Raw genomic sequence first — 55,653 nt, 5'->3', positions numbered from 1 at the left:
GGTGCGCACCGTGCATCCGCCGCAGCCGTACCCGGCGCGCGTAAGGCCCGAGAGGCGGTGGCCGCCCGATGACCGCGCCCGCGCCACTGCTCCCGCGCCCGACCACCACCACCCCACCCGTCCCCGCTTCCGCGGCGCAGACCCTCGCCCGCTGCCGGAGCCTCGTACTCCCCGCGCTGACCGCGGCCGTGGAACGGCTCCATCCGTATCCGGGCGAGATGGCTGCCTTCTCCTTCGGCTGGTGCGAAGTGGGCGGCACCCCGGCCGCCGGACGGCCCGGTGGCGGCAAGAGCGGCGGCAAGGGCGTACGCCAGGCCCTGGCCGTGCTCGGCGCGGAGGCGGCGGGCGCGCCCGGGGCGACCGCGGTGGCCGGGGCGGTCGCCGTCGAGCTGATCCACGCCTTCTCACTTCTGCACGACGACATCATGGACGGCGACGAGACCCGGCGCCGGCGCGCTTCCGTATGGAAGGCGTACGGCACCGGCCCCGCCGTTCTGGCGGGGGACGCGCTGTTCGCCCTCGCGGTGCAGACGCTCGCCGAGTCGTCCGGCCCGCACGGCGGCGCGACGCTCCGTCAGCTTTCGCGGGCGCTGGGCGACCTGCTGCACGGCCAGGCGGAGGACCTGCTGTTCGAGTCCCGCCCCTGGACCGGTCCCGACGCGGTCCGTACCGCCGAATACCGCGCGATGGCCGAGGGCAAGACCGGGGCGCTGCTGGGCTGCGCCGCGGCCCTCGGCGCCCAGCTCGCGGGCGCTCCGGAGCCGGTCGTCACCGCGCTGGACCGGGCCGGGCGCCACGTCGGGGTAGCCTTCCAGGCTGTGGACGATCTGCTCGGCATATGGGGCGATCCGCGGGTCACGGGCAAGCCCGTGCACGGCGATCTGCGCCGGAGGAAGAAGACGCTGCCCGTACTGGCGGCCCTGGCCGCCGACGGCCCGGCCGCCCGCGAACTCGCCGCCCTTCTCAGCGCTGCCCTGGACTCCGACACCCCGGACGACGCGGCCGTCCACCGCGCCGCCGAACTCGTCGAGGAGGCGGGCGGCCGCGCAGCCACCCTCGCCGAGGCCCATCACCATCTGGACGCCGCCCGCGCCCAGCTGGCCTCCGTCCCGCTGGCCCCGACCGCGGCCGCCGAACTCCTGGCCCTGCTGCCGTTCCTCGTCGACCGCGCGCTGTAACGGTCCGGTGTGACGGACCGCCACCCCTTTGGCCCGCTGTGCGCGCGGCGCCGGGCCGCCTCACCCATGCTGGCCAGGGAGAAGGCCGCTGAGCTGGTGTGGAAGGACTGGTGTGGAAGGACGGGGCCCGATGAGGCTTGTCGTCGATCTCAACCGATGCCAGGGGTACGCCCAGTGCGTCTTTCTGGCGCCGGACGTGTTCTCCCTGAAAGGGGAGGAGGCCCTGCGGTACACCCCTTACGTCGACGACTCGCGCCGTGAGCAGGTGGCCGCCGCGGTGGCCGCCTGCCCGGTCCAGGCGATCCTGATGGACGACGTGATCGACGACACGACGGATGACGTGGACGACGTGGACGACATGGACGACGACATGGCGTGCGACCCGCTCCCGGCGGCCTTCGATGTCCACCACTGACGAACGCGGCGCGAGCCCCGCCCACCGCCCCGACGACAGCCTGGCGCGGCTGCGGCGCGAGGGGCGGATCGTGATCGTCGGCGCCTCCCTGGCCGGGCTGCGGGCCGCTGAGACCCTGCGCGAGGAGGGCTTCGCCGGTTCGCTCACGATCATCGGCGACGAGCCCGACCGGCCGTACGACCGGCCGCCGCTGTCCAAGCAGGTGCTGGTGGGCGGCGCGGCCGCGGACCGCACCACGCTGCCCCGACGCCGGGCGATCCGGGCCCACTGGCGGCTGCGGACCGCCGCCACCGGTCTTGACCTGACGGCCCGTCGGGTGCGCCTGGCCGACGGCGACGAGGTGCCGTACGACCGGCTGCTGATCACCACCGGCGCCCGCTCCCGCCCCTGGCCGCACCCCGCCGAAGCCGAGCTCGACGGCGTCTTCGTACTGCGTACCCGCCGGGACGCGGAACGGCTGGGGCGGCGGCTGATGGCCGGGCCCCGGCGGGTGCTGGTCATCGGCGCGGGCTTCACCGGTTCGGAGATCGCGTCCGCCTGCCGGGAGCTGGGGCTGCCCGTCACCGTCGCCGAACGCGGCCCGGCACCGCTGGTGGGCGCCCTGGGCGGGGTGATCGGCCAGGTCGCGGCGGAGCTGCAGCGGGAGCACGGCGTCGATCTGCGCTGCTCGGTCATGGTCACCGCGCTGGAGGGCGACGCGGCGGGGCGGCTGCGGCGCGCCCATCTGTCCGACGGCACCGCCCTCGACGTGGACCTGGCCGTGGTCGCGCTCGGCGCCGTCCGCAACACCGAATGGCTTGACGGGTCGGGGCTCGGCGCCGGGCCCCGGGGCGTCGCATGCGACGCCGGGTGCCGGGCGTTCGACGTCCGGGGCCTGGTCACCGACGACGTGTTCGTGGCCGGGGACGTCGCCCGGTCCCCGCATCCGCTCTTCGGCTATCAGTTCCTGTCCCTCGACCACTGGGGCAACGCCGTCGCGCAGGCCGAGGTCGCGGCGCACAACATGATCAGCCCCGGCCCGGACCGCCGCCCCCACCTGTGGGTCCCCGCCTTCTGGTCCTCGCAGTTCGGGGTGAACATCAAGTCGATCGGGGTGCCCTCGATGGGCGAGGAAATCCTCATCGCCCAGGGGTCCCTGGCCGAGCGCAGCTTCGCCGGCGTCTACGGCTGCCAGGGCCGCGTCGTCGCCGCCGTCACCTTCGACCAGACCAAGTGGCTGGACTTCTACCGGCAGCAGATCGAGACGGCCGCGCCCTTCCCGCCGCCCTTCCGCTCCGTGGACCGCCGGCCCGACGGACTGCACCCGGTCCCCGCCGAATTCCCCGACCCCTCCCTGCCGTCCCACGGGCCGACCGTGACCCTCAGCGGCTACTCGCCGACCGAACGGCGGATCTTCTTCACCCCCGCCCGGGCCTGACGGGCCCCAGCCCGGGCCTGACGGGCCCGCCACCCGGAAGGACTCTCCGTCATGACGTACGGCACATATCTGCGGAAGATCACCGACCCCGCCAACCGCGCCGACCCCTACCCCCTCTACGCCGAGCTGCGGAAGACGCCCGTGCTGCGGGACGAGGGCGGCCCGTACCTCGTCAGCACCTACTGGGAGATCCACGGCCTGCTGCACGACCCGCGGCTCAGCTCCGACCCCCGTAACCTCGACCCGGACGCCGCCGCCGCGCTCGCCGTGGCCGAGGAGGCGGACGACCCGACCCTGCCGCCGAGCTTTCTGCGGCTCGACCCGCCCGAGCACGACCGGCTGCGCCGCATCGCGACGTACCCCTTCGGGCCCCCGCACACCCCGCGGCGGATCCACGACATGCGCGGCGAGCTCGCCCGGATCGTCACCGACCTCATCGACGACTTCGAGGGCCGGGACCGGGTCGACCTGGTCGACGACTTCGCTTACCCCTTCCCGGTGACCGTGATCTGCCGGCTGCTGGGGGTGCCCCGCGCCGACGAACCCCTCTTCCACGCCTGGGCCGACACCATGCTCACCAGCCTCGACCCCGCCGCCGCCTCGGACGCGAACAACGCCGACCGGCGCCGGGCCGTCCGGCAGGCCCGTGTCGAACTGGGCATGTACCTGTCCGAGTTGATCGAGGACCGCCGCCGCGCACCGGGCGAGGACATGCTCTCCTCCCTCATCCACGGGGACGGCCCGGACGGCCGGATGAGCCACGCCGAACTGGTCAGCACCGCCGTACTGCTGCTGATCGCCGGGCACGAGACGACCGTCAACCTGATCGCCAACGGAATGCTGACCCTGCTGCGCCACCAGGACGTCCTCAAGCGGCTGCACGACGACTCACGCCTCGCCGTCCCGCTGGTGGAGGAGGTGCTGCGCTACGAGCCCCCGGTCCAACTGCTGCCGCAGCGCACCCCGCTCACCGATATCGACATCGCGGGCGTCACCATCCCCAAGGGCGCGGCCGTCTGGCTGGTCCTGGCCTCCGGCAACCGCGACCCGAAGCGCTTCCCCGACCCCGACCGGTTCGACCCGGACCGCAAGGACAACCAGCACCTGGGCTTCGGCAGCGGCATCCACATCTGCTACGGCGCGCCGCTGGCCCGGCTGGAAGGCCAGATCGCGCTCGCCGAACTCGCCCGCCGGCTGGAGAACCCCCGGCTGCTGGAGGACCCGCCCCCGTACCGCCACAACGCGGTGCTGCGCGGTCCGCGCCACCTGCCCGTCGGTTTCGACGGCGTACGCCCGGCCCGGGAGCCCTGAAGGCGCCGCTGGCACACGCGGATGCGGACGCGGATGCGGTTCAGCCACGGCCGCGTCTGAAGCGGTCCGCCGCCTCGGCGAGGTCCACGATCGGGTCGGGGTAGGCGAGGGCGGCGCGGTCCGGGCCGGGCAGCCGCCAGGGGCGGTGCACGGCCGGGCCCTGGACGGCGGCGAGTTCGGGCACCCAGCGGCGTACGTACTCCCCTTCGGGGTCGTGGCGCAGCGCCTGGGTCAGCGGGTTGAGGATCCTGCCCGGGCGGGTGTCGGTGCCGGTACCGGCCACCCACTGCCAGTTGAGCTGGTTGTTCGCGATATCGCCGTCCACCAGCAGCGCGAGGAAGTGCCGGGCACCGGTGCGCCAGTCGACGTACAGGGTCTTCGCCAGAAAGCTCGCCGCCACCAGCCGCGCCCGGCCCGGCATCCAGCCTTCCCGCATGAGCTGGCGCATCGCCGCGTCCACAACCGGATAGCCGGTCAGCCCCGCGCACCAGGCCGCGATCTCGTCCGCGTCATGGCGCCAGCGGTCGTGCCGCGGGCGGTAGTCGCGGTGGGCGGCATCCGGGCGCGCGGCCAGCACCTGGTGGTGGAAGTCCCGCCAGGCCAGCTGCCGTACGAACGCCTCGGCCCCCGGACCGCCCGCGTCCAGCGCCCGGCGCGCCACCTCCACCGGCGACAGACAGCCGAAGTGCAGATAGGGGGAGAGCCGGGACGTGGCGTCCCCGGCCAGGTCGTCCTGCCGCCCGGCATAGTCCGCCAGCGGCCCCGCCACCCACAGCCGCAACCTGCGACGGGCCGCCGTCTCACCCCCGGCGGGCAGACCGGGGGAGGCCGCGCCCGGGGCCAGCGACGCCGCGGTGGGCAGGGCGACGGACCGGACCGAGGGCACGCGAACCACACGCGGCGCGCGGAGCGGAGCGCGCCAGGGCTCGCTGCGCCAGCGGCGGTAGTACGGGGTGAAGACCGCGAAGTGGTCCTTGCGCGGGGCTCCGCCGGAGGTGCTGTGGTCCTCAGCGTGGTCCTCGCGCGGGGCTCCGCCCGAGGTGCTGTGGTCCTGGCCCGGCCGGCCGCTGCCCGAAGGCACGAGCACACCGGGCGCGACCACCGTCACCGCGCCCTCGTGCACCCGTAGCTCGCGCCGCCCGCGCGCCAGCGCCGCGCGCAGCCGCGCCTCGCGCCGCGCCGCGTAAGCGCTCGCGCCGCCCGCAACGTGCACCGCCCCGGCCCCGACGCGCGCCGCGACCCGGCAGGTCTCCTGGACCACCTCGCCCCGCCGGACCACCAGCCGTCCGCCGCGCGCCCGCAGCGCCGCGTCGAGGTCGGCGAGGCAGTCAGCGAGAAAAGCGGCCCTATTGGGCACGACGAAATCCGCGTCCCGTATCCCGGAATCGATGACGAACAGCGGCACCACGCTCTCCGCCTCCCGCAGCGCGCCGTTCAGCACAGGGTTGTCGTGCACCCGCAGATCCGCGGTGAACAGGGCGACGCTCACGCGCACCGGCACTCACCACCCCGCTCAACCGGCCGCTCAGCCGGGCACGGCCGCGTGCGCCTCGGCGCGGGCGGCGACGTTCCGGGCCATGCCGTCGAAGACCAGACCGCCGCAGGCCGCGCCGCCCCAGCCGCAGAGTCGGCCGGTCAGCCCGTGCGGCTCGAAGACGGCGTGCTGCCGGTACACCGCGCCGCCCGCCCCGTCCTCGCCCACCGAGATCTCCAGCCAGGCCGGTCCGGGCAGCGGCAGTTCGGACCGCAGGCGCAGCCGCCGCCGCGGCTCCACCTCCTCGACCCGCCAGAAACGCAGCCGGTCCCCGGCCCGCAGCGGGGCGGCCTCCCGGCGGCCCAGGTGCAGACCCACCCGGCCGACCACCGTGTCCAGCCAGCCGCGCAGCGCCCAGGCGGGCGGCAGGGACTGCCAGCGTTCCCCGCGCGCGATTCCCTCCACCGCCTGCCAAAGTTCCTCCGGCGCCGCGTCCACCACCCGCTCGCGGTGGTCGACGCGGCGGCTGCCGCCCGCCCAGGGCGGGTCCGTCGGCAGCGGATCGCTCGGCTCGGGCGGTGCCGCATGCGACCGCAGTGCCAGCCGTAGCGCCTGGTCCAGGGGGAGTGGGCCGTCCGAAGGACAGTCCAGCAGCTCGGCCGAAGGACCGGCCGAAGGCATCGGCACATAGCGAGCGATGTCCCCCTCCCCGCAGACCACTTCATGCCGCAGCGACTCCACCAGCGGGCGGGCGAGGGCGCCCGGTACGGGCGTGACCAGGCCGACCCACAGGCTGGAGAGGCGTGGGGTGAGCACCGGCACGGGGATCACCAGCCGCCGCGGCAGCCCGGCGACGGCCGCGTACCGCCGCATCATGTCGCGGTAGGTGACCACGTCCGGCCCGCCGATGTCGAAGGCGCGGTTCACCTCATACGGCAGCCGGGCGCAGCCCACCAGCAGCCGGAGCACATCGCGGACGGCGATCGGCTGGGTCCGGGTGCGCACCCAGCGCGGGGTGACCATCACCGGGAGCCGTTCGGTCAGATGGCGCAGCATCTCGAACGAAGCCGAACCCGAGCCGATGATCACACCGGCCCGCAGTACGGCCGTGGGCACGCCTGACGCCAGCAGCACCCGGCCCACCTCGGCCCGCGAGCGCAGATGGGGGGACAGCTCGCGCTCGGGCACCCCGGACGGGGTCAGTCCGCCGAGGTAGACGATCCGCCGGACCCCGGCGGCGCGCGCCTGTTCCCCGAAGTTCCGGGCCGCCCGGCGGTCGGTCTCCTCGAAGCCGGGGCCGGTTCCGAGCGAGTGCACCAGGTAGTACGCGACGTCCACGCCCTCCATCGCCGCCCGTACGGACCGCGCGTCCAGGACGTCCCCGCGCGCCTGCCCCACCCGCTCCGCCCAGGGCTGCCGGCGCAGCTTGTCGGGCGAGCGGACCAGACAGCGCACCGGATGCCCGGCCGCCAGCAGTTCGGGCACCAGTCTGCTGCCGATGTAGCCGGTCGCCCCGGTGACCAGGCAGCGCGGCGGCGGGGACAACGCGGACGACGCGGACGACGGGTCGAGGTTGCGGTGATCTGCCATGCCGGACTCCGTGACTACAAAGACTCCGTGACCGGTGGCCTCCCCCAAGCCATGCTCCGGGCCTCCGCCGGGCGGCGCAACCGCCGGGCGCGTGGAGTGGCCGCCCGCCGAAGGGCGTCGGAGGATGAGAGCAAGCGATGTTTGGAGGGCACGGTGTTCGAGGCCGACGACATCCGAAAATGGCGCGACCATGACGTGGTGGACAGCTCCAGCCGCAAGATCGGCACGTTGGAGTCGATTTACGTGGACACCGCCACCGATGAACCCGCTTTCGCGACGATCACGGTCGGCATGCCGACCCGACGGCGGCTGGTGTTCGTACCGCTCGACGGCGCGAAGGTGGGCCCGGACTATCTCAAGGTCACGTACCCCAAGAACCTGGTGCGGGACGCCCCGTCGATCGGAACCGATGACGTGCTGCCCGCCACCGAGGAAGAGGCGGTCTTCAAGCACTACGAGCTGAGCTATCAGCCGGGCGCCGGCGGCGAGCGGCGGCTGGCCCGCCCCTGACCACGCTGCGCACTTTGAGCAGGAGAGGGTGAGATGGCGCTGTTCCTGCTGCTGCTCCTGGTGGCCGTCGCGCTCGGGATCACCGGGGCGGTCGTCAGCGGGCTGCTCTACCTGCTGATCATCGGCGTGGTCGTCTTCCTCGCCGACATGGTCTTCCTCGGCACGCAACTGCGGCACAGCGGCAGGCGCCCGGTCCGCTGACGCTTCCCACTGGTCTCACTGAGCTGACCCCGGGCAGCACAAAACCTGCGAGGTGGGCTCCCTTCGCCGGCATTGTCCGGATCAGGTTGTTGGAGGTCGCCTTCCGGTCTCCCCGACCTTCCGGCCTCTCAGCCCGACCATCTAGGACGCGCCCTCTCCGGAGAACCTCTCCGTTCCGAAGAACCGAAGTTCTTCTTCCTGGAGTACAGACGTTCTCTTTCCCGAACGTGTCTCCGGTCGAGCTCCCTCGCTCGCCCCGCAGGCTGTTATTTACGTTACTCCCGCACCTTCTGCGCGACTAGTCCCGGTCAAACATTTTTACCCGATTTGCCGACTTTTTCGCTTCTTGCCCCCTCGGGGCGGCTCCAGGAACGGGCCCGGCGCGGGCGCGGAGCGGGCGACAGCCACCTGGCACTCCCGCGCCTTGGCTGCGCCGGGTGCCGCTTGCCCGGTAGGCTTTCCGTGTGATCTTCAAGCGCATCGGAAACGGTCGGCCGTACCCCGACCACGGCCGGGAAAGCACCCGCCAGTGGGCGGATGTCGCCCCACGCCCGGTACGTCTTGACCAACTGGTCACCACGAAGCAGCAGCTCGACCTCGAGACGCTGCTCGCGGAGGACTCGACGTTCTACGGGGACCTCTTCGCCCATGTCGTGAAATGGCAGGGCGATCTGTATCTCGAGGACGGGCTGCACCGCGCCGTGCGCGCCGCGCTCCAGCAGCGCCAGGTGCTGCACGCGCGCGTCCTGGAGCTCGGCTGATCGGTCGGCGCCCACACGACGCCCACACGAACGCCGCCCGCTCGCCGCACACCTGTCCGACGGGTCCGTTGGCCCTTTCGGGTTGGGCTGTGTGGCAACCATTGATCATTTAGTAGGCATCGTCACCAAGCCGCACTACGCTGCCGCTATGAGCATGCTCACCCCTCCCGGCATGGGCGGAAAGTACCGCATCACGGGCAACCGCTACCCGCGTATGCGCCGACCCCGAGGCCGCCGTCGGCTCGTATTCGCCGCGATGGGTACGGTCGTCGCCCTCGGCCTGGTCGGCTGGGGAACGCTTCAGCTCATCGACGTTTTCTCGGGCGGCGACGACGACAAGACGGTGCGCGCGGCGCGGGGCACGGCGGACTGCAAACGCGAGCCCGCCAAGGGCCAGGACCAGCACAAGGCCGACAAGGCCGACAAGACCGGTAAGGCCGGCAAGGCCGCGCGTACGGCCCAGCAGGCGCCGAAGTCGCTGCCCAAGCCCGCCGAGATCACCGTCAACGTCTACAACGCCACCCCGCGCACCGGGCTGGCCAAGGACACCGCCGACGAGCTGCGGAAACGCGGCTTCAAAATCGGCAAGGTGGGCAACGCGCCCGCCGCGTACGACAAGAAGGTCAAGGCCCCCGGCCTGCTGCTCGGCGCTCCGGCGGCCACCGACGGGCCCTTCGACGTACTCGCCACACAGCTCACCGGCGCCCAGACCAAGAACGACGCGCGCTCGGGCAAGGACGTCGACCTGGTCATCGGGACCGCGTTCAAGGACCTGGTCAAGGAGAAGGACGCCGTCAAGGCGATGGCCGCCCTGGCCACGCCCAAGCCGTCGTCCTCCGCCCCGACCTGCTGACGCCTCCCGGCCCGCCGTTCAAAAGGCTCATCGGCGGGCCGTGCCGCTCAGACCGCTGAGGCCGCTGAGGCCACTGCGACCGCTCAGCCGGCCGTCCCGTACATCCGGTCCCCGGCGTCACCGAGCCCGGGGACGATGTACCCGCTCTCGTTCAGCCGCTCGTCGACCGACGCGGTGACCACCGTGACGGGCGCGCCCGCCAGCTCGCGCTCCATGGTCTCCACGCCCTCGGGCGCGGCCAGCAGACACAGGGCGGTGACATCGTCGGCGCCACGGGCTATCAGCTCCCGGATCGCCGCGACGAGCGTCCCGCCGGTCGCCAGCATCGGGTCCAGCACGTACACCTGACGGCCGGAGAGGTCCTCGGGCATCCGCGTCGCATACGTCGACGCCTGCAGCGTCTCCTCGTCGCGGATCATGCCCAGGAAGCCGACCTCGGCGGTCGGCAGCAGCCGCACCATGCCGTCCAGCATCCCCAGGCCCGCCCGCAGGATCGGCACCACCATGGGGCGCGGATAGGACAGCCGCACCCCGGTCGTCGCCGTCACCGGGGTCTCGATGTCGACCTGGTCGGTGCGCACGTCCCGGGTCGCCTCGTAGGCGAGCAGGGTGACCAGTTCGTCGGCGAGCCGCCGGAAGGTGGGGGAATCAGTGCGCTTCTCGCGCAGCGTGGTGAGTTTGTGAGCCACCAGCGGGTGGTCGACGACATGGATCCGCATGGCATCGACAGTAACCGAGCGCCCCGACACCCACGCCGCCCGGCCGCGCTTCCGTCCCCTCCCTGCTCCGCCCTGCTCCTCCCGGCGGCATGTCGGACAACCCGGATGCGCCAGGTGCCACGCCGTCGGACGTTCCGCTGGTGAGGCCCGTAACAGTCGCCCTACCGGTCCGTTTCGGTCCGCGTGAGTTACATCTCTTTGGACTGGTGCACGACGCAGCGCGGAAGACCTCTCGCGAAGCGAAGGTTTCTGTCACGATGCCGATTGGGGTGGGGCACCGTCCCGCCCGCCCCAGCACGCCTATGACCAGTGGGAGAGTCACGGTGTACTTCGCCGCATTGCTCGCGCGCACCGCAGAAGGGTGGGAAGCGAGCGACACAGAGCTCGATGACGTGGAGACCCTGACAGATCTGATCGAACTGGCCCGTGAGGCCTCAGACGACGACACGGTGCTGGCCTTCATCGAGCACGAAGACGCGTGGTTCGGCGTCGTCCGTGTGGACGGCGAGGAGGACCCGCACATCTATGTATCGGACGCCGCCGCGGCCGCCCGCAGCTCGTACGGCCAGATGCTCACCGACGAGCTGCTCGGCCGGGGCGCCGACGAGGACCTGGACAGCCTCGTCGACCTGGACGGCACCGAGGACGGTGAGCCCGACGCGAACGACGACGAGGACGCCGACCCGGACGCGCCGGTCCCGGCGGGCCCGCTCGGCGACGCCGACATCCTCGCCGACCTCGGCATGAGCGAGAAGGAGCTGAAGGCCCTGGACGGGGACGCGCTCGAATCCATCGCCGACATGCTGGGCTGCAGCATGGAGGGGCTGGAGGCGGTGCGCTGATCGCTCCGTCGCCCACACTGGTGCCATGACCGATCCGCTGTCCGGCCTCCTCTCCGGTCCCGCCCCCGACCCCCTCCGCGACCCCTGGCGCGCACCGATGCGCCTCGCGCTGGAGGAGGCGGCGCGGGCGCCGGAGACGGGCGACGTGCCGGTCGGCGCCGTCGTGCTGGGCCCGGACGGCTCCCCCCTCGGTCACGGCCGCAACGAGCGCGAGGCCCACGGCGACCCCACAGCTCACGCCGAGGTCCTCGCGCTCCGCGACGCCGCCGGCCGCCTCGGCGGCTGGCGCCTGACCGGCTGCACCCTCGTGGTCACCCTCGAGCCCTGCACCATGTGCGCGGGCGCGATCGTCCTGTCCCGCGTCGACCGCGTGGTCTACGGCGCCACCGACGACAAGGCCGGCGCCGTCGGCTCCCTCTGGGACGTCGTCCGCGACCGCCGCCTCAACCACCGCCCCGAGGTCGTCCCCGGCGTCCTCGCAGACCAGTGCGCCGCCCTCCTCACCGCCTTCTTCCGCGCCCCCCGCCCCTAACCGATTTCGGAGTACGGCGGGCCGTCCGCTAAGCTCTCTCTCGGTAGCGTGTCCGAGCGGCCTAAGGAGCACGCCTCGAAAGCGTGTGAGGGGGCAACTCCTCCGTGGGTTCAAATCCCACCGCTACCGCTCTGAAGTACAAAGACAAGGGACCCGACCTGATCATCAGATCAGGTCGGGTCCCTTGTCGTGCTCCGTCTCGTTTTCCGTCCCAGAACCGTCCCATTACCGTCCCAGTCCGGGCCCTGCGAGCCGTCCTCCGGCCGCGACGGGATGTCCCCTCCTACGCTGTGGCCACCGCCACATCACGCCTCTGGGGGAACTGATGCTCCGACGAGCGGTACCGGCACCTGGGATCACTGAAGAGGGGACGGCGCCTGCCCGCCCCCCACGGACGCGCCGACTGTTCGCCTGGGCGTTGGATTTCGCCCTGGTCGTGGCAGTGGCCGTGCTGCTCGGCTGGTTCACCTTCCACCGGATCAGCGCCGAAGTGAGCGACGTGACGAGCCTTGCCGAAACCAGCGCCTGGCAGGTCATCACCTCGAACGGCGACCTGACGGGGGTGGGTCAGAAAGTCGGGGAGTCGCTGTGGCGGCATGCGGTGACGGCCGTCCAACAGGGCTTCGCCGCGCTGGTCGTGTTCACCTTCGCCTACCACTTCCTCTCGCTGGCCGTGCTGGGCCGCACCCCGGGCCAGGCGCTGACGGCCCTGTGTGTCGTCCGGCGCCGTGGCGGCGGGCGGCCCGGGCGGGGCCAGGCCGGGGTGCGCGCCGCCGTGACCGCGCTGGTCGATGTCGGCTGGTACGCGCTGGCCTGCTGCCTGCTGGCCGACGGCAAGGTCGCGCTCTCGGTGCTGTGCTGGGTCGTCGCCGTGGCCTTCTTCGCGCTCAACGCGGCGCTGGCGCTCGTGGGCTCCCGGAGGTCGCTGGCCGACCGGCTGGGTGGCGTCACGGTCACCAGCGCCTGGCAGGTCCGCGCCGCGCTCACCCGGCTCGGCGGCGCGGTGCGGCGGCGCGGTCCAGCCGGAGCATGAGAGCGACGCCCTGCCCTCGGCACGCGGCTCAGTGCTACGCCGCAGGCCAGTCGTCGGGGCCGCCGCCGTGCCACTCGATGAGCCGCGGGTCGTCGATGGGGGCGTCCTCCGTGATCAGGCCCGCGCGGCGCAGTACGCCCCGCAGTTCATCGGCGCTGACGACGACCCCGACGTCAGCGCCGTCGATCATGACACGGCGGCGCCCGTCGAGCGGCTCGTCCACCACCACGCGAGGCCGGTCCCTGGTCTTGTCCTCCATAGGTCCAGCGTCGCCATGACCGGCGCCGCCCGCACCTCGGGTCCGGCGGGCGGGTGGTCCGGGCGGGTGAGGATCAGCCGTGTGGGTCTGCTTGTGGTGCCCGGTCGTCTTGTGGTGCTTGGACGTCGGTGAAGAGTTCGGCGGAGTGGTGGACCTGGGCCAGACGGCGGAGCGCGGCGAGGAGTGCGTCGCCGAGGATGTTGCCGAGGATCACGGCCTCGGCCATGCCGTCGGTGTCGGGGCGGCGGCGGACGAGGTCCAGGTCGGTCGAGGCGATGACGTCGGCGGCGCGGGCGTAGTCGTCGAGCCGGTCGACGAATTCGTGCAGGCCCAGTTGGCGCAGGGCGCCGAGGACTTCGGCGGTCGCGGCGACCGAGGGGCTGTCCGCGGTGACCTTCCAGCTCTGGCGCTGGACGAGGTCGAGGACTTCGGCCGTCGCGTCCTCGCGGGCGTCGTCGTCGCAGTAGGCGGCGGTGCGGATGACGGTCTGCTGAGCCGCGCCGAGGACTTTGTGGGTGCCGGTGTCGGGGCTGTCGAGGGCGGCGATGACATCGCGCGCCACGGCGACGGACAGGCCGCCGACGTCGAGGAGCGCGCGGATCAGGCGCAGTCTCCGCAGGTGCCGGTCGTCGTAGTGGGCCTGGTTGCGGCTGGTGCGCTCGCCGGGCGGCAGCAGCCCTTCCCGCAGGTAGTACTTGATCGTTGGCGTGGGTACGCCGCTGAGGCTGCTGAGCTCCCCGACGCGCATCGATGACCCTCCGGCTTGTGGACTCTCCTTGCACTTTCGCACCCCCATGATAGATAGTCCCACTATCGGAAGTGGCACTATCTACTATCTATTCAAGGGGTGGGTTCATGCTGTCCTCTCTGGGGCGGCTCACCGCACGGCATCGCTGGTGGGTCGTGGTCGCGGCGGCGCTGTTGACCGTGTTGGGCGGTGTCTGGGGAACGGGCACCTTCGGAACGCTGACCGGCGGCGCCGGATTCGACGATCCGCACAGCGAGTCGGTGCGGGCCGACCGGATACTCGCCGGTCCGCTGGGCCGCCAGTCGGCCGATGTGGTGGTGCTCTACACCAGCGAGAAGCACACGGTGGACGACCCGGCCTTCGCCGACCCGGTCCGCAGGGCCCTGGACGGCGTACCCCGCGAGGGCGTCGCGCGCCTGGAGACGTACTGGTCGGTGAAGGGGGAGGACGGTGTACGGGCCCGGGAGTTCATCTCCCGCGACCGCCACGCCACCTACGCCACCGTCCAGTTCACCGCCGACGGCGACCAGGACCAGGTCGCGGCCCTGAGCGAGATCGAGGACCGGTTCGCGGTGCCCGCCGCCTCCGGCGTCACCGTGCGATTCGGCGGCACCGCGGCCATGACCGAGCAGGTCAACGCCCGCACCGGGGCCGATATCGGACGCGCGGAGATGCTGTCCCTGCCGATCCTGATGGTGCTGCTGCTGGTGGTCTTCGGCAGCGTCGTCGCGGCCTCGCTGCCGCTGGCCGTGGGCGTCCTGGTGGCGCTCGGTTCACTGGTGGTGCTGCGCACCGTGTCCCTGTTCACGGACCTGTCCAGCTCCGTGATCAATGTGATCACCATCCTGGGCCTGGGGCTCGCGATCGACTACGCGCTCTTCATGGTCGGCCGGTTCCGCGAGGAGCTGGCCGCCGGAGCCGACGTGGACGAGGCGGTGGAGCGCACCACCGCCACCGCCGGGCGCACCGTGGCCTTCTCCGGCCTGGCCGTGGCCATCTCCTTCACCGGCCTCACCCTGTTCCCCTCCCGTTTCCTCAGCTCCATGGGGTACGCGGCGGTCGCGGTCGTGGTCTTCGCCGTCATCGGTTCGCTGACGCTGCTGCCCGCCCTGTTGCGCTTCGCCGGGCACCGTATCGACGCCGGACGGCTGCCCCTGCCCCGCGGCCTGCGCCGTACAAGGCGTACGACGACACGTACGACGGGTACGCACGCCCCGGGCGACGACGAGCGGGGCCGCTGGTACCGGCTGGCCCATACGGTCATGCGCCGCCCGCTGCTCACCACCGCCCTGCTCACCCTCTCCCTCCTGGGGCTCGCCGGACCGGCGCTCGGCGTCAACTGGGCGCGCCCTGCGGACTGGGTGCTGCCCGCCGGCGCCGACGCCCGCCAGGTCGCCCGGCAGTTGGGCGACCGCTTCGACCACGACCCCACCAAGGTCGTCACCGCCGTCGTCGAGCTGCGGGACGGCGCGGCGGACCGCTCCGGACAGCTGGCCGGCTACGCGGACCGACTGGGCGCGGTCGAGGGCGTCAAGGACGCCGCTGTCACCGCCACCCGTGGTGAGGTCGCCCGGATCACCCTCCGCTACGCCCCGGACCCGATGTCCCGTGAGGCACGCGCCATGGTGGAGGAACTGCGGGCGCAGACCCCGCCCCCGGGAGCCGAAGCGCGGTTCACCGGTATGCCCGTCTCGCGGGTCGACATCGTCGACATGATCGGCGAGCGGGCCCTGTGGATGGGGCTGTTCGTGGCCGTCGTCTCGGCCCTCGTCCTGTTCCTGGCGTTCCGCTCCCTGGCCGTCCCTCTCATCACGGTGGCCATGAGCGCCCTGTCGCTGCTCGCCGCCTTCGGGGTGATCACCTTGATCTTCCAGTACGGCGTGGGAGCCGGGCCGCTCGGCTTCGAGGCGATCGGCGCCGTGGACGCGAACTTCCCCGTCCTCATCGTCGCCATCGCCTTCGGACTGGCCATGGACTACCAGGTCTTCCTGCTCTCCCGGGTCCGCGAACGCTATCTGGCCACCGGCGACCCGGCCGAGGCCACGGCCACCGCCCTGCAGCGCACCGCGGGCACCATCACCAGCGCCGGGCTGCTGCTCGCCGTCGTGGTCGGCGGATTCGCGTTCTCCTCCATCACCTTTCTGAAGATGATCGGCATCGGTCTCGTCCTGGCCATCGCCCTCGACGTACTGGTCGTACGGGCCCTGATGCTGCCCGCCGTCCTCGGCCTGCTCGGCCACCGTGCCTGGCGCGGGCCGGCCCCGTCACCTGACGACCACCGGGCCGCGCCCGCCCCCGAACCCCAGCGGCGTTAACCCACGCGGTCCTTGTCGAAGTCCAGGTCGAGCATCCGGATCGCGTTGCCCCGCAGGATCTTGTAGACGGTCTCCGGCGGCAGCCCGGCCACATGGTCGGCCGCGACCCGCCTGGTGTGCGGCCAGGTCGAGTCGACGTGCGGATAGTCGGTCTCGAAGGTCGCGTTGTCCACGCCGACGGTGTCCAGCGAGGCGACGCCGTGCTTGTCGCGGAAGAAGCAGCAGAAGATCTGCCGGTAGTAGTACGTGGACGGCGGCTCCGGGATCAGATCACGCACCCCGCCCCAGGCCCGGTGCTCCTCCCAGACATCGTCCGCGCGCTCCAGGGCGTACGGGATCCAGCCCATCTGACCCTCTGCGTACGCGAGCTTCAGCCGCGGGAAGCGCACCAGGACGCCGCTGAAGAGGAAGTCCATCATCGACGCCATGGCGTTGTTGAAGCTCAGCGCTGCCTGGACGGCCGGCGGGGCGTCCGGTGAGGCGGCGGGCATCTGGGAGGACGATCCGATGTGCATGCACACGACCGTGCCCGTCGCCTCGCATTCGGCGAAGAACGGGTCCCAGTAGCCGCTGTGGATGCTCGGCAGCCCCAGGTACGTGGGGATCTCGCTGAACGTCACGGCGCGCACGCCACGGCCTGCGTTCCGGCGGATCTCCTGCACCGCCAGCTCCACGTCCCACAGCGGGATCAGGCACAGCGGGATCAGCCGCCCGCCGCTGTCCCCGCACCACTCCTCCACCATCCAGTCGTTGTACGCCCGGACGCAGGCCAGGCCGACCTCCTTGTCCTCGGCCTCGGCGAAGGTCTGGCCGCAGAAGCGCGGGAAGGTCGGGAAGCACAGCGAGGCCTCGACATGGTTCATCTCCATGTCCGCGAGCCTGGCCTTGGGGTCCCAGCAGCCGCGCCGCATCTGGTCGCGGGTGATGCCTTCGAGGGTCATCTCGTCGCGCGAGAAGCCAACCGCCGCGATGATCCGCTTGTACGGGAAGAGCAGCCCCTCGTACCGCCACCAGTCGGTCGGCGGGCCGTCCGGGTCGGTGGTGATCCGGTACTTGCCGCCGATGTAGGCCAGCTCGCCGATTCCGGCGGTCATGGGCTTGGGGCCGCGGTCCCGGTACTTGGCGGGCAGCCAGGTGTCGAAGAGGTGCGCGGGCTCGATCACATGGTCGTCCACGCTGATGACCATGGGCAGTTCGGTTGCGCCGTTCGTCTCGCCAGTCATGCCGTCCCCTCCCCTGGTGTCCGGGCGGGACCGGACACCCACTCATCTGACGGTCCGTCAGCTGGAGGGTACGGAGTAAGGCATCAACCAGCAAGAGAAACAGCGACTCGCTGCTTACGGCTCGCCGCTTACGGCCACCCGCCTACGGCCACCCGCCTACGGCCACCCGCCTACGGCCACCCGCCTACGGCTCGCCTTACGGCTCGCCGCCGGTGATCTCGACACGGCGGGGCTTGGCGGCCTCCGCCTTCGGGACGGTCAGGCCGAGGATTCCGTCGGCCAGCTCGGCGCTCACCTTGCCGGTGTTCACATCGCCGGGCAGCGTCATACGGAACTCGAACCGCCCGGTGCGGCGCGTGCTGCGGCGCAGCACCCCGGGGCGCTCCGGCTCCTTCAGCTCACCGGAGACGGCCAGCTCGCGCTCGCGGACCTGGATGTCGATGTCCTCCCGGCGGGCGCCGGGCAGCTCGAGCTCGACCAGGTAGGCATCACCGCCCTCGGCCACCTCGACCGGCGGCATCCACGCCCGTTCCGCCGCGGCGGACAGCGCGGCACCACCGACGGCGGATTCCAGCAGCGTGCCCATCTGGTCGAAGAGCTCGCCGAACTCCGCCATCGGGTTCCGCCATCCGGAGAGCCGATGTTCGACCGGCAAACCGGCTCGTCCTCGTCGTACGGGCACGCTCATCCCCGGTCACCTTCCCTTCTCGGCCCACTACTGCGGATATTTGCCTCATATCTAGACTAAGTGAGGTAGCAGGAGGGAGTCCCGATGAGTGGCGGCGGCCCCGTTGTGGCCGGAGTCGACGGTTCCGAGCCCAGTCTTGCGGCGGCGGAGTGGGCCGCCCGGGAAGCGCTGGACCGAGCGGTTCCGCTGCTGCTTCTGCACGCCTCCCCGCCGCTTCCGCCCCGGATCTCCCCGGTGCCGGGCGAGGACGCCTGGGGACACGTCGGCGAGCAGATGATCCGGCAGGCCGCGGCGGACCTCGCCGAGCGCCGTCCGGGCCTGGAGGTGACCGGTGAGCACGTCGCCACGGCCGCGGACGAGGCCCTGCTCACGGCGGCGGGGGGTGCCGGGCTCATGGTCGTGGGGGCGCGCGGCTGGGGCGGGCTCGACGGGCTTGCGGTGGGGTCCGTGGCGCTGCGGGTGGCGACGGCCGCCGACTGCCCGGTGGTGACGGTCCGGGAAGGTCCCACGGACAGGGAAACAGACCGGGAAGCGGAGGTAGTGGCCGCCCTCGACGTACAGGGCCGGTTGGCCGAAACCGCCGACTTCGCCTTCCGCGCCGCCCTGGCGCACAAGGCCCGGCTGCGCGTGGTGCATGCGTGGGCACTGCCCGCCGCCACCCCCTCCGCCTGGATGATCGGCGTCCTCGAGGAGGACCGCGGCAGGTGGGAGGACCAGGAGAGCCAGGCGATGTCCGACGCCCTGCGGCCCTGGCGTACGAGATATCCGCAGGTCGAGGTCTTCCCGGACATCGTTCTGCTCAACCCGGCGCAGGCGCTGGTCAGATCGTCCGCGCGGGCGCTGCTGCTGGTAGTCGGCCGCCGTACGGCCGACCGGGTCGCCGAGCGGCACCTGGGGCCGATCGCCCACGCCGTACTGCACCACGCCCACTGTCCGGTCGCCGTGGTGCCCCACCCCGCCTGACACAGCCCGATGACATCGATCGGCATCAGCCGAAGAAGACGCCGAACTCCGCATAGAGGGCCGGATCCACGCCCTTGGTCCCCACCGTGACCTCGGACAGCGGCACGCGCACGATGTCCGTGCCGCGCAGCGCGACCATCGTGCCGAAGTCCCGCTCGTACACCGCGTCGATCGCGCGCAGCCCGAACCGCGTCGCCAGCCAGCGGTCGAAGGCGCTGGGGGTGCCGCCGCGCTGGATGTGTCCGAGGACCGTGGTGCGGGCCTCCTTGCCCGTGCGGTCGGAGATCTCCCGGGCCAGCCACTCCCCGATGCCGGACAGCCGCACATGGCCGAACTCGTCGAGCGAGGAGTCCTTCACCACCATCTGCCCCTCTTTCGGGACCGCCCCCTCCGCCACCACGACGATCGGGGCGTACCGGATCTTGAAGCGGCTCTCCACCCATTCGCAGACCTGGTTCACGTCGAACGGCTGCTCGGGGATGAGGATGACGTTGGCGCCGCCCGCGATGCCCGAGTGCAGCGCGATCCAGCCCGCGTGCCGGCCCATGACCTCGACGACCAGCGTCCGGGTGTGCGACTCGGCGGTGGTGTGCAGCCGGTCGATGGCCTCGGTCGCGATGTTGACCGCGGTGTCGAAGCCGAAGGTGTAGTCGGTGCCTGCGACGTCGTTGTCGATGGTCTTGGGCACGCCGACGACGTCGATTCCCTCGCCCGCCAGCACCGCGCCGACCCCGAGCGTGTCCTCGCCGCCGATCGCGATGAGCGCGTCGACCCCGTACGCCTCCAGGTTCTCCCGCACCCGGGCCACCCCGTCCTCGCTCGCCAGCGGATTGGTCCGGGAGGAGCCGAGAATGGTGCCGCCGCGCGGGAGGATGCCGCGTACGGCGGGGATGTCCAGCGGCACGATCCCGCCCTCCAGGGCGCCGCGCCAGCCGTCCCGTACGCCGACGAACTCGAAGCCGCACTCCTGTACGCCCTTGCGGACGATCGCGCGGATCGCCGCGTTGAGGCCCGGGCAGTCGCCACCGCCGGTCAGCACACCGACCCTCATCTGAGCCCCTTTCCCCTTCACTGCCCTTCTCTTTCCAGAATCCACCTTTATGCCGGAGACACGAATCGATTAGTAGGACTGATGAGACCACTGCGCCAAACGTGTGGATAGACTCACGCGACTGCACAGGGGCCGCAGGGGAGGCAGCACGGGATGGCACAGGCGAAGAAAGTCGCGCTCTACATGCTCATCGTCTTCGTGCTGTATACGATCATCAACAGCCCGGCGCGCGCGGCCGACCTGGTCCAGGTGGGTTTTGAGGGGATATCGGACGCCGCCAAGAGTGTCGGCGAGTTCATGACAGAACTGATCAACTGACCAACGGATCCACCCAGGCCCCCGACCTCGGACACCAGACCTCTGGCCCGCCCCGCCGGGGGTCGTCGCATATCCGCGTACGCCCCGGCGCGCGCCCCCACGCCCGCCCCACCCTTCGAACACCCGGCAACCCCACCACCAACACGTAGTAATGCGGTGCTTGCACACAGTGCACATGTCTTGTGATGCTATGACCGCTTTGCCGGGTGAGTACATCGTGAAGGGGTGGCGTGACCGTGTCGGCCCGTACCGCGCCAAGAACGCCGCCCCAGGGCGACGGCGGCAGCGACAGCGGCAGAAGCCGCGGGGCGGACGCCAGGGCGCTCACCCAGGTGCTGTTCGCCGAGCTGTCCTGCCTGACGCCCGGCACCCCCGAACACGGGCGCGTACGGGATGCGCTGATCGAGGCCAATCTGCCGCTGGTGCGCTACGCCGCGGCCCGGTTCCGCAGCCGCAACGAGCCGATGGAGGACGTGGTCCAGGTCGGCACGATCGGCCTGATCAACGCGATCGACCGGTTCGACCCGGAGCGCGGTGTGCAGTTCCCGACCTTCGCCATGCCGACCGTGGTCGGCGAGATCAAGCGCTACTTCCGCGACAACGTCCGCACCGTCCATGTGCCGCGCCGGCTGCATGAGCTGTGGGTGCAGGTCAACGGCGCGACCGAGGATCTGACCGTGCTGCACGGCAGATCCCCCACCACGGCCGAGATCGCCGAACGGCTCGGCCTCGGCGAGGACGAGGTACTGGCCTGCATCGAGGCCGGGCGCTCGTACCACGCGACCTCACTGGAGGCCGCCCAGGAAGGCGACGGGCTGCCGGGGCTGGTCGACCGGCTCGGCTACGAGGATCCGGCGCTCGCCGGAGTCGAACACCGCGATCTGGTGCGGCACCTCCTCGTCCAACTGCCGGAGCGCGAGCAGCGCATCCTTTTGCTCCGTTACTACAGCAATCTGACTCAATCTCAGATCAGCGCCGAGCTCGGCGTCTCACAGATGCATGTCTCCCGGCTGCTGTCCCGCAGCTTTGCCAGGCTCAGGTCCGCAAACCGGATCGAGTCATAACCGGGACGGGGGACCCCTCCCTCACTCCTTCCGGGCAGTAATGTCGACATGGCGCTACAGCGTGTTGCCGACATGTGACATTCTGCAGGAACCGCGTTTGACGCGGCCTCACCTCCGGTATTCAGGGGGAGGCTGCGTTCGACACGACGAGCGCAGCCGGGATCCGTCCGCGACCCAAAGGGGGTGGCATGTCCGTAGAACTGGGCAGCTCGAAGGTGCTCACCAAAGACGCACCGCACGTGCTCGACGACGGCGACGCCATCGACACCCGCACCCTCTCCCGCTCCCTGTTTCTGCGGCTCGCCGCGCTCGACCGGGACAGCGTGGAGCACACCTACGTACGTGACACCCTCATCGAGCTGAACCTCCCGCTGGTGCGCTATGCGGCGGCCCGCTTCCGCAGCCGCAACGAGCCGATGGAGGACATCGTCCAGGTCGGCACGATCGGTCTGATCAAGGCGATCGACCGGTTCGACTGCGAGCGTGGCGTGGAGTTCCCGACCTTCGCCATGCCGACCGTCGTGGGCGAGATCAAGCGCTTCTTCCGCGACACCAGTTGGTCGGTGCGGGTGCCGCGGCGGCTCCAGGAGCTGCGCCTCGCCCTCACCAAGACCAGCGACGAGCTGTCCCAGAAGCTCGACCGCTCCCCGACCGTCACCGAACTCGCCACCGCGCTCGGCGTCTCCGAGGAGGACGTGGTCGACGGGCTGGCGGTGGGCAACGCCTACACCGCCTCCTCGCTCGACTCCCCGTCTCCCGAGGACGACGGCGGCGAGGGGTCGCTGGCCGACCGGCTGGGCTACGAGGACACCGCGCTCGAGGGCGTGGAGTACCGGGAGTCCCTGAAGCCGCTGCTGGCCAAACTCCCGCCGCGCGAGCGCCAGATCATCATGCTCCGCTTCTTCGCCAATATGACGCAGTCGCAAATCGGCGAAGAGGTCGGGATCTCCCAGATGCATGTCTCACGGCTGCTGACGCGGACTCTGGCGCAGCTGCGAGAAGGGCTCATCGCCGACTGAGACGCCGGTAACGCGTCAGCGGTGACGCACCGCTGACGCGCCGTCATCGGGCCGGTGCCCGGCTGCCGCATGACCCTGTACACCTGATGGGTCGTCAGCCACACTGGCCCGATGCGATACGCGTGGAGCCGGACAACGGGCCGCCGGGGCACGGCGATCGCCTCCTCGGCGGCCGCGCTGTGCCTGGGCATGCTGCTCAGCGGCTGCGCCGACGGCGACGACGGATATCTCGCGGCCGAGGCGGCCGGGCCGAACGAACCCAGTGCCACGTCCGCACCGCCCGGGGGCGGTGTGAAGCTGGTGCCGCTCGACGGCGACGGCGATGGCACGGCAGACGGCAAGGGGCGCTCCTCCGGGTCCGGGGATACGAAGACCTCGGGCGCGCCGGACGCCTCGTCCGGGCGGGACGGGGCCGCCGCGACGGGTAGGCCCGGCAAGTCCCCGGGGAGAAGGCCGGGCCCGGCTGGCGCCCACGACGGCACCGGCGGCGGCGGAAGCGGCTCAGGCAGCTCCGGACCCGCCGACGGCTCCGGCGGCTCGGGAAGTACGGACGACCCTCAGTCCACGCCCGGCTCGCCCTCCACCCCGAGCGGCCCCGCCGTGCTGAAGATCGGCGATCTGGTGCGCGCGGCGGCCGACGACCGCTGGTGCGAGAAGGTGACCGTGGAGTTCCGCAACACCGGGGGCACCCCCGTGACGTCGGGAACGATCACCTTCGCGACCCACATCATCGACGTCCTTGGCATCGACTGGGCGACGATCGAGTCGAAGCGCAGCCTGCCGGTGCCGATTCTCGCGGGCGGGAAGAAGGAGAAGACCTGGGACGTGTGCGTGGACGACTGGCGGGTGCCGCTCGGCATGCACATCGAGACCCAGGACGCCTCCGTGACCTGGACCAAGAACCAAGCCGGGGACCAGTCCACGGGCCAAGCCAAGGACCAGGCCGGGGACCAGGCCGAGGATTAGGCCAGGGCCAGCCAAGCGACACCGGCGACGACGGCGATCGCGACGATCACGCCGACGATCACACCGATGCGCGGGCCGCCGGAGGAAGAAGGAGCGGCCGCTCGCTGCTGCTGCCGCCCGCCCTCGTCGTCGTCGACAAAGGCACGGAACATCTGGGTCGAGCCGGCCGGGTCGTAGTTGCCCTCAGGACCTTGGGGGTTGTTCGCCATGGCCCAGGACCCTAGCGAATGAGCGCATTCCCGCACACCCCCGGGCCCCACCACCCTCGAACGCCCCGCCCGCACCGCTGGCGGCCCGCTTGACCGCGCCCTGGGTGAGCCTTTGCGGGCAATTTACTCTGCGAAGCCCGATTTAATTTGCCTGCAGCAACTAACCAACCTATGGTTGCCCTAAGCAACCGATAGTTCCCGACAGCCCTGGAGTCGCCATGGCCGCACAGAGTCAGTACGAGGAGCTGGCCCGGCAACTCAGCGCCATCGGCACCGTCAAACGAGGGCTGTCGCGCGTCCTCCCCCCTGACTGCGCTGCCGGCTCGGCCATCGTCCTGATGCTGCTCAACCGCTTCGGCGAAATGCGCATGAGCAAACTGGCCGAGCTGCTCGACATCGATATGTCGGTCACGAGCCGCCATGTCGCACACGCCGCCGAGCGCGGCTGGATCGACCGGAAGCCGGATCCACAGGACCGGCGGTCCCGGCTGCTGAGCCTCAACGCCAGCGGCGAGAAGCTGCTCAACGAGGTGTCCGAGCGCTATACGCAGGCCCTCGCCGCCGCTCTGAGCGACTGGTCCGACGACGACGTCGGCCGCCTCAACGAACTACTCGCCCGGCTGCGGACGAACTTCGGCGACACCAGGTCCCGGGTTCCCCAGCTCCTGGACGAGAGCACTACCCGTACACCAACGCAACGATAGGAACTCCATGGCAACGACCACACCGGACGGCGGTGTGCGGGGACCCGCGGGGCACCCCGCCCATGCCAAGCCTGGAGGCGGAGGCCACCGCGGTCACCAAGGCCACGGCTCCGACCCGACGGCTCCGATGACCCACCGGCAGATCATGGAGGCGCTGTCCGGGCTGCTGCTCGGCATGTTCGTCGCGATCCTCTCCTCGACGATCGTCTCCAACGCCCTCCCGGAGATCATCGCCGACCTCCACGGCAGCCAGTCCTCGTACACCTGGGTGGTCACCGCCGCCCTGCTGTCGATGACCGCCACCACCCCGCTGTGGGGCAAGCTCTCCGACCTGTTCAGCAAGAAGCTCCTCGTCCAGATATCGCTGGTCATCTATGTGGCCGGCTCCGTGGTCGCCGGACTCTCGCAGAGCGCGGGCATGCTGATCGCCTGCCGTGTGGTGCAGGGCATCGGAGTGGGCGGCCTGTCGGCCCTCGCCCAGATCGTGATGGCCGCGATGATCTCCCCGCGCGAGCGCGGCCGCTACAGCGGCTACCTCGGCGCGACCTTCGCGGTGGCCACCGTCGGCGGCCCGCTGCTGGGCGGCGTGATCACCGACACCTCCTGGCTCGGCTGGCGCTGGTGCTTCTACGTCGGTGTGCCGTTCGCCCTCATCGCGCTGATCGTGCTCCAGAAGACCCTGAAGCTGCCGGTCGTCAAGCGTGAGATCAAGGTCGACTGGTCCGGTGCCTTCTTCATCAGCGCCGCGGTCTCGCTGCTGCTGATCTGGGTGACCTTCGCGGGTGACAAGTACGACTGGAACTCCTGGCAGACCTACGCCATGGTCGGCGGCGCGATCGCCCTCGTACTGATCTTCATCCTGATCGAGAGCAAGGCCAGCGAGCCGATCATCCCGCTGCGGCTGTTCCGCAACAAGACGATCGCGCTGGCGTCGCTCGCCTCGCTGTTCGTCGGTATCGCGATGTTCGCCGGGACCGTCTTCTTCAGCCAGTACTTCCAGCTGGCGCGGGACAAGACGCCGACCATGTCCGGTGTGCTCACCATCCCGATGATCGGTGGCCTGTTCGTCTCCTCGACCGTCTCGGGCCAGGTCATCACCAAGACAGGCCGCTGGAAGGCGTGGCTGGTCACCGGCGGTGTGCTGGTCACCGCGGGCCTGGGGCTGCTGGGCACCATGCGGTACGACACGCCCTACTGGCACCTGGCCATCTTCATGGCGCTCATGGGCCTCGGCATCGGCATGATGATGCAGAACCTGGTCCTGGCCACCCAGAACCAGGTGGCCCCGCAGGACCTGGGCTCGGCCAGCGCCGTCGTCACCTTCTTCCGCTCCCTGGGCGGTGCGGTCGGCGTCTCGGCGCTCGGCGCGGTGCTCGGCAACCGCGTCACCGACTACGTCAAGGACGGCCTGACCGAGCTCGGCCCCAAGGGCAAGGCACTGGCCCAGAGCGGCGCCGGTGGCGGCGCGATCCCCGACCCGGACAAGCTCCCGGAGCCGCTGCGCACCATCATGGAGAGCGCGTACGGACACGGCATCGCGGATGTCTTCCTGTACGCCTCGGGGGCCGCGCTGCTGGCCTTCTTCGTCACGCTGTTCATCAAGGAGGTCCCGCTGAAGACCCGGTCGGGTGCCCAGGCTTCTTCCGACGAGGCCGCCCAGGCCGCGGCCCCGGCGGACCAGGACCTGGCGGCGAGCGCCGCGAGCGCCACAAACCCCGCGACAGCCACGACAGCCACGGCCGCCATGGAGCAGCTCGAGCCCGCCCTCGTGGGCGCGCCGGTCACCGACACATCCGACACGTCCGGCACCGCGTCGGAGTACGCCCTGGCGGACGCGTCCGCCACGCAGCGGCTCGCCGCGTACGCCTCCGCCGGAGACGGCGGCGCCGGCCACCACCCCCGGCAGGGCGTGCACGGTTTCGTCCGGAACGCCGACCGCAGCGCGGTCCCGCGCGCCGCGATCACGCTGATCTCGCTGAACGGGCGGCAGCTGGGCCGTTCCGTGGCCCACGTGGACGGCTCGTACGCCCTGGACGCGCCGGGCTCCGGCACCTACGTCCTGATCGCGGCCGCCGACGGCCACCAGCCGCAGGCGTCGACCGTGGTGGTCGGCGACGAACCGCTCGCCTTCGACGTCGTACTGGCGGCGACCAGCGGCCTGGCGGGCAGCGTGCGCGGCGCCGCCGACGGGCTGCCGGTCGAGGCGGCGATGGTCGTGGTCACCGATGTCCGCGGCGAGGTGCTGGCCACCGGGAAGACCGGTGAGCAGGGCGACTTCAGCTTCGAGGAGCTGGTCCCCGGGACCTTCACGGTCGCGGTGAACGCCGCCGGCTTCCGGCCCGCCGCGCTGCCCGTCGAGGTCGGCGCCCAGGGCCTGACCCGGGTCGAGATCGCGCTGCAGGCCGGTGCGCGGGTGCAGGGCGTGGTACGGGCCGGGGCCGACCGGCGGCCGCTGCCGGACGCGCGGGTCACGCTGGTGGACGCGGCCGGGAACGTGGTCGCCACCGCGACGACCGGGGAGGACGGGGCGTACGCCTTCACCGACCTGAACGCGGGCGACTACACGGTCATCGCGAGCGGCTACCCGCCGGTCGCGGGCGCGCTGACGGTCCAGGGGCAGGGAGTCGACGGACACGACGTCGAACTCACCCATCCTGTCGACTAGAGGGCCTGAGGGGCCTGAAAGAAAGACCCCCGGGGCCGGGGCGCGGCAGAGCGGAGACGCGCCCCGGCCCCGGCCGGGACGGCGCAGGAGCGCCGGTCCTGGAACCCGGATCCCGGCGGCGGTGTATAGCAGGTGAGAGCGAGCCTGCCAGGCAGGGGACGGCCTGACACCGCCGCTCGGGGTCCGGCGCACGAACAAGCCACAGACATACGAGCCACAGACGCACATGGCACAGACGCACATGGCACAGACGAGACAGCCCCGACAGAAACGGGAGCGGGAGCGGGAGCGAGAGGCGGCATGACGACCACTGCAGCAGAAACGGGCGGAAGCGCGAGCGGAGGGCTGCGCGCCCGGATCCGTACGCGCGACGGCTGGGCGGTGCAGCACGCCGTTCTGACCGTCACGGATATGACGGGCGCTCAGGTGCTGCGCGCCCAGGCCGACGAGGACGGCGCGGTGCGCACCCACGAGCCGCTGGCGCCCGGGCCGTACACGGTCATCGCCACCGCCGTGGGCTATGCCCCCGCCGCCTCGACCGCGATCGTCACGGCCTCGGGCCGCGTCGAGCTCGGCACGGTGGTGCTGGCCCGGCAGGGCGGGGTGGAGCTGCCGCCGCCCGGCGCGTGGACGATCGACCCGGCGCACTCGAATGTGGGGGCCGTCGCACAGCATCTGGGCATCTCCAGCGTGCACGGCCGGTTCACGGAGTTCAGCGGGCGTATCGACATAGCCGAGGACATCGAGAAGTCCGGCGTCGAGGCGGTCATCCAGGCCGCGAGCATCGACACGGGAAACGGTATGCGGGACGGCCATCTGAAGTCGGCCGACTTCCTGGACGTGGAGCGCTTCCCGGTCCTGACGTACCAGAGCACGGGTCTGACCCCGGCCGGCGCCGACCGCTGGACGGTGCACGGCAAGCTGTCCCTGCACGGCGTGATACGGGAGGTCGACCTGGACCTGACGTATCTGGGGACGGGCCCCGACCCATGGGGCGGGGTGCGGGCGGCCTTCCGCGCGACGGCGCAGCTGCGGCGCGAGGACTTCGCGATGAACTACAACCAGGTGGTCGCGGCGGGCATCGCCGCCATCGGGACGACGCTGCGGGTCGAACTTGCCATACAAGCAATTCAAGGGGGCCAGGCGGTGCAGGGCACGGAGCTGCCGAGCGCCTGAGGCGGGCGCGCCACCCTCAGTTCTCGCCGTCTCTGCCGTCGCGGAGGGTCTCGATGCCGGCGATCGCACAGTCCAGGGCGAAGGTGAAGTCCCGCTCGCGCATCTCCTGGACGGTGCCGCCGCATCGGGCCTCCATGAGCGCCCGTGATTCGTCGAACTCCGGGCGGCCCTCGATGGCCCCCATCGTCTCGGCGAAGAGCTCGTCCTGGCTCATGCCCGCGGCCCGGGAGCGGGCGGCGAAGCGGCCCTCGATGGTGCTGAAGCCGTAGACGAACTGGAAGACGAGGGCCAGCGCGCCCGGCACCTGTGCCGCGGGCAGATCGCTGGCGCGCACCACGCGCTGCACGGCGGTGGAGAAGACCATGGCGTTCGGCCCGATGTTCATGTACTCGCCCATCAGCGGGGACAGCCAGGGGTGGACGACCAGCAGCCTGCGGTATTCGGACGCGATCTGGCGCAGCTGATCGCGCCAGTCCCGGGCTCCGGTCTCCAGGTGCTCATAGCCCTCGACGTCCAGATGCTCATAGCCCTCGACGGGGCCGAGGATCCCCGCGGGGAGCGACATCTCGCCCATCGCCGCGTCGAGGGCGAGTTCGAGGAGATGGTCCTTGGTCTCGACGTACCAGTAGACCGACATGGCGGTGACCTCCAGCTCGGCCGCCAGCCGGCGCATCGAGAACCCGGCCAGCCCCTCGGCGTCCAGCAGCCGGACCGTGGCCGCGACGATCTTCACATGGTCGAGCCCGGCCGGCTGCTGCTCCGCCTTGCGCTTCGGGGCCTTGCGTTCGGAGAGCCAGATGCTGGTCCGCGGACGGATGACACGGCTGCCTGTTGCCATGGCGCGCTCTCCTTCTTCCCTGCGCCCAGGGCCGCGCGGCTTCAAGACGCGCGGCCGGTGGCGTCTTACGTACCCGATGCTATGCCGCCACCCCTGCCCCCTGTGATCGTTCGGCCCGGCGCAGCAGCACCGCCGTCAGCACACCGCCCGCCAGTACGGCCGCCGAGCCGACCAGCTGGCTGGTCTGCACCCCGGAGGCGAAGGCGTCCGCGACGGAGGCCCGGTCCGCTTCGGTGTGCGCGGCGGCGTAGGCGGCCGGGAGCGAGCCGGCCCCGGCGGCGGCCGCGGGCAGCAGGGCGCCGAACCGGGAGTTGAGGATGGCGCCGAGGACTGCCACACCCAGGCCGTTGCCGAACTCGGTGAGCGTGCCGTTGACGCCCGCGCCGACCCCCGCCTTCTCCGGCGGGATCGCCGACATGATGGCCGTGGCCATCGCGGGCATGGAGACCGCGATGCCCGCCCCCATCACGATCAGTCCGAGGAACATCCCGCCGTAGCCGTCGGCGCCGAGCGTCGCGATCAAAGCCAGCCCCACCGCCAGCAGACCCATTCCGCAGAGGATGGTGGCCGGGGTGCCGAGCTTGGTCAGCAGCCGGGCGCCGACGCCCGAGAGGTTCAGTACGACGATCACCACCGCGAGCGGGGCGGTGCGCAGGCCCGCGCCCAACGCGTCGTATCCGAGCACGAACTGCAGATGCTGGGTGAGCAGGAAGAGCGAGCCGCCCATGCCGAAGGCGACGAGGATGCCGCCCCCGACGGCCCCCACGAAGCGGCGGTCGCGGAAGAAGTGCATATCCAGCATCGGGTACGGGATCCGGCGCTCCCACAGTGCGAAGCCGGTCAGCACCACCACGCCCACGAAGGCCGACAGCAGCACCCGCTGGGACGTCCAGCCGTGCTCGGGCCCCGAGATGATCGCGAAGACGACGCCGGTCATGCCGATCGTGGACAGCAGCGCGCCGAGCAGATCGGGCCGGTCACCGGTCGGGTTCTTCGACTCCGGCACCAGCCGGACGACCGCGGCGAGGCCGAGCAGCGCCACCGGGAGGTTGATCAGGAAGATCGAGCCCCACCAGAAGTGTTCGAGGAGGGTGCCGCCGATCAGCGGGCCCGCGGCGAACCCGAGCGAGCTGACCGCGCCCCATACGCCGATGGCCTTGGGACGTTCGCCCTCGTCGAAGACCTGCACGACCACGGCGAGCGTGGTGGTCATCAGCAGCGCCCCGCCGATCCCCATGCCCGCACGGGCGGCGATCAGCTGCTGCGGCCCCTGCGCCAGCGACCCGGCCAGCGACCCGATCCCGAACAGGGCGAGCCCCGCGACGAGCATCTTCTTCCGGCCGTAGCGGTCGGCGGCGTTGCCCGCGGTGAGCAGCAGCCCGGACTGGACCAGCGAATAGGCGTTGATCATCCACTGGATGTCGGCCGTGGAGGCGTCCATCTCCTCGGTGAGGGACGGGATCGCGACGTTGAGGATGGTGTTGTCGAGGAGCACGGTGAGCTGGGCCAGGCAGATGACGCCGAGAATCAGCCAGCGCTGGGGGTGTCCGCCGGTCTGCCGACTGGGCGGGGTGTCGGGCGTGGGGTCGGCGGTCTGCGCCGTCATGACTCTCCTTGCGCGCTTATACGGTGTACGGGCCCGGGGCGTCGTACACCGTACAGCGCTTCCCCTACGGCGTACAGGAAATTTCCGGAGGGGGAACGCGAACGGGCCGGTGGCGGAGGGAATTCCTCCGCCACCGGCCCGTTGACCTGCGATGTTCAGCTGATCATCTGGGTCACTTCGAGGCCTTCTGGGTCAGGTCGTAGAGGGTGGTGCCGTCGACCGTGACCTTCTTGAAGTTGTCCTGGACCCACGAGCTGATCTTGGACGAGGTGCCGCTTCCGCCACCGGGGCCGCCGCCCATGCCGCCGCCCATACCGCCCGAGCTGATGAAGTAGTGGATCTTCCCCTGCTTCACATAGGCCTTGAACTGCGCGAGGGTCGGGGACGGGTCGCTGCCGTTGAAGCCGCCGATGGCCATCACCGGGTCCTCGGTGGCGAGTTGGTAACCCGCGGCGTTCTGCGAACCGATCGCCGCGGCCACCCAGGTGTAAGAGTCGGCGTTCTTCTCCAGCGCGGCCTTGACCTTGGAGCTGACGCTCGGGCCGTCCAGCAGCCCGCCCATACCGCCGCCGCGCCGGCCGCCTTCGCCCATGCCGCCGGGCATCATGCCCTGCCGGTTGCCCTGCTGGCCCTGGCCGGTGCCGTTCTGCTGGGACTGGCCGCCGCCTGGGAAGCCACCGCCGGGGAAGCCCCCGTTCTGACCGCCGTTCTGGCCGCCTTGCTGGCCGCCACCGGGGATCACGCCCTGCTGACCGTTCTGCCCCGTACCCGTACCGTTCTGGCCCGTACCCGTACCGTTCCGCATCCCCGGCGGGCCGCCGTTGGCCCCGCCCGGGAAGCCGCCCGGACGGCCGCCGCCGGGACCGCCCATGCCGCCCGACACCGCGGGACCGGCCGTGACGATCGAGCCCCCGTGCGGTGTGTCGACCGTGCTGAGCGTGTACGCGATGGGCCCGGCCAGCGACGCCGCGAGGCCGAGGCCCGCCACGCCCAGCGCCAGCCGCCCGCCCAGCCGCGACGCGACCAGCAGCCCGGCCGCCGCCGCGAGCCCGGCGATCAGCACCGCCCAGCGCAGCCAGGGGTGCCAGTCGGAGGAGCGGTTCAGCAGCACGTACGACCAGATGGCCGTCACCGCGACGGTGGCGGCGAGCACCATCGACGCCGCGGCGGTGGACCGCCGCTCCCACAGCATCGCCGCGCCCATGCCCACGACGGCCGCGATATACGGCGCGAGCGCGATGTTGTAGTACTGGTGGAAGATCCCGGACATGAAGCTGAAGGTGGCGAAGGTCATCAGCAGCGCCCCGCCCCACACCAGGAACGCCGAACGCCGGGTGTCCGTGCGCCCCGCCCGCCAGGTCAGCCAGATCCCCGCGAGCAGCAGGATGAAGGCCGCGGGCAGCAGCCAGGCGATCTGACCGCCCATATCGGAGCTGAAGAGCCGGTCGATGCCGGTCTCGCCCCACTGGCCGCCGCCGTTCCCGCCACCGCCACCACCGCCGACGCTGCCGGTCTCGTTGCCGTTGATCCGGCCCAGGCCGTTGTAGCCGAAGGTCAGCTCCAGGAAGCTGTTGTCCTGCGAACCGCCGATGTACGGGCGCGAGGACTTCGGCCACAGCTCGACGATCGCCACCCACCAGCCGCCGGCGACGACCATCGCGACCCCGCCGAGCAGCAGTTGGCCGATCCGCTTCCCGAGCTTCGCGGGCGCGCACACCGCGTACACCAGCGCCAGCGGCGGCAGGATCAGCCACGCCTGCAGCGTCTTGGTCAGAAACCCGAGCCCGAACCAGACCCCGGCCAGCACCAGCCACTTGGTACGGGCGTCCTCCAGCGCGCGCAGCACGCAGTAGACCGCCGCGACCATCAGCAGGCACAGCAGCGCGTCGGGGTTGTTGAACCGGAACATCAGCGCCGCGACCGGGGTCACCGCCAGCGTCGCCGCGGCGATGAGACCGGCGGCCGCGCTGAACCGGCGCCGTACCGCCGCGTAGAGCACACCGACCGTCGCCACGCCCATCAGCGCCTCGGGGACCAGGATCGCCCAGGAGCTGAGGCCGAACACCCGCACCGACAGGGCCATCGGCCACAGCGCGGCCGGGGGCTTGTCGACGGTGATGGAGTTCCCGGCGTCGGAGGAGCCGAAGAAGAACGCCTTCCAGCTCTCGCTGCCCGCCTGCACGGCGGCCGAGTAGAACTGGTTCGCATAGCCGGACGCGCCCAGGCTCCACAGATAGAGCACGGTGGTGACGGCCAGCAGACCCCACAGGGCGGGCCGCGCCCAGCGCGGGTCCTCGGGCCGGCCGCGCCACGCCCGGGCCAGGCGCGAGCCCTCCGGGGCCGCCGGCCGCGCGGGGGTCGCGGCCGGGGGAGCCGGGGGCGGCGGCCCCGCTGCGCGGAAGCCCTGGTCGTACGTCGTCATCGGGTGTTCCTCGAGTCGTGGTCGGTCAGGTTGAGGTCGCTCAGGGCGAGGTCGGCGACGGTCCCGTGCTGCCCGTTCTGCCCGTCCTGCTGGCTCTCCGACGGGAAGACCCAGGCCCGGAAGAGCAGGAAGCGCAGGACGGTCGCGGCGAGGTTGGCCGCGATCAGGACGGCGAGTTCGGTGCTGTGCGCCGGGGTGCCGGAGGCGGCGGCGTCCAGGGCCGCCAGGGAGCCGCTGGTCAGGGCGAGGCCGATGCCGAACACCACAAGACCCTGGGCCTGGTGACGCATCACCCGGTCCCGGCCGCGTACGCCGAAGGTGAGCCTCCGGTTGGCCGCGGTGTTGCCCAGCGCCGACAGCAGCAGGGCCAGCGCGTTGGCGATCTGCGGGCCCGTACCCATCCGGAAGAGGGAGTAGAGCAGCAGGTAGACGAGCGTGCTGAGCGCGCCCACCACACAGAAGCCGACCAGCTGCCGGGCCAGTCCGCCCGGGACCCCGCTCAGCCCACGGTCGCGCGGATCGTCCCCGAAGGGGCGGCGCAGCCGGTCCAGCGGCAGCGCGCCGGTGGCCAGCGCGCGCCCCACCCGCCAGACGCCCTTGAGGTCTTCGGTGGCCGTCTTCACGATGTGGACCGTGCTGTTGGGGTCGTCGACCCAGTCCACCGGCACCTCGTGGATGCGCAGCCCGGCCCGTTCGGCCAGCACCAGCATCTCGGTGTCGAAGAACCACCCGGTGTCCTCGACCAGCGGCAGCAGCCGCTCGGCGACGTCCTTGCGGATCGCCTTGAAACCGCACTGGGCGTCGGAGAAGCGGGCGGCCAGGCTGCCGCGCAGGATGAGGTTGTACGCGCGCGAGATGAACTCCCGCTTGGGACCGCGCACCACGCGCGAACTGCGCGCCAGCCGCGACCCGATCGCCAGGTCGGAGTGGCCGGAGATGAGCGGGGCCACCAGCGGCAGCAGCGCGTTCAGATCCGTGGACAGATCGACGTCCATGTACGCCAGCACCGGCGCCTGCGACATCGACCAGACCGTACGCAGCGCCCGCCCGCGGCCCTTCTGCTCCAGCCGGACCGCGACGACCTCGTCGATCGCGTCGTCGAGGTGGGCGGAGATCTCCGGGGTGCGGTCCGTACTGGCGTTGTCCGCGATGGTGATGCGGAAGGCGTACGGGAAGGTGCGGGCCAGGTGGTCGTGCAGCCGCCGCACGCACCGCTCGAGGTCGGCCTCCTCGTTGTACACGGGGACCACGACGTCGAGCACCGGCTGGCTCCGGCCGACCGTCACATGCGCGCGAGCGGGCAAGGTCTGCAGGGGTGTCTCGGGCGGTGCCTCGAGAGGTGTGTGAGTTCGCATGGGGACGACATTCGCGAGCGGCGCTGTCATGGCTGTGTGGTCAGCCTGTGCCGTGGCTGTGAGTGGGTTACGGAGTGGTGAACGGCCTGGTGGCCGGACTGGTGGCCGAACTGGTGGCCGAACTGGTGGGCCGGCTGCTGCCCAGCCGGGACGACGGGCAGGTGGACGCCGAAGACGCTGCGTCCGGGCACGCTGTCCACCGTCACCTGGCCGCCGTGCGCCATGACCACGGCATGCACGATGGCAAGGCCGAGCCCCGTGCTCCCGGCGCCACGCGCACGCGAGGCGTCGCCGCGGGCGAAGCGTTCGAAGACATGCGGCAGCAGGTGCGGCGGAATACCCGGCCCGTCGTCCTCGACCTCCAGGGACACACAGGGCGCGGCATACGGAGCAGCCCCGTACGGGCCGCGCCACAGCACGCGCGCGGTGACGGTCGTCCCGGGGGGAGTGTGCGTACGGGCGTTGGCGAGCAGGTTGACCAGGACCTGGCGCAGCCTGGCGTCGTCGCCGTATACGACCGCGGGGTCGTCGGGCAGCTCCAGGCGCCACTTGTGGTCCGGCCCGGCCGCCCGGGCGTCGCTGACCGCGTCGACGACCACGGGCGACAGATCCACCTCCGCGCGCTCGACGGGACGGCCCGCGTCGAGGCGCGCCAGCAGCAGCAGGTCCTCGACCAGGCCGGTCATCCGCGCCGCCTCGGACTCGACCCGGCCGAGGGCGTGGCGGGTGTCGGGCCCGATCTCCTCGCGGCCGCGTCTGGTCAGCTCGGCGTAGCCGCGGATCGAGGCGAGCGGGGTGCGCAGCTCATGGCTGGCGTCGGCGACGAACTGTCGCACCCGCGTCTCGCTCTCCTGGCGGGCCGCGAGCGCCGACTCGACGTGCCCGAGCATGCGGTTCAGGGCCGCGCCGACCTGACCGACCTCGGTACGCGGATCGGCCTCGGACGTCGGCACCCGTTCGTGCAGGGCCACCTCGCCGCTGTGCAGCGGAAGTTCGGAGACGCGGGTGGCGGTGGCCGCCACCCGGCGCAGCGGGCGCAGCGAGATGCCGACCATGGCGGCGCCGGCGATCCCGGCGGCGACCAGCCCGGCGGCGGTGACGCAGATCTCGGCGAGGATGAGGGTGTCGACGGTGTTCTGCGCCTCGGCCGTCGAAATGCCGACGAGGAAGTCGCCATGGCCTCCGATGACGTACTTGACGCGGTACTCGCCCTTGCCGGGGATGTCGACGGTGTGCTCGCCCCCGTCCCGCGGGACCTCACCCAGCGCCTTCAGTTGAGCGGTCGTCAGATAGCTGCCGGAGATCTTGCGCTCGCCCGAGCTCGACTCGTGCTGACGGCTGATCGCGCCGTCGCTCAGGATGCCGCTCTCGACCTCCGCGGCGACGGTCCCCATCGGCTGGCCCGGCCCGGCGACGACATCGCGGATGTCCTCCCGCCCCTGGCCGCCGAGGCGCGGACCCTTGATGTCGTCGAAGGGCGGGCCGGCCACGCGCATGGCGACGCCGGAGAGCTGCTTGTCCACCTGGTCGTACAGATAGGTGTGGAGGGCGATCGTGGTGACCGCGCCGATGACGGCGCAGACGACGGCGATCAGCCCGACCGCGGAGACGACCAGTCGGGTACGCAGCGACCACGGCCTGCGGCGACGGCGCGCGGACCGCCTGCCGGACGAGGGAGACGCGGGGGACGGCGAAGACGCGGGGGACGGCTGCGGTCCAGAGAAGGACTGGGGCCCGGAAGACGGCTGAGGCACGGAAGACGCCTGAGGCACGGGGGACGGCTGAGGCACGGCGGGCACACCGGCGGCAGGGGAGAACGCCACGATCCGGCTCGCCTACTCGCCCGGCTTGATCAGATACCCCGCGCCGCGCCGGGTGTGGATCATCGGGCTGCGGCCCGCGTCGATCTTCCGGCGCAGATAGGAGATATAGAGTTCGACGACGTTGGCCTGGCCACCGAAGTCATAGCTCCACACCCGGTCGAGGATCTGGGCCTTGCTGAGCACACGGCGCGGATTGCGCATCAGATAGCGCAGCAGCTCGAACTCGGTCGCGGTCAGATGGATCTCCTGACCGGCCCGCGAGACCTCGTGGCTGTCCTCGTCCAGGACCAGGTCGCCGACGGTCAGCAGCGACTCGCTGCGCGCCGCCGCGGCCCCCGACCTGCGCAGCAGACCGCGCAGCCGGGCGACGACCTCCTCCAGGCTGAAGGGCTTGGTGACGTAGTCGTCGCCGCCCGCGGTCAGCCCGGCGATCCGGTCCTCGACCGCGTCCTTCGCAGTCAGGAAGAGCACCGGCACCTCGGGAAGCTCGTTGCGGACCCGCCCCAGCAGCGTGAGCCCGTCCATGTCGGGCAGCATGATGTCCAGGAGGACGGCGTCCGGGCGCAGCTCGCGGGTGATCCGCAGCGCCTCCGCGCCGTTCCCCGCCGTCCGCACCTGCCAGCCCTCGTAGCGCAGCGCCATCGAGAGCAGGTCGGCGAGGGCCGACTCGTCGTCCACAACCAGCACCCGGACGGGGCTCCCGTCGGGTCGGAGCAGTTCGGAACGCCCATGGGGCGAGGTCGCCTTCATGGTTCTCACCTTCGGGCGACCGTCTGAGAGCTCCCTTTCGGCTACCTGTGAATAGCCTGAGAATCCTGTGGGGTCCCCGTACGGCCGATGCAGCCCGCATCAGACCCGCTCAGGTGAGAATCCCGTGCCGAATCGACGTACGGCCGCGCGGCGAGGAACAACCGGATGCCACCTCCGGTTGAATGCCTCCATGGCCTCTCACGACGCACAAGGCAATACGCCCGGGACGACGTCCAGCACGCCGCCCAGCACCGCACCCGGGGCGCCCGGCAGGGCGCTCGCCACCGCACTGGGCAGGACGGGCATCTGGACCGGTGCCCTCCGCACCACCGAACCCGCCGACCACGGCGCGATCAGGGACGCCGCGGCCGAGGTGGACGAGCTGGGGTACGGAGCGCTGTGGCTCGGCGGCAGCCCCTCGCCCGACCAGGCCGCCTTCCTCCTGGAGGCGACCTCCCGGACCACGGTCGCGACCGGCATCCTCAGCATCTGGGACCACGAGGCGGCCTATGTGGCCGAGCGCCACGCCGCCCTCGACGCGGCTCACGGCGGCCGCTTTCTGCTCGGCCTCGGGGTGAGCCACAGTCAGATGGTCAAGCAGTACGCCCGTCCGTACACGGCGATGCGGGAGTACCTGGACGGCCTCGACGCCGCGCCGACCCCGGTCCCCGCCTCCCGACGGGTGCTGGCCGCCCTCGGCCCGAAGATGCTGAGGCTGTCCCGCGACCGCGCGGCCGGCGCCCATCCGTACCTGGTCACACCCGAGTTCACCGCCGAGGCCCGCGAAATCCTGGGCGCCGGCCCCCTCCTCGCCCCGGATCTCAAGGTCGTCCTCGAACCGGACCTCGACCGCGCCCGCGCCACCGCCCGTGCGTATCTCTCCCACTACCTCCCGATGCCCAACTACACCAATAACCTCCTTCGCTTGGGCTTCACCGAGGACGACTTCCGCGACGGCGGAAGCGACCACCTCGTCTCGTCCGTCTTCGCCCTGGGCGACGCCGAGGCGATCCGCCGTCGCGTCGACGAGTACCTGGCGGCGGGCGCGGACCACCTGGCGGTCCAGGTCGTGACCGACGACCCCATGAACAACATCCCACTGGCCGAGTGGCGCACCCTGGCCGAGGCCCTGCCGCTCGGCCACGGCGGCTGATCCCCCGGCACCTTCCCGGCTTCCCGACTCACGGTCGGGGCGGGCCCACCCCCGTCGGGCCCGCCCCCGCCGCCAGGTCAGTGACGACCACTGTGCAAACAGCATGGCACCCCCCACTGACAATCGCCCTGACCTGCAACTTCGCCGCCCCAAGGCCCAGTCGGCGAACCCCGGGCACCCGGGCGGCGCGTCACGGCCCCGCCTCAGGCTCGCTGCGGGTTGGTATCGGCACCCAAGACGTCTTTTGTCGCGACCATGATGATCTGCAATACAAGATCACCGCGTGCTTCTCGACGACGAACCGCGGCCGGCAATCGACCACCGCAAAGGGACCGTCCACGTGCTCAGCCGCTCCGCCCCACCCCGCCTCGCCGCCCTCGCCTGCGCGGCCGGCCTCGCCCTCCTCGCCATCGGCTGCGAGGACGACGGCGCCTTTGGGGAGGCCGGGCGCGGGCCGGGCCCCGCGGCTTCGGCGGACGGGGCGCTGAACGGCGACGGCGGCAGGGCCCTCGTGCTCGGCAGGGCCACCGCGATCACGTACAGGGGCGGCTCGGACAACGTCAGGGGCACCCTGAAGGTCGCGGCGGAAAGCGTGGTGAAGGGCTCCCGGGCGGATCTGCCCAGGGCCTCGCTCCAGGGCACGGAGCGGCAACTCCAGCCGTACTACGTGACCATGACCTTCAAGAACATCGGCGACGCCTCCATCCACTACCCCTTCCTGAACACCCCCACCAGCCTGGAGGACAGCGGCGGCGCGTCCCAGGAGGTCCTGATCACCGAGGACGACGGGGTGAAGCGGTGCTCCGGCAAGGACCCCGACGACTTCGGAACGGGCGACACCGCGACCCTGTGCAAGGTCTTCCTGCTGCCCAAGGGCGCCACCCCGGCCACCGTGACGTACGCCACGGGGGACGGCACCGAGAGGCCGGCGTCCTGGAGGGTCCCGCGGTCATCCGCTCGGTCGTGAACGGCCGAGGGCCCGGCACTGATGTGCCGGGCCCTCGTACGAGTAGCGGGGACAGGATTTGAACCTGCGACCTCTGGGTTATGAGCCCAGCGAGCTACCGAGCTGCTCCACCCCGCGTCGGTAGGTGTAACTGTACGTCATTCCGAGCGGCCAGGGAAATCCGTTACCTCCCCCGGTTACTTTGCAACGGCGTGGTCTCAGCCTCGCTTCGAGTGGATCATCACCTCTGGCCTGGTGCTTTGTCACGGTCATGATGTGTGCACAGCGCAACGAGGGCCCGGCGTATCCGGCCCGCCACGACGACATCAGCTCAGACGAACTCAGACGATTTCAACTCAACGGGGACCGATCCATGCGTATCCGATCCACGCGTAACCGCACCGCCGTCGCCGCTCTGTGTGCGGCCGGCTTCGCTCTCGTCGCGACCGGCTGCAATGACAACCTCGCCCAGGACGGCGGCAGCACCGAAGCGCCCTCCAAGGCCCCTAAGAAGCCGTCCGCCACCCCCAGCAAGGCGCTCGACTCGGACGCGGGCAAGACCCTCGCCCTCGGGGAGTCCACCCCCATCACGTACAAGCGCTCGGACAAGACGGGCACCTTGAGGATCACGGCGAAGAGCGTGGTGAAGGGCGCCCAGTCCGACCTGGACAAGGTGGCGCTCAAGGCCGAGGAGCGGAAGCTGCAGCCGTACTACGTGACCATGAGCTTCAAGAACATCGGCAAGGACTCGATCCACTACCCCTTCCTGATCAGCCCCACCAACCTGCGTGACAGTCGCGGCGAGGACGGGAAGTCCCTCGTCACCCTGGACGGCGACGTCGCCAAGTGCCCCGGCGAGGACCCGGACGACTTCAACGCGAACGACACCGCCACGCTCTGCAAGGTCTTCCTGCTGCCCTCGGGCGAGACGCCGTCGGTCGTCTCGTACACGGGCGACTTCGACAAGGAGCCGGTGTTCTGGAGGGCGACGGAGGACTGACGGGCGCAGCGGCTCCGCACCCGCGGGAGGGCCGGCTCCGGACACCGGAGCCGGCCCTCCCACGTACGACGGGCACCACAGGCACCAGGGGTATCAGGGCACCATCAGCACCCGGCCGAGCTGAGCCCGCTCCTCGATCATCCGGTGGGCCGCGGCCGCCTCGGCGAGCGGGAATTGCGCGTGTACGACGGTGCGCAGTCGCCCCGCCGCGAAGTGTTCGGCCACCTCCGCCATGTCCTCACGCGCCAGCTCGGGGCGGGCCGCCCGCCAGGCCAGCAGGGAGAACCCGGCCACCTGCTTCAGCGCGACCAGCGCCATGACCCCGACCTCCCCCAGATCCCCGCTCGCCGCCCCGTATTCGACATCCCGGCCCAATGGGGCCAGCAGCTCGACGGTCTGATGCAGGATCGGCCCGCCGACCGACCCCACGGCCAGGTCCACACCGCCCGGTACGGCCTTCCGCACCTGGTCCGGCCAGTCGTCATCGGTGTAGTCGACGACGACATCGGCGCCCAGCCCCCGGACGAAGTCGAATTTGGCGGGTGAGCCCACGGTGGCCACGACCGTACCGGCCCCCAGCACCCGCGCGAGCTGTACAGCGAGATGGCCGATGCCGCCGGCGGCCGAGTGCACCAGCACGCTCTCGCCCTCCGCGAGCCGCCCCAGGCGCAGCACCCGCAGGGCCACCGGCGCCCCCATCGGCAGCATGCTGGCCGCCCCCACATCAAGCCCCTCGGGCACCGGGGCCAGCCAGGCCGCGTCGGCGACGACCTGCTCCGCGAACGCGTCCTCGACGAGCGTCGCCACCCGCTCCCCCACCCGCCCCTCGTCGACCCCGGGCCCCACGGCCTCGACCCTGCCCACCACGTCCCCGGTGACCGTGCCGGGCAGCGGCCATGTGAAGATCCCCTCTCCTCCGCGCCGGAACTTGGTGTCGACGAAGTTGGCGCCGATCGCCTCGGCGCGGATGAGCACCTGCCCCTCACCCGGAGCGGGAGTGTCCGCTTCCTCGATCCGCAGCACCTCGGGACCGCCGTACTCGTAATAACGCACATGTCGCATGCTGAAGCCCTCCCCAGAGAACTGGACCGCTGGTCAACTTACCCAGCATTCGCGACCGTACTGGACCGTCGGTCCAGTTGTCCACGTGGGACACGCGGGACACGTGACACCATGCGGGGCAGGCCGGAAACACGGCCGTGCGAGAGGAGAGGACTCAATGACCGGGGGCCGTCGTGAACGCGCCGACGCCGCACGGAACCGGCGGGCCATCCTGTGCGCGACCGAAGAGCTGCTGGACCGGTACCGGCCCGAGCAGATCTCCATGGAGCAGGTCGCCGCCGCGGCGGGCGTCGGCAAAGGCACCGTGTTCCACCGGTTCGGCAACCGCATGGGCCTCATGCGCGCCCTCATGGAGGAACGCGCCCTCACCCTCGGCGAGTCCGTCGCCACAGGCCCGCCGCCCCTGGGCCCGGGCGCGCCCCCGCGCGAGCGCCTGCTGGCCTTCCTCGACGCCATGGTCGACGTCGTCACCCGTAACAAGGGCCTCATCGCCGCGCTCGACCACGCCATGACCACCGCACCCAAGCCCGCCGAGGACTCCCCGGCCGACCAGGACGCACACCCCGTCTACACCGCCTGGCACCGCCACATCAGCACCCTCATCGCCGAGGAACGCCCCGACCTGGACGCCGAGCTCCTGGCCCACATCCTCCTCAGCGCCCTGCACAGCGACCCGATCCTGGCCCTCCTGCGCCGGGGCGAAGGCCACCGCCTCACCGCGAGCCTCCACACCTTGGCCACGGCCGCCCTGGACGCCCCGATCCCCGGCCCCCCGGGATAATCCCCGCATGACCGCCCCAGCGCCGCCCGCCCAGGCCCTGATCGTCGTGGATGTCCAATCGGCCTTCGTCTCGGGTCCGGCCGCGGTGCCCGACGCGCCGCGGGTGCTCGAGCGCATCGAGGACCTGACAACCAGGGCACGTACGGCGGGCGCGCTCGTCGTCCACCTTCAGAACGACGGACCGGCAGGCGCGGCCGACGAGCCGATGACACCGGGCTGGGAGCTGTATCTGCCGGTCCGCGAGGGCCAATGGGAGGTCGTGATCCGCAAGTCGGAGGACGACGGCTTCGAGGACACACACCTCGGCGGACTGCTCACCGGCATGGGGGTACAAGCCCTGGCCGTATGCGGGGTGATGTCGGAGATGTGCGTCAGCGCGACCGCGCGTACGGCGCTGGCGCTGGGATACCGCGTGGTCCTCCCGCACGACGCCCATGCGACGTACGACATCCCGGCGGCGGCGGGCATCAGCGATGTGGTTCCGGCCGCGATGGTGTCGCGGGTCGCCGAATGGGCCTTGGGCGACGAGGTCGAGATCGTCCCGCACGCCGCCGACGTCGCGTTCGAGCGCCCCGCGTACGAGCGCGCGGCCTCACTGAGCCCGGTACACGGGGCGCGGCCCGACCGGGTGACGCCGCGCCGCGCGAACGGGTGATTCGGGTGGTTTTCCCGTTGTCTGGTGGAAGGAAAAAGGTGGCATTCATGCGCGAACAGGACGCATGAGCACCAGGGAGGAAAGATGCCGATACAAGCGAGCGCCCTCGTGCGCGGCGGCGCCGTCCTGGCCACCGCCGCGGCGACCGTCGCCATGCTGGCCACCCCTGCCCAAACCACCGAAGCCGGAGCCCGCGGAGGGGGGACAGGCGGCGGAAAAGAGGCCGAGACCAAGCAGATCGCGTCCTCGGTCCTGGACGCGGACGAGAACATCAAGTTCACCCTGACCGCGATCCGGTCCACCAAGGACCCGCTAAGGGCCTCCGTCCGTCTGAAGGCGTTCGTCCGGGAGCACGGCCAACTCGTGCTGTCGGACGAGGTACGGGTCGGTGAGGTGGACGGCTGGTTCTGGTTCCCGGTCACCGGCCCGCACGCGATCTGCGAGTTCTCAACGGCGAGCACCAACCCCGCCCCCATCACCACCAGCCTGCTGATCACCCCGGCGATCGGCTGCTCACCGCCCCAGCACTTCGAGCTGGAGGACGGCAAGTTCGAATCCGACGGCCACGGCACACGGACCCCGCACGGCGGCGTACGCACCGGCGCCGGCGGCATGGCCGAACGCCCCGCCGCCGCCCGCCTGAGCCAAGGCCGCTGACCCAAGGCCGCTGACCCAACACCGCTGACCCAGGGTCCGGCTCGGCAGCTCATTTCCCCCCGAGCCGGACCTCGTCCGCACCCGACCGGCTCAAAGCTCCGGGAAGGGCCGCGGATTCTCCATGACCCACAACAACTTCCGGGCTGCTTGAGCCTCTTCCGGCCGCACGGATGAGGCAATGCCCTCGACGACCGGCCGTCCCGCACACACCGCCGCCCTGGCGGCCTTCTCCGAGCCGGGCTGTTCCTGGAAGCTCGTACTCTTCGGGGCGCGCACAGCTGCGGCGGTGGAGTGCCATTGCCCGGTTCGGCAGATGCTCTCCAGCAGATCCAACAACTCGGCCTTGCACGGCACATACGGGGCCCCGGCCAGTTCAAGGAGAAAAGGGACCGTCGCGGCCGTCGCCTCACCCACGACGAACCCCAAATCACAGATGAGGTCACCGAGTTCGTCGATCGCGAGACGGGCAGTGTCCTCACCTCCGTACGCAATCCGTGAGAGCAACAGCGGAATACCGACGGCGGGCCTCTGCCGCGCGTCGCTCAGCTCCCCCCAGCGGACCCCCGGGACCCCTTTCAAGACACTTCCCATGCGCCGCCCCTGTCTAAATCGCCATTGCAGTAGATTAGCGTGTCGGGCAACGCCGCCAAGGTCACCCTCCTGTTACTCTGCGGCCCCCAGAGATCGCCCATAAAGGATTGAATGCGCCAGCTGGCAGACAAGATTTTCCTTGGCTGAATGCTGGCGTGGCCCCGGTCGGGAGGACACGGACTGTGCAGGATTTTCCTCGTCGCGGACTTCTCAAGGCGACGGCGGCCGCCGGCGTCGGCGCTGTCGTTCTTCCAGGCATTACGACCGCAGAAGCCCCGAGCGCGAGCGCCGCAGCCAAAGGAATCACCGGCACGAAATGCAAGCCGGCCAAACTGACCGGCCGCATCGTCCGCCCCAACGACCCCGGGTACGCCGATGCGAGCCTCGGCTGGGATGAGCTCTTCGTTCACTATCCGCTGGTCATCGTCTACGCCCAGAACACCCGGGACGTGGTCAACGCCCTCACATGGGCGCGCCAGCACGATGTCGCGCTGCGGGTGCGGAGCGGCGGCCACAGCCTTGAGGGCTGGTCGAATGTGGACAACGGCATCGTGATCGACATCAGCGAGTTGAAGTCGACCCACATCGACACCGGTTCTTGCACCGCGACCGTCGGCGCCGGGCTCAACCAGTTGGAAGCGGTGACCACGCTCGCGAAGAAGGACCTCGCCGTAACGACCGGAACCGAGGGCAGCGTAGGCCTGTCCGGCGCGACGCTCGGCGGCGGCTTCGGCTTCCTCACCCGCTATCTCGGCATGGCCTGTGACAGCCTGATGGGGGCTGAGATCGTTGTCCCGTCGGGTGCCGAGTGCGCCAAGGTGATCCATGCGGACCTGCACAACCACTCGGATCTCCTCTGGGCGCTCCGGGGGGCGGGAAACGGCAACTTCGGGATCGTCACCTCACTCACCTATAAGGTGGCTACGCTGAAGAGCGTCGCATATGTGACGGCAACATGGGACGGCCTCAAGGACCTGCAGAGGGTCTTCGACGCATGGCAGCGTACGGGACCGAGCGCCGACAACCGCCTCGGAACCCAGCTCGAGATCCACAGAGACCAGATCCTGCTGTTCGGGGTTCTCGCGGATGGCTCGGCGGCAAAGGCGAAGGAGCTGCTGGCCCCGATCCTGAAGGTCGGCAAGCCCGAGGTCTCGGCGCAGGTCGGTAACTGGGGCGACGTATATGCGGGATTCCAGATTCCGACCGCGGACGAGCCCGCCAACTGGAAGTTCTTCTCGCAGTTCACCACCGAGCCGTTCCCGAAGAAGGCAATCAGCCTGATTTGCTCATTCATGCGCGACGCCCCCACGGATGACAGCAACTTCTTCACCCAGGCATTCGGCGGAGCGGTGAAGAAAGAGCCCCGCGGCGGCACGGCGTTCCCGCACCGCAACGCACTTTTCTATTCCGAGCCCGGTGCGGGCTGGGGAACTCGTGGAGAGCCGGGCAGCGGCGACAAGCTCACCCCGGTGGCCCAGGCATGGATCGCCGAGTTCAGTCAGGCGCTGCGGCCCTACGTGAATGGCGCCTACGTCAACGTACCGAACATCGGAATGCAGGATTGGGAAACCGCCTACTGGGGATCCAACTTCGACCGACTGCGCAAGATCAAGGCGAAGTACGACCCGCACAACGTCTTCCAGTACGAGCAGAGCATCCCGCCCGCGTCACGCTGACCGGCACTCTGCCGCGACTTCACCCAGCCCAGAGGCCCCTTCCGACGACCGGAAGGGGCCTCTGGGCTGGGGCGCGCTCGGAGGCGGTCCGACCTCCGACGTTAGGGGGACGTTAGTCATACAGCGGCAGATCATCAGCGGCGGCCGACAACCTTGTTCTCACGCACCTGAAGCACCACGTCGAGAAACGGGGAAGATCATGTCGCACCGCACCACCCTCCGCCACGGGCGCAAGGCCGCCGCCGCCATGTTGATCGCCGTCGCCGCGTTCGGGCTCACCGCCTGCCAGGACGGCGACACCAGCGGCTCATCCTCACCGTCCGCCTCCGCGAGCGCCCCGCAGTCCCCCGGCACCCCGTCGGGCACCCCCAAGAAGCCCGACACGAAGTGCACGGATCAGATCAACTACGCGAAGGATCACAGGTCCAACGCCGACATCAACTCCATCGGCGAGGAGACCGGCTACTGCCCGCCAGTCCAGCCTCAGTGACATCTCGCGGCCGAGTCACGCATCCGGCTCTGTCTGACGTGCGCCGCCTCATTTGGTCCGGTTTCGTAAAGGTTGGCAACTTTCTGTGACCGTCGTGAGGCCGCAGGACGGCCGCACGACGCCGAGGAGGTACAACCTGATGAGGCTTGTTTCCGCTTCGCGTCTCGCGGCACTGGCCGTGGCCGCAGCGACAGCGATCATGACGGTGAACCAGACGGCATCCGCCTGGCCGGCGGACAGGGACGGAAGACCGTTCCTCAGGCCACTGCACACCGTCTCGACCATCGCTTCGACGGTTCCGGCCAACGGCGACCTGAACCCGTACGGCACCGCCCTGGTCAAGAAGAGCATCGGTGACCTGCGGCGCGGCAACGTACTGGTCAGCAATTTCAACAACGCCGCGAACGAGCAGGGCACGGGGACCACTCTCGTGCAGGTCAGCCCCAAAGGCAGGACCAAACTGTTCGCCGAGATCGACCCGGACAACCTCCCGGGGCCGTGCCCGGGCGGCGTGGGGCTGACCACCGCACTGTCCATCCTGCCGGGCGGCTGGGTGGTCGTAGGCAGCCTGCCCACGGCCGACGGCACATCCGACACGGCGCAGGCCGGGTGCCTGCTCGTGCTGGACAGGCACGGAAAGGTCCGGAAGACCTTCAGCGGCCATGGGATCAACGGTCCCTGGGACATGACCGCGAAGAGCCAGGGCGACAAGACCGATCTGTTCGTCACCAACGTGCTCAACGGCACGGTCGCCGGCGGCGGCGACATCGTGCGGCGCGGCACCGTGCTGCGGATCACCCTGCGCACCCACGGCAACCGGCCGCCGACCCGGATCGACACAACCAAGATCGGTTCCGGCTTCGCCGAGAAGACCGACCCGGCGGCGCTCGTGATCGGACCGACAGGTGTCGGCCTGCACGACGGCACGCTCTACGTGGCGGACACCGTCGACAACCGCATCACCGCGATCCCGGACGCACTGACCCGCCACACCAGCGCCGGCACCGGCCGAGTGGTCACCACCGACCGGCACCTCAACGGCCCGCTCGGAATGGCGATCACCCCCAAGGGCAACATCCTCACCACCAACGGCGGCGACGGCAACATCGTGGAGACCACCCCCCGCGGCCGTCAGGTGGCCGTCCGCACCCTCGACACCAGCGGCAATCCGCCGGGCGCGGGCGCACTGTTCGGCCTCGCGATCGCCGAAGACCCCGACCGGGTCTACTTCGTCAACGACGCAACCAACACTCTGAACCTGCTGAGCCGACCCTGACCCGCTTGCGCGGGGCTGATCCAGCCCCGCGCAAGCACACACGTCAGAGGCCCCTTCCCAAGATCGGAAGGGGCCTCTGAACTGGGGCGTGCTCGGCAGGATTCGAACCGCCGGTTCATGCGCCGGGTCACCATAAGGAGCTGCACCGCGACTCCAGCTCACCAGTTCACCCTGAAGCGCGACCACCACGCCGCTCGACCGGATCCAGTTCTCGCCCCAGCGGAAGAGCTGGCGCAGGCCCCCGACGACTACAACCAGGGCGCCCAGCACACCCATGGTGGTGGCGGAGGCGCCCGCCGCCGCAGCGGCCGGGATGGCAGCCGAGAAAACTATGATGAGGATCTCTACGATCTGATATCCACGACGTTGGTAGCGGACCCGCTGCTCGTACCAGGTGAGTCGTTCGACCACGCTGGGCGGAATACTCCCGCCGTTGGGACTGCGAAGTCCCGCCCACCAAGGACCTGTTGCATTCACACGTCCTGCCCCGTCCGTCATACGCGTCAAGATAGCCCGCCTACAGCAAGAACCAAAAGCCGGCTTCGATGGTGCGTGCACTCGGAAGAATGCGGCCCTCTTCGTCGGTGACGACGGCAGACGCGGCGCCCACCAGGCAGATCGCCGAGAAGTTCCAGCCGGGGCCGCGACCCTGGCCCCGGACCCAGTAGAAGGTCTCAGGGACTGCGCGGTCGCGCTGGGCACGGGTGCGGCCGTAGCGGTGCCAGAGATCTGCGGTGGTCACCCCCCGCACCATCCTCGGAGCGGCTGGATAGCATCCGGCCATGGCTCAGAAGATTGTGACCCTTTACTTGGACGACCTCACCGGTGCGGAATCGGACGAGGTCAGCACGCACAGGTTTTCCCTGAACGGCGTGAACTACGAAATCGACCTCACCCCGGATAACTACGACAAACTGGATGACGCGCTCCGGCCGTTCATCGAGAGTGGCCGGAAGATGGGCCGGACGAAAGAGACGGGTCGGGTACGCAGGGGCGCCGCGGACGGCCCCAGCGCGGAAGAGGTTCGTGCGTGGGCTCGCGAGAACGGCTATGAGGTGAACGACCGCGGCCGCGTCCCCAAGGAAGTCCGAGACGCCTTCGAAGCCTCCCGCTGACCCACGAACGATCGCCCCGGCGCAACGCCGGGAAGTCGAAGTATGCGCGAAGGTCCCGGGCGTGCGCGGCCTGCGTGTTCCACGGTGAGGATGCCCCAGCCACACCAAGAAGTGGCGGTTCAACGCTACGCCGGCCTCGCCCGCCGGACTGATCAGGAACCCCAAACATCACCCAGAAACGGACATCACTCAACGAACCGCGCTCTTGGATCCGCCAGCCATCGGCATGACTCCTACGCTGCCCCTGGGACGCTCGCTCGCACAGCACCCGTCGGTGGTGTCGAGTGCCGCGCTCTTGCCCATCTGGTCGGTGTCGCCCTTGACGATGTAGACCTCCCAAGGCTCCTTGCCGGGGCCGTGGACCCAGACCTTGTCCTGGAGCGCGTAACAGCACGAGGTGTCGTTCTCCTCGAACGTGGCGAGCCCCGCGTTCTTGAGCCGATCGGCGGCGGCCGAGACGTGGTCAGGGTCGGTGACCTCGACCCCGAGGTGATCCAGGCGAGTCTCCTGGCCCGCTTCGCCTTCGATCAGGACGAGCTTGAGCGGTGGCTCGGTGATCGCGAAGTTGGCGTACCCGGGGCGGCGCTTGGCTGGCTCGATCCCGAAGAGCTTGGAGTAGAACTCCACCGAAGCGTCAAGGTCGGGCACGTTGAGCGCGAGCTGAACGCGAGACATGAGGGGTCTCCCATCAGTCTGGATCGATGTTCTTCGATACAAGATTGCGGCTTGGATCGAAAAACGTCAACATAGAAGCATGTCGAAACAAGGGCTTCCGGTGCTCGGTCAGGACGGCGTCGAGGGCTGCTGCCCCGGACTGCTGACCGCCCCACTGGATGAGGGCCAGGCCGTCGAGCTGGCCAAGGTGTTCAAGGCGCTGGGCGATCCGATCCGGCTCCGACTGCTGTCCATGATCGCCTCGCGGGCCGGGGGCGAGGTCTGCGTATGTGACCTCACCCCTGCCTTCGATCTCTCACAGCCGACGATTTCCCATCATCTGAAGCTGCTGCGTCAGGCCGGGCTGATCGACTGTGAGCGCCGTGGCACCTGGGTCTACTACTGGCTGCTGCCGGAGATGACCGACAAGCTCGCCGGAATCCTCACCCGCCCGGCCGGGCAGCCCCTGCCCGAGCCCGCCGGGACGGCGGGCGACATCTCGTGACCGCCGACACCACGACTGCGGGCACCACGGTTCCGGTCGCCGCGCGTCTGTCGTTCGTGGACCGGTTCCTCGCTGTGTGGATCCTGTTTGCGATGGCCGGCGGTCTGGGCCTGGGGCGGCTCGTTCCCGGGCTCGGTGACGCCTTGGCGAAGGTGACCGTGACCGGCGTCTCCCTGCCGATCGCGCTCGGTCTGCTGGTGATGATGTACCCGGTGCTGGCCAAGGTCCGCTACGACCGCCTCGACACGGTCACCCGCGACCGGCGTTTGCTGATCCCCTCGCTCGTGCTGAACTGGGTCCTCGGCCCGGCGCTCATGTTCGCGCTCGCCTGGCTCTTCCTGCCGGACCTGGCGGAGTACCGGACGGGCCTGATCATCGTCGGCCTGGCCCGCTGCATTGCCATGGTCATCATCTGGAACGACCTGGCATGCGGCGACCGCGAAGCCGCCGCCGTCCTCGTCGCTCTCAACTCCGTCTTCCAGGTGATCGCCTTCTCGGCGCTCGGCTGGTTCTACCTCACCGTGCTCCCCGGCCGGCTCGGCCTGGAACAAACGGCCCTAGACGTCAGCGTGTGGGAGATCGCGCGCAGCGTCCTCATCTTCCTCGGCATCCCACTCGTCGCCGGATTCCTCACCCGACGCCTCGGCGAAAAGGCCAAGGGCCGGGCCTGGTACGAGACGAAGCTGACCCCGAGGATCGGCCCGTTCGCCCTCTACGGTCTGCTGTTCACCATCGTCGTGCTCTTCGCCCTCCAAGGTGACGCGATCACCTCGCAACCGGTCGACGTGGCGCGTATCGCGTTGCCGCTGCTGGTGTACTTCGCCGTGATGTGGGCCGGATCCATGGCACTGGGCAAAGCCGTGGGCCTGGACCATCCACGCTCGACAACGCTGGCCTTCACCGCCGCGGGCAACAACTTCGAGCTGGCCATCGCCGTCGCCATCGCCACCTTCGGCGCCTCCTCGGGGCAGGCCCTGGCCGGAGTCGTCGGCCCGCTCATCGAGGTCCCGGTACTGATCGGCCTGGTCTACGTGGCCCTGGCCGCCCGCCGCTACTTCCCCCAACCACCCGCCATGGCCGCCGAGTACCCGCCCGCCCGGGAAGGTTCCACCCGTGTCTGACACCCCCAAGCCATCGGTGCTGTTCGTCTGCGTCCACAACGCGGGCCGTTCCCAGATGGCCGCCGCCTTCCTCACCCACCTCGCCGCCGACCGCATCGAAGTCCGCTCCGCCGGCTCGACACCCGCCGAACACGTCAACCCCGCCGTAGTGGAAGCGATGGCAGAAGCCGGCATTGACATCGCCGCCGAGATCCCGAAGGTCCTGACCGCCGAAGCCGTCCAAGCGTCCGACGTGGTCATCACCATGGGCTGCGGTGACGCCTGCCCGTACTTCCCCGGCAAGACCTACCTGGACTGGAAGCTCGACGATCCCGCCGGACAAGGCGTTGCGGCGGTCCGGCCGATCCGCGACGAGATCCACGCCCGCGTCCAGAACCTCGTCAACGAACTGACTTGATGGGGTCGTCGGCGAACCTCACCGTCATGCTCTCGTTGGTGGAGTCGGAGTTCGCCGCACACCAGGGACAGACGTTGATCTGCCGTTCCCGTTGATGTCGATGGCCTGCGATCCGCTCTCGACGACGGACGCGTTGCTGGTCTTCGACGCTGCGCGGCCGAGGACGTTGACGTCGCCGCGCGGCGGCGGCCACGGACGTGGCGCCGATAACGCCGGTCAACAGGCGCATGGGCGCGCCAGACCAGGCCTGCCAAGTCCGGTGACCATACGCGGCGTCGATGCGTAGCGAACGTGCGGCTCGTAGCCCCCGGCCCGGCAATACTGCCTCGCAGGAGACCCACGGCCAAGCCGTGGCCGAGCGCCGTACTGCCACAAGTCACGGATGCGGGCGGGGTGGGTGCTTCCTGGAGATCGTTTGTCAAAGTAGTTGCGCCAGATCAAATGCTTTGGACAGAGGCACCGGGAAGGGCCGCGTCGGAGTCCACCGCCACCACAGACCAGCCCCGCCAGCGGGCCGCGCCCTTCTCCGGCATGCTGCGACTACAGACCGCCCGAGAACAGGACCCACCCGAAAGAGAGCACTACGAGTGGTGACGGACGCGGCCGGCAGACCAGCCGCCGTCTGATCTCAGCGAGCGGCGGTTTCCGTCAATGTTGCTGTCAACGCATACGCCAGAGGCCCCTTCCAATAATTGGAAGGGGCCTCTGGTCTGGGGCGCGCTCGGCAGGATTCGAACCTGCAACCTCTTGATCCGTAGTCAAGTGCTCTATCCGTTAAGCTACGAGCGCTTGGCTTCCCGGCGGTCTTTCTTGCCGGTCGGCGTTGCGGGGACAACATTACATGACCTGCGGCGTCAGACGAAATCCGTTTCCCTCACCCACTCTGAGCTGGGAAAACTCTCTTTTGGCGGCCATTCGGAAGATCGGCGGGGAGCGTCCGCGCGTACGGCAAAAGGAGGCATGGGGCTCATGGGATGCGGCCGCCGGATGATCACCGCGCCAGGGCCCGGGGAAGCTACGAAGGGGGTAGCGGGGCGAGTGGGGGTTCACGCGAGGGTAGGGAAACGCGACGGAGCCCCGGCCGTGGGGCCGGGGCTCCGGTGAGTGCGGAGGCTCCGGGATTTGAACCCGGGATGGGGGGTTACCCCAAACCGCATTAGCAGTGCGGCGCCATAGACCAGACTAGGCGAAGCCTCCATGCACACCGAGCATATTCGCGCGAGCGAGATGCGGTGTGTGCAGATGATGTCACAGCCCAGTGGGATGTCACCAATCGCCGCCTACGGTACTCGGCTGGCGGGGCGCATCGCAAAGCCCTTATGGCGGCGCAACGCGCACGACGGCGGCGCGTTAGAGGGGCAGGGGCAGTGCGCCCCGTTGTGATCACACCTGGAGCGCCCCCATGCCCCTGCTGCACCGCCTTGCCGTCGCCGTCGTCACGGCAGCCGCCTCCGCCACCGCGATGAGCGCCACCGCCTGGGCGGCCGCGCCCGTGCCGCTGCCGATGCCGTATGACGAGGGGGGCACCGATCACCTGATCGTGACCGTGTCGCGGAGCGGTGGTGCCGCGGACTCTGTCACGTACACGCTGGCGTGCCATCCCGCGGGCGGGACACACCCGGCCGCGCACGGGGCGTGCGATCAGCTGGACTCGGCGACGGTGTGGGGGAGAGATCCGTTCGCGCCCGTGCCGCCCGGGGCGATGTGCACGGGGCAGTACGGGGGGCCGGCCACCGCGCAGCTGCGCGGTCGTTGGGCGGGGCGGCCGGTGGACGCGGAGTTCTCACGGGTCAATGGCTGCGAGATCGCCCGATGGGACAGATTTTCCGTTGTTTTGCGCCTTCCTGGGAGCTGACCTGGGGATTGGCCAGGCCTGGGACAGAACGGCCGGAGAGCAGACCCAGGAGGTTTGTCCGGGCGTGCGCCGAGACGCGTACGTCGTGCTGCGACCTCCCTCTCATCTACCGCCGCGTCCGCCCCCGCTGCCCGTAGACTCCCCTGAGGACACTCCACGGACGGGGCGGCACAACGACCGCGAGTGTCGGGGCAAGGTGCGGTACATCAGGGAGGAAGCGTCGTCGTGAGCAGCAGGCCATCCCGAGGCGCTGCTCGCCTCGCAGCCATACTCGACGCCCTTCCCGACGCACTGCTGCTGGTCAACTGCAACGGCACGGTCGTCAACGCCAACCACATCGCGCTCGAGACCTTCGAGGTGCCGGGAACAGCGCTGGTCGGCCGTGGTCTGCTGGATCTTCTCCCCTCCTTCGACTCCAATCGCATTCCGGGCTCGATGCGCCGCCCCGCCGACGAGGACGAGGGCGGTCACACCAAGCCGACGCGGATGATCGCACGGCGCACCGACGGCATGCAGTTCCCCGTCGAGGTCACCAGCGCCAACCTGGAGGACGGCAGGACCCCTTACGCCGACCAGTACAGCTACACCGGCGACGAACTGCTGATGATCGTCGTGCGCGACCTGACCGGGACGCTCGACACGGAGGCCGAGCTCGCCCGCCAGCAGCGCCAGACCGAGATGATCCTGCGCGCGGCGGCGGAGGGCGTGGTCGGCGTGGACACCGAGGGCAAGGTGGTCCTCGTCAACCCGTCCGCAGCGCAGATCCTCGGCTACCGGGCCAGTGACCTGGGCGGTCAGGAGCTTCATCCTCTTGTACACCACTCGCGCCCGGACGGTTCCCCTCTGCCGTACGAGGAGTCCCCGGTCACCGAGACCCTGCGCTCCGGCCGTAAATACCGGGTGCGCGGCCAGGTGCTGTGGGCGAAGGACGGCAGCCCCGTACCGGTCGACCTGACGACCGCGCCCGTGCGGGACGGGGAGCAGCTGGTCGGCGCGGTGATGACCTTCACCGACCGGCGGCCCGAGGAAACCCTCGCGGTGACCCATGCGGAAGAGGTCGAAAGCCTCACGGCCAAGCACGCGAAGGAGCTGGAAAAGCTCACCGCGCGCCACGCGGAGGAGCAGAAGAAGCTCACGGCGCAGCTCGCCAAGGAGCGGAAGGAGCTCACCGCGCAGCTCGCCAAGGAGCGGGAGGCGCACACCGAGCGGTACGACGCGCTGGCCGCTCGCAACGCCCAGCTGCTCGCCGTCCTCGACCAGTCGCTGCGCGGCCCGTTGGTGGAGCTGCGCGGCGAGCTCGGCGTGCTCGCCGACGACCCGGCCGGGCAGCTGTGGCCCGAGGCCAACCAGATCCTGCACCACCTCGCCGCCGGGTACACCCGGATGACCACGCTGGTGGACAACGTCCTGAGCTACCAGCAACTCGACTCGGGCGACGAGGAGTTCACCCGGCACGCGGTCTCGATGGACGAGGTCGTCGCGGACGGCGTCGAGGGCGCGGTCGAGCTGATCGGCCCCGGGCGGGCGCAGTTCGCCGTGCACGCGCCGCCGATCGAGGCCGAGGTGGACGCGGAGCGGCTGGCGCAGGCGCTGGCGCACCTGATCGCCGACGTGGCGGGGGTCGACTCCACCGGCAAGGCGGCAGCTGGCCCGGGCGGCGCGACGGGCGATTCGACCATCGTGGTCGCGGCGGCGCAGCGCGGCGATGTCGTACGGATCGAGGTGCGCGGGCCGTACGCGGGCGGGGATCCCGTACACGAGCCGATCGTCCGCGGGATCGTACGGCGGCACGGGGGCGTGCTGCAGACGCATGAGATGCCGGGCATGGGCGGGCACGCCTACGTCCTCGAGGTGCCGATCTCCGCGGCCGCCGCCCAGGCGAACCAGGCGAACCAGGCCGAGAGCGCCGCAGGGGCGTCGGGGCGTACGTCCGGCAGGGGCACCGGCGCCGGTAACACCGGTACGGGCTCCGGTCCGGGGTCCGGTGCAGGCTCCGCGGCCGGTCAGGGCGGGACGAACGGCACGGGCACCGGCCAGACGCCGACCGGACCGACCGGACGGCGCGCACGACGCGGCCCGGCCGGCGCGGCCGCAGGCGGAACCAACGGGGCTGGTACGAACGGGGCCGGTACGAACAGGGCTGGGACGAACGGCGCCGGTACGAACGGCGCGGGCACGAACGGCGCCGGGACCGACGGAAGCGGTGCCGACGGGGGTGCGGACGGACAGCCCCCCGCGCGCGGCGCCGACCCGCGTACGCCCAGCACCCAGGGCGCCGGTCACCGCGGCGCGCACGCCGGCTCCGTGCCCGCGGGGCCCGCGGCGCCCGCGCCCGACGGCGACGACACCACCCCGGGGCAGCCGACCGCGGCCGGGGAACCGCAGCCGACCGGGCGCCGGCGCGCCCGCCGCCACCCCGACGAGGAGCAGCAGCCGGCGGTCGCGAACGCGAACGCCCAAACCGACGGCCAGGGTTCGGTGGCCCATCGCCATGCCCGCGGCGCCGGCCCACAGGCCGCTCAGCAGCCCGGTCAGCAAGCCAACCCGCAACCCGGCCCTCAGGCCGCCGCGATGGGGCCGGTGCCGCCCCAGGGCATGGCCGGGCAGCCGTCGCCCCCCGCCGGGCGGCGGGCCCGTCGCACCGCCCCGGCCGAGGCCGGACAGGGGCGAGCCGCCCTCGCGCTGCCGCCCGCGGCGGCCGACGCCGCCCCGCCGGCCGAC

Annotated in this window: 55 protein-coding genes, 4 tRNA genes and 1 pseudogene (1 of these 60 only partly in view); 37 read left to right on the top strand and 23 right to left on the bottom strand. The window is 70.7% G+C overall.

Annotated features, from left to right (window positions below):
- The 5 genes from ACWDSL_RS15740 to ACWDSL_RS15720 all read left to right on the top strand — a co-directional run.
- Positions 1-72 carry the 3' portion of a tetratricopeptide repeat protein gene (locus ACWDSL_RS15740; RefSeq protein ID WP_450485607.1) on the top strand. The gene continues 1,029 nt to the left of window position 1, outside the view, so only the last 72 of its 1,101 coding nucleotides appear in the window; its start codon lies off the left edge, out of view; its stop codon occupies positions 70-72.
- Entirely contained in the window at positions 69-1,178 is a 1,110-nt protein-coding gene (locus ACWDSL_RS15735) for a polyprenyl synthetase family protein (protein WP_450485605.1), read from the top strand. The genes ACWDSL_RS15740 and ACWDSL_RS15735 overlap by 4 nt, the downstream gene beginning before the upstream one ends.
- 130 nt (positions 1,179-1,308) lie before the next feature.
- Complete coding sequence (locus tag ACWDSL_RS15730) at positions 1,309-1,593, top strand: ferredoxin (RefSeq protein ID WP_450485603.1); 285 nt, start codon at positions 1,309-1,311, stop codon at positions 1,591-1,593.
- Positions 1,580-3,010: an NAD(P)/FAD-dependent oxidoreductase gene (locus tag ACWDSL_RS15725; protein ID WP_450485601.1), complete on the top strand. Its 1,431-nt coding sequence runs from the start codon at positions 1,580-1,582 to the stop codon at positions 3,008-3,010. The genes ACWDSL_RS15730 and ACWDSL_RS15725 overlap by 14 nt, the downstream gene beginning before the upstream one ends.
- A gap of 51 nt (positions 3,011-3,061) precedes the next feature.
- Positions 3,062-4,321 (top strand): cytochrome P450, encoded by a 1,260-nt coding sequence (locus ACWDSL_RS15720; protein ID WP_450485599.1) that lies wholly within the window; start codon positions 3,062-3,064, stop codon positions 4,319-4,321.
- A 40-nt stretch (positions 4,322-4,361) separates the two neighbouring features.
- Here the strand turns inward: ACWDSL_RS15720 and ACWDSL_RS15715 are convergent, their stop codons facing one another.
- Complete coding sequence (locus ACWDSL_RS15715; protein ID WP_450485597.1) at positions 4,362-5,816, bottom strand: cryptochrome/photolyase family protein; 1,455 nt, start codon at positions 5,814-5,816, stop codon at positions 4,362-4,364.
- Between the two features lie 30 nt (positions 5,817-5,846).
- On the bottom strand, positions 5,847-7,385 hold the full coding sequence (locus ACWDSL_RS15710) for a DUF2867 domain-containing protein (RefSeq protein WP_450485595.1): 1,539 nt from the start codon (positions 7,383-7,385) through the stop codon (positions 5,847-5,849).
- 153 nt (positions 7,386-7,538) lie between these two features.
- On the opposite strand from ACWDSL_RS15710, the gene ACWDSL_RS15705 reads away from it, so the two are divergent.
- From ACWDSL_RS15705 to ACWDSL_RS15690, 4 genes are all read left to right on the top strand, one after another.
- A complete protein-coding gene (locus ACWDSL_RS15705; RefSeq protein WP_043490772.1) occupies positions 7,539-7,895 on the top strand; it encodes a PRC-barrel domain-containing protein in 357 nt (118 codons plus the stop codon).
- A gap of 33 nt (positions 7,896-7,928) precedes the next feature.
- Positions 7,929-8,096 carry a hypothetical protein gene (locus ACWDSL_RS15700; RefSeq protein WP_450485593.1) on the top strand — a complete coding sequence of 56 codons (168 nt, stop codon included), beginning with the start codon at positions 7,929-7,931 and terminating at the stop codon, positions 8,094-8,096.
- A 464-nt stretch (positions 8,097-8,560) separates the two neighbouring features.
- Positions 8,561-8,857: a type II toxin-antitoxin system VapB family antitoxin gene (locus ACWDSL_RS15695; RefSeq protein WP_003986294.1), complete on the top strand. Its 297-nt coding sequence runs from the start codon at positions 8,561-8,563 to the stop codon at positions 8,855-8,857.
- A 148-nt stretch (positions 8,858-9,005) separates the two neighbouring features.
- On the top strand, positions 9,006-9,710 hold the full coding sequence (locus ACWDSL_RS15690; protein ID WP_450485591.1) for a LytR C-terminal domain-containing protein: 705 nt from the start codon (positions 9,006-9,008) through the stop codon (positions 9,708-9,710).
- An 83-nt stretch (positions 9,711-9,793) separates the two neighbouring features.
- On the opposite strand, the gene upp is transcribed toward ACWDSL_RS15690, so the two are convergent.
- On the bottom strand, positions 9,794-10,429 hold the full coding sequence (gene upp / locus ACWDSL_RS15685; RefSeq protein WP_450485589.1) for a uracil phosphoribosyltransferase: 636 nt from the start codon (positions 10,427-10,429) through the stop codon (positions 9,794-9,796).
- A gap of 302 nt (positions 10,430-10,731) precedes the next feature.
- Between upp and ACWDSL_RS15680 the strand changes: the two genes are divergently transcribed.
- The 4 genes from ACWDSL_RS15680 to ACWDSL_RS15665 all read left to right on the top strand — a co-directional run bounded on the left by ACWDSL_RS15680 (position 10,732) and on the right by ACWDSL_RS15665 (position 12,836).
- Entirely contained in the window at positions 10,732-11,271 is a 540-nt protein-coding gene (locus tag ACWDSL_RS15680; RefSeq protein ID WP_450485587.1) for a tRNA adenosine deaminase-associated protein, read from the top strand.
- Between the two features lie 25 nt (positions 11,272-11,296).
- Complete coding sequence (gene tadA, locus ACWDSL_RS15675) at positions 11,297-11,803, top strand: tRNA adenosine(34) deaminase TadA (protein WP_450485585.1); 507 nt, start codon at positions 11,297-11,299, stop codon at positions 11,801-11,803.
- A 42-nt stretch (positions 11,804-11,845) separates the two neighbouring features.
- A tRNA-Ser gene (locus ACWDSL_RS15670) sits at positions 11,846-11,932 on the top strand.
- A 289-nt stretch (positions 11,933-12,221) separates the two neighbouring features.
- A complete protein-coding gene (locus tag ACWDSL_RS15665) occupies positions 12,222-12,836 on the top strand; it encodes an RDD family protein (protein WP_450485583.1) in 615 nt (204 codons plus the stop codon).
- A 34-nt stretch (positions 12,837-12,870) separates the two neighbouring features.
- Here ACWDSL_RS15665 and ACWDSL_RS15660 read toward each other — a convergent pair whose 3' ends face one another.
- A complete protein-coding gene (locus ACWDSL_RS15660) occupies positions 12,871-13,095 on the bottom strand; it encodes a hypothetical protein (RefSeq protein ID WP_385626464.1) in 225 nt (74 codons plus the stop codon).
- A 73-nt stretch (positions 13,096-13,168) separates the two neighbouring features.
- Entirely contained in the window at positions 13,169-13,843 is a 675-nt protein-coding gene (locus ACWDSL_RS15655; protein WP_450485581.1) for a MerR family transcriptional regulator, read from the bottom strand.
- Between the two features lie 107 nt (positions 13,844-13,950).
- On the opposite strand from ACWDSL_RS15655, the gene ACWDSL_RS15650 reads away from it, so the two are divergent.
- Positions 13,951-16,158 carry an MMPL family transporter gene (locus ACWDSL_RS15650; protein ID WP_450485579.1) on the top strand — a complete coding sequence of 736 codons (2,208 nt, stop codon included), beginning with the start codon at positions 13,951-13,953 and terminating at the stop codon, positions 16,156-16,158.
- Here the strand turns inward: ACWDSL_RS15650 and ACWDSL_RS15645 are convergent.
- Positions 16,155-17,381 carry an amidohydrolase family protein gene (locus ACWDSL_RS15645; protein ID WP_450485577.1) on the bottom strand — a complete coding sequence of 409 codons (1,227 nt, stop codon included), beginning with the start codon at positions 17,379-17,381 and terminating at the stop codon, positions 16,155-16,157. The genes ACWDSL_RS15650 and ACWDSL_RS15645 overlap by 4 nt on opposite strands.
- Positions 17,382-17,577: 196 nt before the next feature.
- Entirely contained in the window at positions 17,578-18,036 is a 459-nt protein-coding gene (locus tag ACWDSL_RS15640) for an Hsp20/alpha crystallin family protein (RefSeq protein WP_450485575.1), read from the bottom strand.
- A gap of 117 nt (positions 18,037-18,153) precedes the next feature.
- On the opposite strand from ACWDSL_RS15640, the gene ACWDSL_RS15635 reads away from it, so the two are divergent.
- A complete protein-coding gene (locus ACWDSL_RS15635) occupies positions 18,154-19,032 on the top strand; it encodes a universal stress protein (protein WP_450485573.1) in 879 nt (292 codons plus the stop codon).
- Positions 19,033-19,057: 25 nt separating this feature from the next.
- On the opposite strand, the gene ACWDSL_RS15630 is transcribed toward ACWDSL_RS15635, so the two are convergent.
- Entirely contained in the window at positions 19,058-20,083 is a 1,026-nt protein-coding gene (locus ACWDSL_RS15630; RefSeq protein WP_450485571.1) for a 6-phosphofructokinase, read from the bottom strand.
- Positions 20,084-20,236: 153 nt separating this feature from the next.
- Between ACWDSL_RS15630 and ACWDSL_RS15625 the strand changes: the two genes are divergently transcribed.
- The 4 genes from ACWDSL_RS15625 (at position 20,237) to ACWDSL_RS15610 (ending at position 23,450) form a co-directional block, all read left to right on the top strand.
- A complete protein-coding gene (locus ACWDSL_RS15625; protein WP_014177815.1) occupies positions 20,237-20,401 on the top strand; it encodes a hypothetical protein in 165 nt (54 codons plus the stop codon).
- Positions 20,402-20,631: 230 nt separating this feature from the next.
- Positions 20,632-21,465, top strand: a complete 834-nt coding sequence (locus ACWDSL_RS15620) for an RNA polymerase sigma factor SigF (protein ID WP_450485569.1) — start codon at positions 20,632-20,634, stop codon at positions 21,463-21,465.
- 188 nt (positions 21,466-21,653) lie between these two features.
- Complete coding sequence (locus ACWDSL_RS15615) at positions 21,654-22,484, top strand: RNA polymerase sigma factor SigF (RefSeq protein ID WP_450485567.1); 831 nt, start codon at positions 21,654-21,656, stop codon at positions 22,482-22,484.
- 111 nt (positions 22,485-22,595) lie between these two features.
- Positions 22,596-23,450, top strand: a complete 855-nt coding sequence (locus tag ACWDSL_RS15610) for a hypothetical protein (RefSeq protein WP_450485565.1) — start codon at positions 22,596-22,598, stop codon at positions 23,448-23,450.
- Here the strand turns inward: ACWDSL_RS15610 and ACWDSL_RS15605 are convergent.
- On the bottom strand, positions 23,447-23,659 hold the full coding sequence (locus tag ACWDSL_RS15605) for a hypothetical protein (protein WP_450485563.1): 213 nt from the start codon (positions 23,657-23,659) through the stop codon (positions 23,447-23,449). The genes ACWDSL_RS15610 and ACWDSL_RS15605 overlap by 4 nt on opposite strands.
- Positions 23,660-23,877: 218 nt before the next feature.
- Between ACWDSL_RS15605 and ACWDSL_RS15600 the strand changes: the two genes are divergently transcribed.
- The 3 genes from ACWDSL_RS15600 (at position 23,878) to ACWDSL_RS15590 (ending at position 28,204) form a co-directional block, all read left to right on the top strand.
- Positions 23,878-24,363, top strand: a complete 486-nt coding sequence (locus tag ACWDSL_RS15600; protein ID WP_450485561.1) for a MarR family winged helix-turn-helix transcriptional regulator — start codon at positions 23,878-23,880, stop codon at positions 24,361-24,363.
- Between the two features lie 7 nt (positions 24,364-24,370).
- Positions 24,371-27,028 (top strand): MFS transporter, encoded by a 2,658-nt coding sequence (locus ACWDSL_RS15595; RefSeq protein WP_450485559.1) that lies wholly within the window; start codon positions 24,371-24,373, stop codon positions 27,026-27,028.
- A 300-nt stretch (positions 27,029-27,328) separates the two neighbouring features.
- Entirely contained in the window at positions 27,329-28,204 is an 876-nt protein-coding gene (locus ACWDSL_RS15590) for a YceI family protein (protein ID WP_450485557.1), read from the top strand.
- Positions 28,205-28,220: 16 nt separating this feature from the next.
- Here the strand turns inward: ACWDSL_RS15590 and ACWDSL_RS15585 are convergent, their stop codons facing one another.
- The 6 genes from ACWDSL_RS15585 to ACWDSL_RS15560 form a co-directional block, all read right to left on the bottom strand.
- On the bottom strand, positions 28,221-29,042 hold the full coding sequence (locus tag ACWDSL_RS15585; RefSeq protein WP_450485555.1) for a TetR/AcrR family transcriptional regulator: 822 nt from the start codon (positions 29,040-29,042) through the stop codon (positions 28,221-28,223).
- Between the two features lie 79 nt (positions 29,043-29,121).
- Entirely contained in the window at positions 29,122-30,648 is a 1,527-nt protein-coding gene (locus ACWDSL_RS15580; RefSeq protein WP_450485553.1) for an MFS transporter, read from the bottom strand.
- 172 nt (positions 30,649-30,820) lie between these two features.
- Entirely contained in the window at positions 30,821-33,070 is a 2,250-nt protein-coding gene (locus ACWDSL_RS15575; RefSeq protein ID WP_450485551.1) for an ArnT family glycosyltransferase, read from the bottom strand.
- Positions 33,067-34,425 (bottom strand): glycosyltransferase, encoded by a 1,359-nt coding sequence (locus ACWDSL_RS15570; RefSeq protein WP_450485549.1) that lies wholly within the window; start codon positions 34,423-34,425, stop codon positions 33,067-33,069. Before ACWDSL_RS15570 ends, ACWDSL_RS15575 begins: the two co-directional genes overlap by 4 nt.
- Before the next feature lie 26 nt (positions 34,426-34,451).
- Entirely contained in the window at positions 34,452-36,053 is a 1,602-nt protein-coding gene (locus ACWDSL_RS15565; protein WP_450485617.1) for a sensor histidine kinase, read from the bottom strand.
- 207 nt (positions 36,054-36,260) lie between these two features.
- Positions 36,261-36,998, bottom strand: a complete 738-nt coding sequence (locus ACWDSL_RS15560) for a response regulator transcription factor (RefSeq protein ID WP_450485547.1) — start codon at positions 36,996-36,998, stop codon at positions 36,261-36,263.
- 190 nt (positions 36,999-37,188) lie between these two features.
- Here ACWDSL_RS15560 and ACWDSL_RS15555 point away from each other — a divergent pair, with 190 nt between their 5' ends.
- Positions 37,189-38,151 carry an LLM class F420-dependent oxidoreductase gene (locus tag ACWDSL_RS15555; RefSeq protein ID WP_450485545.1) on the top strand — a complete coding sequence of 321 codons (963 nt, stop codon included), beginning with the start codon at positions 37,189-37,191 and terminating at the stop codon, positions 38,149-38,151.
- Positions 38,152-38,434: 283 nt separating this feature from the next.
- Positions 38,435-39,118, top strand: a complete 684-nt coding sequence (locus ACWDSL_RS15550) for a hypothetical protein (protein ID WP_450485543.1) — start codon at positions 38,435-38,437, stop codon at positions 39,116-39,118.
- A 43-nt stretch (positions 39,119-39,161) separates the two neighbouring features.
- On the opposite strand, the gene ACWDSL_RS15545 is transcribed toward ACWDSL_RS15550, so the two are convergent.
- Positions 39,162-39,235 (bottom strand) — tRNA-Met (locus ACWDSL_RS15545).
- A 235-nt stretch (positions 39,236-39,470) separates the two neighbouring features.
- Between ACWDSL_RS15545 and ACWDSL_RS15540 the strand changes: the two genes are divergently transcribed.
- Positions 39,471-40,097 (top strand): hypothetical protein, encoded by a 627-nt coding sequence (locus ACWDSL_RS15540; protein WP_450485541.1) that lies wholly within the window; start codon positions 39,471-39,473, stop codon positions 40,095-40,097.
- A gap of 93 nt (positions 40,098-40,190) precedes the next feature.
- On the opposite strand, the gene ACWDSL_RS15535 is transcribed toward ACWDSL_RS15540, so the two are convergent.
- Positions 40,191-41,159: a quinone oxidoreductase family protein gene (locus ACWDSL_RS15535; RefSeq protein WP_450485539.1), complete on the bottom strand. Its 969-nt coding sequence runs from the start codon at positions 41,157-41,159 to the stop codon at positions 40,191-40,193.
- A gap of 157 nt (positions 41,160-41,316) precedes the next feature.
- On the opposite strand from ACWDSL_RS15535, the gene ACWDSL_RS15530 reads away from it, so the two are divergent.
- From ACWDSL_RS15530 to ACWDSL_RS15520, 3 genes are all read left to right on the top strand, one after another.
- Positions 41,317-41,940 (top strand): TetR/AcrR family transcriptional regulator, encoded by a 624-nt coding sequence (locus ACWDSL_RS15530; protein ID WP_450485537.1) that lies wholly within the window; start codon positions 41,317-41,319, stop codon positions 41,938-41,940.
- Positions 41,941-41,947: 7 nt separating this feature from the next.
- Positions 41,948-42,595 (top strand): isochorismatase family protein, encoded by a 648-nt coding sequence (locus ACWDSL_RS15525; protein WP_450485535.1) that lies wholly within the window; start codon positions 41,948-41,950, stop codon positions 42,593-42,595.
- 84 nt (positions 42,596-42,679) lie between these two features.
- On the top strand, positions 42,680-43,252 hold the full coding sequence (locus ACWDSL_RS15520; RefSeq protein WP_450485533.1) for a hypothetical protein: 573 nt from the start codon (positions 42,680-42,682) through the stop codon (positions 43,250-43,252).
- A gap of 90 nt (positions 43,253-43,342) precedes the next feature.
- Here the strand turns inward: ACWDSL_RS15520 and ACWDSL_RS15515 are convergent, their stop codons facing one another.
- A complete protein-coding gene (locus ACWDSL_RS15515) occupies positions 43,343-43,843 on the bottom strand; it encodes a hypothetical protein (RefSeq protein ID WP_450485531.1) in 501 nt (166 codons plus the stop codon).
- Positions 43,844-44,025: 182 nt separating this feature from the next.
- On the opposite strand from ACWDSL_RS15515, the gene ACWDSL_RS15510 reads away from it, so the two are divergent.
- The 3 genes from ACWDSL_RS15510 (at position 44,026) to ACWDSL_RS15500 (ending at position 47,285) form a co-directional block, all read left to right on the top strand.
- Positions 44,026-45,519 (top strand): FAD-binding oxidoreductase, encoded by a 1,494-nt coding sequence (locus ACWDSL_RS15510; RefSeq protein ID WP_450485529.1) that lies wholly within the window; start codon positions 44,026-44,028, stop codon positions 45,517-45,519.
- Between the two features lie 199 nt (positions 45,520-45,718).
- Entirely contained in the window at positions 45,719-46,009 is a 291-nt protein-coding gene (locus ACWDSL_RS15505) for a hypothetical protein (RefSeq protein ID WP_450485527.1), read from the top strand.
- 139 nt (positions 46,010-46,148) lie between these two features.
- Positions 46,149-47,285, top strand: a complete 1,137-nt coding sequence (locus ACWDSL_RS15500) for a hypothetical protein (RefSeq protein WP_450485525.1) — start codon at positions 46,149-46,151, stop codon at positions 47,283-47,285.
- 126 nt (positions 47,286-47,411) lie between these two features.
- Here the strand turns inward: ACWDSL_RS15500 and ACWDSL_RS15495 are convergent.
- Both ACWDSL_RS15495 and ACWDSL_RS15490 read right to left on the bottom strand, forming a co-directional pair.
- A pseudogene (locus ACWDSL_RS15495) lies at positions 47,412-47,783 on the bottom strand (DUF4231 domain-containing protein); the annotation flags it as partial.
- A gap of 19 nt (positions 47,784-47,802) precedes the next feature.
- A complete protein-coding gene (locus ACWDSL_RS15490) occupies positions 47,803-48,027 on the bottom strand; it encodes a hypothetical protein (protein ID WP_450485523.1) in 225 nt (74 codons plus the stop codon).
- A 40-nt stretch (positions 48,028-48,067) separates the two neighbouring features.
- Here ACWDSL_RS15490 and ACWDSL_RS15485 point away from each other — a divergent pair, with 40 nt between their 5' ends.
- Entirely contained in the window at positions 48,068-48,400 is a 333-nt protein-coding gene (locus ACWDSL_RS15485; RefSeq protein WP_450485521.1) for a histone-like nucleoid-structuring protein Lsr2, read from the top strand.
- Positions 48,401-48,589: 189 nt separating this feature from the next.
- Here the strand turns inward: ACWDSL_RS15485 and ACWDSL_RS15480 are convergent, their stop codons facing one another.
- A complete protein-coding gene (locus ACWDSL_RS15480) occupies positions 48,590-49,075 on the bottom strand; it encodes an ArsI/CadI family heavy metal resistance metalloenzyme (RefSeq protein WP_450485519.1) in 486 nt (161 codons plus the stop codon).
- Between the two features lie 79 nt (positions 49,076-49,154).
- Between ACWDSL_RS15480 and ACWDSL_RS15475 the strand changes: the two genes are divergently transcribed.
- From ACWDSL_RS15475 to ACWDSL_RS15465, 3 genes are read left to right on the top strand one after another with little or no spacing between them, the layout of a single operon-like run.
- A complete protein-coding gene (locus ACWDSL_RS15475) occupies positions 49,155-49,559 on the top strand; it encodes an ArsR/SmtB family transcription factor (RefSeq protein ID WP_450485517.1) in 405 nt (134 codons plus the stop codon).
- Complete coding sequence (arsB, locus tag ACWDSL_RS15470; RefSeq protein WP_450485515.1) at positions 49,556-50,680, top strand: ACR3 family arsenite efflux transporter; 1,125 nt, start codon at positions 49,556-49,558, stop codon at positions 50,678-50,680. Before ACWDSL_RS15475 ends, arsB begins: the two co-directional genes overlap by 4 nt.
- Positions 50,673-51,077, top strand: a complete 405-nt coding sequence (locus ACWDSL_RS15465) for an arsenate reductase ArsC (RefSeq protein ID WP_450485513.1) — start codon at positions 50,673-50,675, stop codon at positions 51,075-51,077. Before arsB ends, ACWDSL_RS15465 begins: the two co-directional genes overlap by 8 nt.
- A gap of 716 nt (positions 51,078-51,793) precedes the next feature.
- On the opposite strand, the gene ACWDSL_RS15460 is transcribed toward ACWDSL_RS15465, so the two are convergent.
- Positions 51,794-51,866, bottom strand: a tRNA-Arg gene (locus tag ACWDSL_RS15460).
- Between the two features lie 318 nt (positions 51,867-52,184).
- A tRNA-Ser gene (locus ACWDSL_RS15455) sits at positions 52,185-52,274 on the bottom strand.
- Between the two features lie 205 nt (positions 52,275-52,479).
- Between ACWDSL_RS15455 and ACWDSL_RS15450 the strand changes: the two genes are divergently transcribed.
- Together ACWDSL_RS15450 and ACWDSL_RS15445 are read left to right on the top strand one after the other, a co-directional pair.
- Positions 52,480-52,932 carry an SSI family serine proteinase inhibitor gene (locus ACWDSL_RS15450; protein WP_450485511.1) on the top strand — a complete coding sequence of 151 codons (453 nt, stop codon included), beginning with the start codon at positions 52,480-52,482 and terminating at the stop codon, positions 52,930-52,932.
- 225 nt (positions 52,933-53,157) lie between these two features.
- Positions 53,158-55,653: PAS domain-containing protein (locus ACWDSL_RS15445; RefSeq protein WP_450485509.1), on the top strand; the 2,496-nt coding region annotated here is incomplete at its 3' end.

The organism is Streptomyces sp. NPDC000941 (assembly GCF_053599555.1).
This window is presented reverse-complemented; position numbering and strand designations above follow the sequence as displayed.

Coding starts and splice junctions, on each gene's coding strand:
- ACWDSL_RS15710 (WP_450485595.1), bottom strand. CDS start 7,385: ATGGCAGATCACCGCAACCTCGACCCGTCGTCCGCGTCGTCCGCGTTG.
- tadA (WP_450485585.1), top strand. CDS start 11,297: ATGACCGATCCGCTGTCCGGCCTCCTCTCCGGTCCCGCCCCCGACCCC.
- ACWDSL_RS15520 (WP_450485533.1), top strand. CDS start 42,680: ATGCCGATACAAGCGAGCGCCCTCGTGCGCGGCGGCGCCGTCCTGGCC.
- ACWDSL_RS15635 (WP_450485573.1), top strand. CDS start 18,154: ATGAGTGGCGGCGGCCCCGTTGTGGCCGGAGTCGACGGTTCCGAGCCC.
- ACWDSL_RS15590 (WP_450485557.1), top strand. CDS start 27,329: ATGACGACCACTGCAGCAGAAACGGGCGGAAGCGCGAGCGGAGGGCTG.
- ACWDSL_RS15570 (WP_450485549.1), bottom strand. CDS start 34,425: ATGCGAACTCACACACCTCTCGAGGCACCGCCCGAGACACCCCTGCAG.
- ACWDSL_RS15700 (WP_450485593.1), top strand. CDS start 7,929: ATGGCGCTGTTCCTGCTGCTGCTCCTGGTGGCCGTCGCGCTCGGGATC.
- ACWDSL_RS15610 (WP_450485565.1), top strand. CDS start 22,596: ATGCGATACGCGTGGAGCCGGACAACGGGCCGCCGGGGCACGGCGATC.
- ACWDSL_RS15600 (WP_450485561.1), top strand. CDS start 23,878: ATGGCCGCACAGAGTCAGTACGAGGAGCTGGCCCGGCAACTCAGCGCC.
- ACWDSL_RS15485 (WP_450485521.1), top strand. CDS start 48,068: ATGGCTCAGAAGATTGTGACCCTTTACTTGGACGACCTCACCGGTGCG.
- ACWDSL_RS15525 (WP_450485535.1), top strand. CDS start 41,948: ATGACCGCCCCAGCGCCGCCCGCCCAGGCCCTGATCGTCGTGGATGTC.
- ACWDSL_RS15615 (WP_450485567.1), top strand. CDS start 21,654: ATGTCCGTAGAACTGGGCAGCTCGAAGGTGCTCACCAAAGACGCACCG.
- ACWDSL_RS15500 (WP_450485525.1), top strand. CDS start 46,149: ATGAGGCTTGTTTCCGCTTCGCGTCTCGCGGCACTGGCCGTGGCCGCA.
- ACWDSL_RS15690 (WP_450485591.1), top strand. CDS start 9,006: ATGAGCATGCTCACCCCTCCCGGCATGGGCGGAAAGTACCGCATCACG.
- ACWDSL_RS15625 (WP_014177815.1), top strand. CDS start 20,237: ATGGCACAGGCGAAGAAAGTCGCGCTCTACATGCTCATCGTCTTCGTG.
- ACWDSL_RS15480 (WP_450485519.1), bottom strand. CDS start 49,075: ATGTCTCGCGTTCAGCTCGCGCTCAACGTGCCCGACCTTGACGCTTCG.
- ACWDSL_RS15655 (WP_450485581.1), bottom strand. CDS start 13,843: ATGCGCGTCGGGGAGCTCAGCAGCCTCAGCGGCGTACCCACGCCAACG.
- ACWDSL_RS15555 (WP_450485545.1), top strand. CDS start 37,189: ATGGCCTCTCACGACGCACAAGGCAATACGCCCGGGACGACGTCCAGC.
- ACWDSL_RS15680 (WP_450485587.1), top strand. CDS start 10,732: ATGACCAGTGGGAGAGTCACGGTGTACTTCGCCGCATTGCTCGCGCGC.
- ACWDSL_RS15580 (WP_450485553.1), bottom strand. CDS start 30,648: ATGACGGCGCAGACCGCCGACCCCACGCCCGACACCCCGCCCAGTCGG.
- ACWDSL_RS15475 (WP_450485517.1), top strand. CDS start 49,155: ATGTCGAAACAAGGGCTTCCGGTGCTCGGTCAGGACGGCGTCGAGGGC.
- ACWDSL_RS15535 (WP_450485539.1), bottom strand. CDS start 41,159: ATGCGACATGTGCGTTATTACGAGTACGGCGGTCCCGAGGTGCTGCGG.
- ACWDSL_RS15720 (WP_450485599.1), top strand. CDS start 3,062: ATGACGTACGGCACATATCTGCGGAAGATCACCGACCCCGCCAACCGC.
- ACWDSL_RS15725 (WP_450485601.1), top strand. CDS start 1,580: ATGTCCACCACTGACGAACGCGGCGCGAGCCCCGCCCACCGCCCCGAC.
- ACWDSL_RS15735 (WP_450485605.1), top strand. CDS start 69: ATGACCGCGCCCGCGCCACTGCTCCCGCGCCCGACCACCACCACCCCA.
- ACWDSL_RS15730 (WP_450485603.1), top strand. CDS start 1,309: ATGAGGCTTGTCGTCGATCTCAACCGATGCCAGGGGTACGCCCAGTGC.
- ACWDSL_RS15630 (WP_450485571.1), bottom strand. CDS start 20,083: ATGAGGGTCGGTGTGCTGACCGGCGGTGGCGACTGCCCGGGCCTCAAC.
- ACWDSL_RS15515 (WP_450485531.1), bottom strand. CDS start 43,843: ATGGGAAGTGTCTTGAAAGGGGTCCCGGGGGTCCGCTGGGGGGAGCTG.
- ACWDSL_RS15650 (WP_450485579.1), top strand. CDS start 13,951: ATGCTGTCCTCTCTGGGGCGGCTCACCGCACGGCATCGCTGGTGGGTC.
- ACWDSL_RS15560 (WP_450485547.1), bottom strand. CDS start 36,998: ATGAAGGCGACCTCGCCCCATGGGCGTTCCGAACTGCTCCGACCCGAC.
- ACWDSL_RS15540 (WP_450485541.1), top strand. CDS start 39,471: ATGCGTATCCGATCCACGCGTAACCGCACCGCCGTCGCCGCTCTGTGT.
- ACWDSL_RS15645 (WP_450485577.1), bottom strand. CDS start 17,381: ATGACTGGCGAGACGAACGGCGCAACCGAACTGCCCATGGTCATCAGC.
- ACWDSL_RS15505 (WP_450485527.1), top strand. CDS start 45,719: ATGTCGCACCGCACCACCCTCCGCCACGGGCGCAAGGCCGCCGCCGCC.
- ACWDSL_RS15585 (WP_450485555.1), bottom strand. CDS start 29,042: ATGGCAACAGGCAGCCGTGTCATCCGTCCGCGGACCAGCATCTGGCTC.
- ACWDSL_RS15530 (WP_450485537.1), top strand. CDS start 41,317: ATGACCGGGGGCCGTCGTGAACGCGCCGACGCCGCACGGAACCGGCGG.
- ACWDSL_RS15450 (WP_450485511.1), top strand. CDS start 52,480: ATGCCCCTGCTGCACCGCCTTGCCGTCGCCGTCGTCACGGCAGCCGCC.
- ACWDSL_RS15575 (WP_450485551.1), bottom strand. CDS start 33,070: ATGACGACGTACGACCAGGGCTTCCGCGCAGCGGGGCCGCCGCCCCCG.
- ACWDSL_RS15605 (WP_450485563.1), bottom strand. CDS start 23,659: ATGGCGAACAACCCCCAAGGTCCTGAGGGCAACTACGACCCGGCCGGC.
- ACWDSL_RS15595 (WP_450485559.1), top strand. CDS start 24,371: ATGGCAACGACCACACCGGACGGCGGTGTGCGGGGACCCGCGGGGCAC.
- upp (WP_450485589.1), bottom strand. CDS start 10,429: ATGCGGATCCATGTCGTCGACCACCCGCTGGTGGCTCACAAACTCACC.
- ACWDSL_RS15660 (WP_385626464.1), bottom strand. CDS start 13,095: ATGGAGGACAAGACCAGGGACCGGCCTCGCGTGGTGGTGGACGAGCCG.